This window comes from Acinetobacter sp., from assembly GCF_036666595.1.
GTDB lineage: Bacteria > Pseudomonadota > Gammaproteobacteria > Pseudomonadales > Moraxellaceae > Acinetobacter.
Genome location: NZ_JAVWVO010000005.1, coordinates 108680 through 166350, shown reverse-complemented (window position 1 = coordinate 166350; position 57671 = coordinate 108680). Strand labels below are relative to the sequence as shown.

Annotated in this window: 56 protein-coding genes and 1 pseudogene (1 of these 57 cut by a window edge); 25 read left to right on the top strand and 32 right to left on the bottom strand. The window is 41.9% G+C overall.

What is annotated here, in order from left to right:
• On the bottom strand, nt 1-43 hold the 5' end (the start) of the coding sequence (gene asd / locus RR876_RS08890) for an aspartate-semialdehyde dehydrogenase (protein ID WP_004692521.1). The gene continues 1076 nt to the left of window position 1, outside the view; the window shows 43 of its 1119 coding nt (coding positions 1-43); its start codon is at nt 41-43; its stop codon lies beyond the left edge, outside the window.
• Nucleotides 44-228: 185 nt separating this feature from the next.
• On the opposite strand from asd, the gene RR876_RS08885 reads away from it, so the two are divergent.
• On the top strand, nt 229-1338 hold the full coding sequence (locus RR876_RS08885) for an endonuclease/exonuclease/phosphatase family protein (RefSeq protein ID WP_332477200.1): 1110 nt from the start codon (nt 229-231) through the stop codon (nt 1336-1338).
• Nucleotides 1339-1628: 290 nt separating this feature from the next.
• Here RR876_RS08885 and RR876_RS08880 read toward each other — a convergent pair whose 3' ends face one another.
• Together RR876_RS08880 and RR876_RS08875 are read right to left on the bottom strand one after the other, a co-directional pair.
• Nucleotides 1629-2567, bottom strand: a complete 939-nt coding sequence (locus RR876_RS08880; protein WP_332477201.1) for a lauroyl acyltransferase — start codon at nt 2565-2567, stop codon at nt 1629-1631.
• 249 nt (nt 2568-2816) lie between these two features.
• Complete coding sequence (locus RR876_RS08875) at nt 2817-4703, bottom strand: ATP-binding cassette domain-containing protein (RefSeq protein WP_332477202.1); 1887 nt, start codon at nt 4701-4703, stop codon at nt 2817-2819.
• 35 nt (nt 4704-4738) lie between these two features.
• Between RR876_RS08875 and RR876_RS08870 the strand changes: the two genes are divergently transcribed.
• The 7 genes and pseudogenes from RR876_RS08870 to RR876_RS08840 all read left to right on the top strand — a co-directional run bounded on the left by RR876_RS08870 (nt 4739) and on the right by RR876_RS08840 (nt 11970).
• On the top strand, nt 4739-4984 hold the full coding sequence (locus tag RR876_RS08870) for a SlyX family protein (protein WP_004692513.1): 246 nt from the start codon (nt 4739-4741) through the stop codon (nt 4982-4984).
• Nucleotides 4985-5164: 180 nt separating this feature from the next.
• On the top strand, nt 5165-6154 hold the full coding sequence (locus tag RR876_RS08865) for a hypothetical protein (RefSeq protein WP_332477203.1): 990 nt from the start codon (nt 5165-5167) through the stop codon (nt 6152-6154).
• Nucleotides 6155-6224: 70 nt separating this feature from the next.
• A complete protein-coding gene (locus tag RR876_RS08860) occupies nt 6225-6674 on the top strand; it encodes an ammonium transporter (RefSeq protein ID WP_004692510.1) in 450 nt (149 codons plus the stop codon).
• Nucleotides 6675-6710: 36 nt separating this feature from the next.
• Nucleotides 6711-9353 (top strand): type I DNA topoisomerase, encoded by a 2643-nt coding sequence (gene topA / locus RR876_RS08855; protein WP_078389556.1) that lies wholly within the window; start codon nt 6711-6713, stop codon nt 9351-9353.
• A 96-nt stretch (nt 9354-9449) separates the two neighbouring features.
• A pseudogene (locus RR876_RS08850) lies at nt 9450-10232 on the top strand (NYN domain-containing protein); the annotation flags it as partial.
• A 290-nt stretch (nt 10233-10522) separates the two neighbouring features.
• Entirely contained in the window at nt 10523-11281 is a 759-nt protein-coding gene (locus tag RR876_RS08845) for a hypothetical protein (RefSeq protein WP_332477204.1), read from the top strand.
• A gap of 119 nt (nt 11282-11400) precedes the next feature.
• Nucleotides 11401-11970 carry an HdeD family acid-resistance protein gene (locus tag RR876_RS08840; RefSeq protein ID WP_004692502.1) on the top strand — a complete coding sequence of 190 codons (570 nt, stop codon included), beginning with the start codon at nt 11401-11403 and terminating at the stop codon, nt 11968-11970.
• An 81-nt stretch (nt 11971-12051) separates the two neighbouring features.
• On the opposite strand, the gene RR876_RS08835 is transcribed toward RR876_RS08840, so the two are convergent.
• Nucleotides 12052-12501: a carboxymuconolactone decarboxylase family protein gene (locus RR876_RS08835; protein WP_332477205.1), complete on the bottom strand. Its 450-nt coding sequence runs from the start codon at nt 12499-12501 to the stop codon at nt 12052-12054.
• 302 nt (nt 12502-12803) lie between these two features.
• Between RR876_RS08835 and RR876_RS08830 the strand changes: the two genes are divergently transcribed.
• The 5 genes from RR876_RS08830 (at nt 12804) to RR876_RS08810 (ending at nt 17560) form a co-directional block, all read left to right on the top strand.
• Complete coding sequence (locus RR876_RS08830; RefSeq protein WP_332477206.1) at nt 12804-13964, top strand: glycerate kinase; 1161 nt, start codon at nt 12804-12806, stop codon at nt 13962-13964.
• A 149-nt stretch (nt 13965-14113) separates the two neighbouring features.
• Nucleotides 14114-16102, top strand: a complete 1989-nt coding sequence (locus RR876_RS08825) for an ATP-dependent helicase (RefSeq protein WP_332477207.1) — start codon at nt 14114-14116, stop codon at nt 16100-16102.
• 98 nt (nt 16103-16200) lie between these two features.
• Nucleotides 16201-16461 (top strand): RNA-binding protein, encoded by a 261-nt coding sequence (locus tag RR876_RS08820; RefSeq protein ID WP_004692489.1) that lies wholly within the window; start codon nt 16201-16203, stop codon nt 16459-16461.
• 211 nt (nt 16462-16672) lie between these two features.
• The gene (locus tag RR876_RS08815) at nt 16673-17176 is read left to right on the top strand and encodes a DUF6586 family protein (RefSeq protein ID WP_234965254.1); all 504 of its coding nucleotides are present in this window, start codon (nt 16673-16675) and stop codon (nt 17174-17176) included.
• Between the two features lie 105 nt (nt 17177-17281).
• Nucleotides 17282-17560, top strand: coding sequence for a hypothetical protein (locus tag RR876_RS08810; protein ID WP_004692486.1), 279 nt, complete (start codon nt 17282-17284; stop codon nt 17558-17560).
• Nucleotides 17561-17617: 57 nt separating this feature from the next.
• On the opposite strand, the gene RR876_RS08805 is transcribed toward RR876_RS08810, so the two are convergent.
• From RR876_RS08805 to RR876_RS08790, 4 genes are all read right to left on the bottom strand, one after another.
• Complete coding sequence (locus RR876_RS08805; RefSeq protein WP_004978997.1) at nt 17618-19333, bottom strand: cation:proton antiporter; 1716 nt, start codon at nt 19331-19333, stop codon at nt 17618-17620.
• Nucleotides 19334-19477: 144 nt separating this feature from the next.
• The gene (gene rpmG / locus RR876_RS08800; RefSeq protein ID WP_003654787.1) at nt 19478-19633 is read right to left on the bottom strand and encodes a 50S ribosomal protein L33; all 156 of its coding nucleotides are present in this window, start codon (nt 19631-19633) and stop codon (nt 19478-19480) included.
• A 12-nt stretch (nt 19634-19645) separates the two neighbouring features.
• Nucleotides 19646-19882 (bottom strand): 50S ribosomal protein L28, encoded by a 237-nt coding sequence (rpmB, locus tag RR876_RS08795; protein ID WP_000048256.1) that lies wholly within the window; start codon nt 19880-19882, stop codon nt 19646-19648.
• 159 nt (nt 19883-20041) lie between these two features.
• Complete coding sequence (locus tag RR876_RS08790) at nt 20042-21490, bottom strand: coniferyl aldehyde dehydrogenase (protein WP_332477208.1); 1449 nt, start codon at nt 21488-21490, stop codon at nt 20042-20044.
• A 116-nt stretch (nt 21491-21606) separates the two neighbouring features.
• On the opposite strand from RR876_RS08790, the gene RR876_RS08785 reads away from it, so the two are divergent.
• The 5 genes from RR876_RS08785 to RR876_RS08765 all read left to right on the top strand — a co-directional run bounded on the left by RR876_RS08785 (nt 21607) and on the right by RR876_RS08765 (nt 25276).
• On the top strand, nt 21607-22308 hold the full coding sequence (locus tag RR876_RS08785; protein ID WP_005400842.1) for a TetR/AcrR family transcriptional regulator: 702 nt from the start codon (nt 21607-21609) through the stop codon (nt 22306-22308).
• Between the two features lie 71 nt (nt 22309-22379).
• Nucleotides 22380-23246, top strand: coding sequence for a formyltetrahydrofolate deformylase (gene purU / locus RR876_RS08780; protein WP_004692478.1), 867 nt, complete (start codon nt 22380-22382; stop codon nt 23244-23246).
• A gap of 215 nt (nt 23247-23461) precedes the next feature.
• Nucleotides 23462-24229 (top strand): TonB family protein, encoded by a 768-nt coding sequence (locus tag RR876_RS08775; protein ID WP_332477209.1) that lies wholly within the window; start codon nt 23462-23464, stop codon nt 24227-24229.
• Nucleotides 24230-24248: 19 nt separating this feature from the next.
• Nucleotides 24249-24872: a MotA/TolQ/ExbB proton channel family protein gene (locus tag RR876_RS08770; protein WP_332477210.1), complete on the top strand. Its 624-nt coding sequence runs from the start codon at nt 24249-24251 to the stop codon at nt 24870-24872.
• Nucleotides 24872-25276 (top strand): biopolymer transporter ExbD, encoded by a 405-nt coding sequence (locus RR876_RS08765; protein ID WP_058868889.1) that lies wholly within the window; start codon nt 24872-24874, stop codon nt 25274-25276. The genes RR876_RS08770 and RR876_RS08765 overlap by 1 nt, the downstream gene beginning before the upstream one ends.
• Nucleotides 25277-25334: 58 nt before the next feature.
• Here RR876_RS08765 and msrA read toward each other — a convergent pair whose 3' ends face one another.
• From msrA to thyA, 5 genes are all read right to left on the bottom strand, one after another.
• Nucleotides 25335-25862 carry a peptide-methionine (S)-S-oxide reductase MsrA gene (gene msrA, locus RR876_RS08760; protein WP_332477211.1) on the bottom strand — a complete coding sequence of 176 codons (528 nt, stop codon included), beginning with the start codon at nt 25860-25862 and terminating at the stop codon, nt 25335-25337.
• 114 nt (nt 25863-25976) lie between these two features.
• Entirely contained in the window at nt 25977-26435 is a 459-nt protein-coding gene (locus RR876_RS08755; protein WP_125273943.1) for an META domain-containing protein, read from the bottom strand.
• A gap of 95 nt (nt 26436-26530) precedes the next feature.
• Nucleotides 26531-27583 carry a DUF4105 domain-containing protein gene (locus tag RR876_RS08750; protein ID WP_332477212.1) on the bottom strand — a complete coding sequence of 351 codons (1053 nt, stop codon included), beginning with the start codon at nt 27581-27583 and terminating at the stop codon, nt 26531-26533.
• A 26-nt stretch (nt 27584-27609) separates the two neighbouring features.
• Nucleotides 27610-28122, bottom strand: a complete 513-nt coding sequence (locus RR876_RS08745) for a dihydrofolate reductase (protein WP_332477213.1) — start codon at nt 28120-28122, stop codon at nt 27610-27612.
• Nucleotides 28123-28238: 116 nt separating this feature from the next.
• Nucleotides 28239-29081: a thymidylate synthase gene (thyA, locus tag RR876_RS08740; protein ID WP_332477214.1), complete on the bottom strand. Its 843-nt coding sequence runs from the start codon at nt 29079-29081 to the stop codon at nt 28239-28241.
• A 498-nt stretch (nt 29082-29579) separates the two neighbouring features.
• Here thyA and RR876_RS08735 point away from each other — a divergent pair, with 498 nt between their 5' ends.
• A complete protein-coding gene (locus RR876_RS08735; protein WP_332481860.1) occupies nt 29580-30089 on the top strand; it encodes a CHAP domain-containing protein in 510 nt (169 codons plus the stop codon).
• A gap of 39 nt (nt 30090-30128) precedes the next feature.
• Here RR876_RS08735 and RR876_RS08730 read toward each other — a convergent pair whose 3' ends face one another.
• From RR876_RS08730 to lgt, 3 genes are all read right to left on the bottom strand, one after another.
• Nucleotides 30129-30497, bottom strand: a complete 369-nt coding sequence (locus RR876_RS08730; protein ID WP_183174977.1) for a hypothetical protein — start codon at nt 30495-30497, stop codon at nt 30129-30131.
• A gap of 3 nt (nt 30498-30500) precedes the next feature.
• Complete coding sequence (locus RR876_RS08725) at nt 30501-30884, bottom strand: hypothetical protein (RefSeq protein WP_332477216.1); 384 nt, start codon at nt 30882-30884, stop codon at nt 30501-30503.
• A gap of 100 nt (nt 30885-30984) precedes the next feature.
• The gene (lgt, locus tag RR876_RS08720) at nt 30985-31797 is read right to left on the bottom strand and encodes a prolipoprotein diacylglyceryl transferase (RefSeq protein WP_332477217.1); all 813 of its coding nucleotides are present in this window, start codon (nt 31795-31797) and stop codon (nt 30985-30987) included.
• Between the two features lie 93 nt (nt 31798-31890).
• Between lgt and RR876_RS08715 the strand changes: the two genes are divergently transcribed.
• Nucleotides 31891-32673: an NRDE family protein gene (locus RR876_RS08715; protein ID WP_332481859.1), complete on the top strand. Its 783-nt coding sequence runs from the start codon at nt 31891-31893 to the stop codon at nt 32671-32673.
• Between the two features lie 38 nt (nt 32674-32711).
• Here RR876_RS08715 and RR876_RS08710 read toward each other — a convergent pair whose 3' ends face one another.
• The 4 genes from RR876_RS08710 to tatA form a co-directional block, all read right to left on the bottom strand.
• On the bottom strand, nt 32712-34928 hold the full coding sequence (locus RR876_RS08710) for a PhoX family phosphatase (RefSeq protein WP_332477219.1): 2217 nt from the start codon (nt 34926-34928) through the stop codon (nt 32712-32714).
• Between the two features lie 172 nt (nt 34929-35100).
• A complete protein-coding gene (gene tatC / locus RR876_RS08705) occupies nt 35101-35880 on the bottom strand; it encodes a twin-arginine translocase subunit TatC (protein ID WP_332477220.1) in 780 nt (259 codons plus the stop codon).
• On the bottom strand, nt 35877-36335 hold the full coding sequence (gene tatB / locus RR876_RS08700) for a Sec-independent protein translocase protein TatB (RefSeq protein WP_332477221.1): 459 nt from the start codon (nt 36333-36335) through the stop codon (nt 35877-35879). The genes tatC and tatB overlap by 4 nt, the downstream gene beginning before the upstream one ends.
• Nucleotides 36336-36352: 17 nt before the next feature.
• Nucleotides 36353-36574, bottom strand: a complete 222-nt coding sequence (gene tatA / locus RR876_RS08695) for a Sec-independent protein translocase subunit TatA (protein ID WP_332477222.1) — start codon at nt 36572-36574, stop codon at nt 36353-36355.
• Nucleotides 36575-36732: 158 nt separating this feature from the next.
• Here tatA and RR876_RS08690 point away from each other — a divergent pair, with 158 nt between their 5' ends.
• Entirely contained in the window at nt 36733-37617 is an 885-nt protein-coding gene (locus RR876_RS08690) for a permease (protein WP_332477223.1), read from the top strand.
• Between the two features lie 119 nt (nt 37618-37736).
• Here RR876_RS08690 and rdgB read toward each other — a convergent pair whose 3' ends face one another.
• From rdgB to RR876_RS08640, 10 genes are all read right to left on the bottom strand, one after another.
• Nucleotides 37737-38363: an RdgB/HAM1 family non-canonical purine NTP pyrophosphatase gene (gene rdgB, locus RR876_RS08685; RefSeq protein WP_332477224.1), complete on the bottom strand. Its 627-nt coding sequence runs from the start codon at nt 38361-38363 to the stop codon at nt 37737-37739.
• Between the two features lie 113 nt (nt 38364-38476).
• Nucleotides 38477-38944 carry a hypothetical protein gene (locus RR876_RS08680; RefSeq protein ID WP_195728575.1) on the bottom strand — a complete coding sequence of 156 codons (468 nt, stop codon included), beginning with the start codon at nt 38942-38944 and terminating at the stop codon, nt 38477-38479.
• A gap of 108 nt (nt 38945-39052) precedes the next feature.
• Nucleotides 39053-39643 carry a tetratricopeptide repeat protein gene (locus RR876_RS08675; RefSeq protein WP_004692440.1) on the bottom strand — a complete coding sequence of 197 codons (591 nt, stop codon included), beginning with the start codon at nt 39641-39643 and terminating at the stop codon, nt 39053-39055.
• Nucleotides 39640-40233, bottom strand: a complete 594-nt coding sequence (gene metW / locus RR876_RS08670; RefSeq protein ID WP_004979039.1) for a methionine biosynthesis protein MetW — start codon at nt 40231-40233, stop codon at nt 39640-39642. The genes RR876_RS08675 and metW overlap by 4 nt, the downstream gene beginning before the upstream one ends.
• Nucleotides 40233-41390 carry a homoserine O-acetyltransferase gene (locus RR876_RS08665; protein ID WP_126038232.1) on the bottom strand — a complete coding sequence of 386 codons (1158 nt, stop codon included), beginning with the start codon at nt 41388-41390 and terminating at the stop codon, nt 40233-40235. The genes metW and RR876_RS08665 overlap by 1 nt, the downstream gene beginning before the upstream one ends.
• Nucleotides 41391-41491: 101 nt before the next feature.
• Nucleotides 41492-43189 carry a 2-isopropylmalate synthase gene (leuA, locus tag RR876_RS08660; RefSeq protein WP_332477225.1) on the bottom strand — a complete coding sequence of 566 codons (1698 nt, stop codon included), beginning with the start codon at nt 43187-43189 and terminating at the stop codon, nt 41492-41494.
• A 358-nt stretch (nt 43190-43547) separates the two neighbouring features.
• On the bottom strand, nt 43548-44654 hold the full coding sequence (locus RR876_RS08655) for an alpha-hydroxy acid oxidase (protein WP_332477226.1): 1107 nt from the start codon (nt 44652-44654) through the stop codon (nt 43548-43550).
• Between the two features lie 49 nt (nt 44655-44703).
• Nucleotides 44704-45387, bottom strand: coding sequence for a Fe2+-dependent dioxygenase (locus tag RR876_RS08650; RefSeq protein WP_332477227.1), 684 nt, complete (start codon nt 45385-45387; stop codon nt 44704-44706).
• 116 nt (nt 45388-45503) lie between these two features.
• Nucleotides 45504-47840, bottom strand: coding sequence for a TonB-dependent siderophore receptor (locus RR876_RS08645; protein ID WP_332477228.1), 2337 nt, complete (start codon nt 47838-47840; stop codon nt 45504-45506).
• A 334-nt stretch (nt 47841-48174) separates the two neighbouring features.
• On the bottom strand, nt 48175-50346 hold the full coding sequence (locus tag RR876_RS08640) for a TonB-dependent receptor (RefSeq protein WP_332477229.1): 2172 nt from the start codon (nt 50344-50346) through the stop codon (nt 48175-48177).
• Nucleotides 50347-50618: 272 nt separating this feature from the next.
• On the opposite strand from RR876_RS08640, the gene tig reads away from it, so the two are divergent.
• From tig to RR876_RS08620, 4 genes are all read left to right on the top strand, one after another.
• Nucleotides 50619-51950, top strand: coding sequence for a trigger factor (gene tig, locus RR876_RS08635; protein ID WP_332477230.1), 1332 nt, complete (start codon nt 50619-50621; stop codon nt 51948-51950).
• Between the two features lie 192 nt (nt 51951-52142).
• A complete protein-coding gene (clpP, locus tag RR876_RS08630) occupies nt 52143-52748 on the top strand; it encodes an ATP-dependent Clp endopeptidase proteolytic subunit ClpP (protein ID WP_004692427.1) in 606 nt (201 codons plus the stop codon).
• Nucleotides 52749-52776: 28 nt separating this feature from the next.
• The gene (gene clpX / locus RR876_RS08625; RefSeq protein ID WP_332477231.1) at nt 52777-54087 is read left to right on the top strand and encodes an ATP-dependent protease ATP-binding subunit ClpX; all 1311 of its coding nucleotides are present in this window, start codon (nt 52777-52779) and stop codon (nt 54085-54087) included.
• 158 nt (nt 54088-54245) lie between these two features.
• The gene (locus RR876_RS08620) at nt 54246-54962 is read left to right on the top strand and encodes a DUF2846 domain-containing protein (RefSeq protein ID WP_332477232.1); all 717 of its coding nucleotides are present in this window, start codon (nt 54246-54248) and stop codon (nt 54960-54962) included.
• Nucleotides 54963-54967: 5 nt separating this feature from the next.
• Here the strand turns inward: RR876_RS08620 and RR876_RS08615 are convergent, their stop codons facing one another.
• Together RR876_RS08615 and RR876_RS08610 are read right to left on the bottom strand one after the other, a co-directional pair.
• Nucleotides 54968-55516, bottom strand: coding sequence for a DUF2059 domain-containing protein (locus tag RR876_RS08615; protein ID WP_332477233.1), 549 nt, complete (start codon nt 55514-55516; stop codon nt 54968-54970).
• 104 nt (nt 55517-55620) lie between these two features.
• Nucleotides 55621-57147, bottom strand: a complete 1527-nt coding sequence (locus RR876_RS08610; RefSeq protein WP_332481858.1) for a fumarate hydratase — start codon at nt 57145-57147, stop codon at nt 55621-55623.
• Between the last annotated feature and the right edge of the window lie 524 nt (nt 57148-57671).

Below are 57671 nucleotides of genomic sequence, written 5' to 3'. Positions count from 1 at the left end.
CGGAACCAACCATCCCGCGCCAACCGACCAGACCTACTTTCATGTCACTTTGCCTCGGTGCGTTAAAAATTAAAAGGGGATTCGAGTGTATCAAAAGAGCGCTTAACTGCAAGCACTACACAATGAAAACAGCAATTATATTGTGCAATATATCTTGTTTATGTTACATGCAAAATTGATATTAATTTATGAATCTACAAAAAATTAAGAATATAAGAGTGGGTATCTATGATCTGGGTTGAGTTGCTGGCATGTGTTGTGATTTGGTTAAGCTTCTGGTCTCTGATTCCACGAGATGAATGGTGGTTTCGAGGCGCAGATTTTCCACGCTTACAGATTTTGGCGTTGGGGTGGATTGCATTTGTCTTGATATTGGTTTGGGATGCACCTTGGGATTGGGTGCGTGAAGTCATTTTGCTGGGGGTAATTGCGGCAGTGGCGTACCAACTCAAAATGGTGTTGCCTTATACTTTTGTGTGGAAAAAGCAGGTCAAAACGGTTGCCAAAACAGAGTTACAGCCAGAACGCCAGATTTCATTAATTGTGTCGAATGTACTAACGCCCAATACTCAATACCACTTATTACTGCAACAAATTCGTCAGTATCAACCGGACTTGATTTTGACTTTAGAGTCGGATGCACATTGGGAACAAGCCTTGAGTGTATTAGAAGATGACTATCCCTATCGGGTTGCAGTGCCTTTGGATAATCTGTACGGCATGCACTTGTATAGTCGTTTAGCGCTTGAAGATATTGAAGTTAAGTTTATTTTGAGCGATGAAATTCCTTCGATACATGCCACAGTCATCTTAAGGTCAGGACAGCCAGTGCAACTGTACTGCTTACACCCGAAACCGCCAAGTCCGACCGAAGCCAAAGACTCTACTTTACGTGATGCTGAATTATTGATAGTCGGGGATCAGATTAAAGATTTGGATGAGAGCTGCATTGTGATGGGGGATTTGAATGATGTGGCATGGTCGCGCACGACACGACTTTTTCAACGGATCAGTGGACTGCTAGACCCCCGAGTTGGACGACATTTTGTCAATACTTTTCATGCAGACTATCCCTTACTGCGCTGGTCACTGGATCATGTTTTTCACAGTACGGATTTTGCCTTAGTGCAGATGCAGCGTTTAGCACATATTGGTTCAGATCATTTCCCTGTATATGTGGTGCTTCAAACTGGTCGGGTGTTTGAGCAAGTACAAGAAGAGCTAGAGCAAACCGAAGCCGATGAGCAAGAAGCGCAGGAGGCGATTGAAGATGGAATTGAGAAAGCGGAACGAGAAGGTAAGCAGGTTACAGATAGAATTGCCAAAGATTACCAGTAAACATACGGGGCGCTCGGATTTCATCAGTGTAGGATATGGCTTACAGGGATTTGGGAATCTGACGAATGGTTAGTCATTTGGTATCCCCGTATTCTAGTCTCATCAGCAGATGGAGCGGGAATGGATCATCCCAGTATGGAAGTTGAAGCTGATGGAAATCATCATGGATATGATGTAGGTATGGAATGCCACCGAATAAAACAAGAATAACGTTGAAAGCACAACCTCATGTACCCGAGTTTTGCAGGACGCAGAACTCGGGTTCTACTTTTTAAGCAGCCCTTTTTTTATTAAGAATAAATCTTGTTATAGCCTGCAGGGCGAGTTTTAAAGCGACGGTGGAACCACATATATTGAGTCGGAGCAATACGGAGTTGATTTTCAATAATTTGATTTACTCGTGTCGCATCATCGACTTCATCTTCACTGGGTAAGTTTTCCACAGCAGGTTCAATCAACACTTTGTATTGTGGGTTTTTAATATCCCCATCACGATAAAAATACAGAGGGATGGCCGCAGCCTTGGTCATTTTCAATAAACGGCGGTGTGCTGTAACGGTCGCTGCGGGAACGCCAAAAAATGGCGCCATAACACCTTGTTTTAAACCAAAGTCTTGGTCTGGACTGTACCAAATGGCATGGCCATTTTTTAAGTTGCGAACCAAGCCACGCATGTCATCATGATCAATTTGATGTGCATAAATGGTGGCGCGGCAGCGGTAGATGAGCATATCCAGCAGTGGATTATTTTGTGGGCGATACACTACATCCGGTTCAAAATACTGCGCGCATAGATAACCACCCGCATCGAGCAAAGTAGAGTGGGTTCCTAAAAGCAGTGCACCTTTACCTTCTGCTTGTGCTTTTTGAATATGCTCTAAACCTTCAATACTGACACGGCCGGTAAACCACTTTGGGTTATACCACGCATTCAGCGTTTCAAAGACCCCTAGCATTTGATCGACAAAAACCAGACGCGCATTTTCAAGTACTTCTTGGGCCGACCACTCTGGGAAACATACTTCCAGATTACGAACGGTAGTTTTACGTCGCGACTTCATATATTTAAAACTGAGATTGCCTAAGAGGGTTGCCAGTCGGTGTTGAATTGCCCATGGAAGAATCGCCAATATCATGAGAAAGACGATACCAATCCAAACGCCCCAATATTTGGGATGCAGAAAAGACCACTGAAATTCACCGGGTTGATAGTCTGGCTTCGAACTCATAAATTGCGATAAAGGCTAAAAAAAGAATGTTTAGAGTTTAGCATGAAGCAAGAATGAAGGGTCAATGTTCAGAATCAACCCGATGTTCGCACTCTGCAAATGTGATGTTATATAGGCTTGGATGATGTAGACGAACGCACCCAAATGGAAGAGATGGACATCTTCTCGATGGTGGTGGGCACCCTCAGCTGAGTTCCATAAAAAAAACTCCGCGTGATGCGGAGTTTTTTTTATGGAACTCATGAGAAATTATTTGGTTAAATTTTCCAGTTCTTCCCATCGTTCCAGCTTTTCAAGTAATAGCTCATCAATTTCAGTCAAACGATTTGACAACGTCATGGCTTTGTCGGCATCTGAGATAAATAATGAACCATCTGCGAGTAATGCATTGATTTCAGCTTGCTCTTTCTCCAGCGCTTCCATTTCGGCAGGTAGTTGTTCAAGCGCACGCTGATCTTTATAGCTGAGTTTGGCTTTTTTAGGCGCAGCATCTGCTTTTGCAAGTGCTTTTTTCACATCACTTTTTTGATCGACGACTTTGTCATCTGGACGCTGTTCAAGATAATCTTGATAACCACCAATGTATTCATCAATATGACCTTTACCATCAAACACCCAAGTTGATGTGACGACATTGTCCATAAAGGCACGGTCATGCGAGATCAACAACAATGTACCTTTGTAGCCACCGAGCATTTCTTCAAGAAGCTCTAAAGTCACCATATCTAAGTCATTGGTCGGCTCATCCATCACGATTAAGTTGGATGGCTTAAGCAATAATTTTGCAAGTAAGATACGGTTGCGTTCACCACCTGACAAGGCTTTGACTGGGGTACGTGCACGTTCTGGTGAGAATAAGAAATCTTGTAAATAGCTGTAGATGTGGCGACGGTTACCATTGACATCGACAAAATCTGAACCTTCAGAGACGTTATCCTTCACCGATTTTTCAAGATCAAGTGCATTACGTAATTGGTCAAAATAAGCCACTTCAAGCTGTGTACCTGTTTTGACTGATCCGCCATGCTCAATCTCACCCAAAATAGCTTTGATGAGCGTAGTTTTACCGACACCGTTATCACCGACGAGACCAATACGATCGCCACGAAGCACCAATGCAGAGAAGTCTTTGATAATAGGTTCTTGATTGCCAAAAGCCACACTGAGATGTTCAATATCGAAGACCAATTTACCTGAGCGATTGGCATCTTGCGTCGCCATGCTGACTTTGCCTTGTTGTGAACGGCGTGCTTTCGATTGTTCACGTAATTCTTTTAGGGCACGAACACGACCTTCGTTACGGGTACGACGGGCTTTAATCCCTTGGCGAATCCATACTTCTTCTTCAGCTAAGCGCTTATCAAAAAGAGCATTTTGCTTTTCTTCTGCTTCCATCTGCATTGCTTTTAGTTCGAGGTAGCGTGAATAGTTACCCTCGTAACTGCGCAAAGTGCCACGGTCGAGCTCTACAATACGAGTTGCAATACTGTCAACAAATGAACGGTCATGCGAGATGAACAGTAAAGTTAAATTATTTTGATCGAGTAGAAATTTTTCTAACCATTCAATACTTTCAACGTCCAAATGGTTGGTTGGTTCGTCCAGTAATAGTACATCGGGTTGGGTGAGGAGTGCACGAGCAAGCAGCACACGACGCTTACGACCACCCGATAAATCAGCCAAATCAGCATCTGGGTCTAGGCCCATTTTGCTTAAAATGGAATTGACTTTGGTTTCTAAAGCCCAGCCATCTAACATATCCATTTTATGTTGCAAGTTACCCATACGGTCGCATGCATCCATATCACCCAATACACAAGCATCACTGGCTTCATGATAGGCTCTGAGCACATCTGCGGCTTCACCTGCGCCGTCTGCCACGATATCCGCCACTTTACCCGAGTCCATCGGCACATCTTGCGCCAACATGGAAATGGTGATGCCATTTTGTAGAGAAACTTCGCCAGAATCGGGTAATAAACTTCCCTCGATCAGTTTAAGTAAAGTAGACTTACCTTCACCATTACGACCAATTAAACACACTCGTTCACCGCGCTCCAATGAAAAGTTCGCGCCGTCGAGCAAGGCAGGTCCACCAAACGCAAGTTGGACATCCCTTAAAGTAATATAGGCCATAATGTTTCCTGAAAAATCTCAAATGAGGACTTGAAGTGTCTAAACAACAAAATATTGATAATCAAGCGCCATTGTCCGCACCCATTGAAGATTTGCAAGTCCGAATTGCATTTTTAGATGATTTAGTTGAACAACTCAATGAACAATTGGTGATTCAAGGACTGGAAATTGCTGATTTAAAAAAACAAATGCAAATTTTGTATCAACGTGTTGAATCTTCAGATTTGTCCGATGGAATTGCGACATTTGATCCGATGGCCGATCGTCCACCACATTATTAAGTTCATTTGCTGTCTTGGTCCAAAAAAATCCTGTGATGTAGGGTGAAGATATTGCTGCGTCTTCTCTATTTTTTTATTTTACCCAACTCAAAGCCCCATTTGACTGACGAAATCATTTGACCTTTGATGTAGTTCCTACTCTAATACCCGCTTTCTGGTGCATCCCATAAAAACTGTCCTATGACTCAAAAAGTTGTTCTTCTTGACCTTGAAAATAATGTTCCGACGGCCAAATTGTTGCGCGAGATTGTGGAGCATTATCCGACTTTGTATTTGTTTCATTGCCAAGGTCAATTTGAGTATGCATTGCAAGATTTGACGGAACTGGCTGCTTGGATCAGTAGTGGTCAAGTGGTAATTTTAGACACGCCCAAAGCTGAGCAAAAAGAGTTCGAATACGCCGTGGTGGTGGGGCAGTTAATGGCTTTGCTTGAGCCAGAGACGCAGGTTGAAATTATCTCTGCGGTCAATACAGCAGAAATACTTTTGGACTTAATGCAATCTTCGCATATTCAGAGCAATTTGATCCTCATTCAGTCTGAAGCTGTACCAAGACAACGTCATCTTCCCAGTTTAGACAGCATCAAAAATCAGCCTTATTTAAAAATGGTCAAAAAATATTGTGATGCTTTGGGGAAAATGTCAGGTAAGCCGAACACATTGGACGGTCTAAAAAACTCAATAAGTAATATTTTGCAACTCGTACCTGAAAAGACGCAGCGGGTAGTGGGGATGTTGATTAATCTCAAAATCATCAAACGCTATGATGAGCAGATTCGCTTTCGTAAAAAAGTGTTGAAGCAGTGGTTGGCACTAAATTTAGATGAACAAGACCCAATTTCACAGCCGCAAAGCATGCAACAAGCGCTACAGCAACTGCAAAAAGACAGTGTCGTGGATAAGTTTGAACCAACTGCAGATACGCAGTCCGCGCAACAAGAGTTGTTTAAAAACTTTGCACAGATTGACCCTGTACAGCTTGAGGTCGCACGAAAACTACGCGAGTTAAAAACCAATAAACCCAAAGATATCTATGCGCTCCGTGATTTGCTTGAGCAAATGTTTCCGAAGTCAGATGTGCGTATGTTACTGAAAGAGTTACTCGATAAAGGCTATATTTACTGGAATGGACACGAAGTTCTATATAGTCATGAAATGTTCTTAAATTAATTTTATCGTTCAAACTTGCGTTTTATATTGTGCTTATGCAACTCTAATAAAGGAATAAAAAGGTTGTGCTATGGAAAATACTGGAATTTGGGTTGTCGGATTTATCATCTTATTCATCCTCGGCTCGATTTTTGGACTTCGTGTAAGTCCAAGAGAGAAAGCTTTAGGTGAAATGCGTGATAAAGCGCGCAAGATGGGTTTACACCCGCGTTTAGTCGCAGCACCTGACTGGACGAAAATACCAATGGCTTCGGAAAACCGGGCCAGCATGGTGGCGTACTACAGTGTCCTGATTCCAGAAGCACGCCTACCTTTAATGCGCGCTCGCGTTGTTGATCAACAGCTTGAGCTCATTACAGGTGATGACAAGTTTAAACATTTACCCATTGAATTAAAGGGTATTTATGCTATTGATATGCAAGCAAACTGCGTGGGACTCTATTGGGATGAGCATTCTGACTTAAGAGCAACCCAGTTAGATGCCATGAAAGCATATTTACAGTCTTTGGCTGAACTTTAATTTTACAGACCCATTGAAACAGGATTAACGGTTAATATGGCGAAAGCTCCTCGGTCCACATCCAAAAGTACTACAGCAGATTCTCCTGAGGCTGGGAAAAAGCGTGCTTTAGTGATTGTGGAGTCGCCTGCAAAAGCGAAAACAATCAATAAATATTTAGGCTCGAATTACATTGTGAAGTCGTCTGTGGGTCACGTGCGTGATTTACCTACAGGTGGTTCTAGTAAGACCGCAGAAAAGAAGCCAGCAACACGAACCAAACTGACCGATGCTCAGAAAGCTGAAAAAGCACAAAATGCACTGGTCAATCGTATGGGGGTTGATCCTGAGCATGACTGGAAAGCACATTATGAAGTGCTTCCAGGCAAAGAGCATGTGGTTGCTGAACTGAAAAAGCTTGCTTCGCAAGTTGACGAGGTCTATCTCGCAACGGACTTGGACCGTGAAGGAGAGGCAATTGCTTGGCATTTAAAAGAAGTGATTGGTGGGGATGACTCACGTTATCAACGTGTGGTGTTCAACGAAATTACCAAAAATGCCATCCAAGATGCATTCAAGCATCCAGCACGCCTTGATATCGATAAAGTTAATGCGCAACAAGCACGCCGCTTTTTAGATCGTGTTGTTGGCTTTATGATTTCGCCATTACTTTGGGAAAAAATTGCCCGTGGTTTATCGGCAGGTCGTGTTCAGTCTGTCGCAGTTAAACTGGTGGTTGAGCGTGAGCGTGAAATTCGTGCGTTTATTCCCGAAGAATACTGGCAAGTTTTTGCAGACACTAAGTCACAGACCGATGAGATTCGTTTAGAAGCCGTCAAACAAGCAGGTAAAGCCTTAAAGCTACGCAATAAAGCCGATACCGATGCTTTATTGAAGCTCATTAAAGACGCAGATTACAAAGTTTCAGCACGTGAAGATAAACCGACCAAGGTCAATCCGAGCGCGCCGTATATCACCTCGACTTTACAACAAGCCGCCAGTACACGTCTGGGTTTTTCTGTGAAGAAAACCATGATGTTGGCGCAGCGTTTGTATGAAGCGGGTTTTATTACCTATATGCGTACCGACTCGACCTTTTTGAGCGACGATGCGGTGAATATGGTACGTCATCATATTGAGACCGAGTTTGGTGCGAAGTATCTGCCTGCTAAGCCGAACCGCTATGGTAACAAAGCGGGTGCACAAGAAGCCCACGAAGCGATTCGTCCATCGAATGTGGCTTTAAAAGGCGATAGCTTGGTTGGTGTGGAACGTGATGCACAACGTTTGTATGATTTGATCTGGCGTCAATTCGTCGCGTGTCAAATGACACCAGCCGAATACTTGTCATCGACTATTTTAGTGGATGCCAACGGTGTTGAACTTAAAGCCAAAGGTCGTACCTTAGTCTTTGACGGTTTCACTAAAGTCCGTGGTCAAAACAAGTCAGATGATGATGTATTATTGCCTGCGGTCAAAGTCGGTGAAATCCTGAAGCTTGAAAAATTAGATCCATCGCAACACTTTACCAAGCCACCTGCACGTTTTACTGAAGCATCATTGGTGAAAGAGCTTGAGAAAAAGGGCATAGGTCGACCATCGACCTATGCGGCGATTATCTCGACCATTCAAGACCGTGGTTATGTCAAACTGGAAAACCGTCGTCTATTTGCTGAAAAAATGGGTGAAATTGTTACTGATCGTTTAGATGAAAGTTTCAATAACCTCATGAACTATGACTTTACCGCGGACTTAGAAGGTCAGCTCGATAAAGTGGCCGATGGTGAACGCAACTGGAAAGAGTTGCTCGACAGTTTCTATGGTGACTTTAAAAAACGCCTGACCAATGCGCAAGGTGAAGGCGGCATGCGCCGCAATCAACCAGTAGAGGTGGAAGCAGTTCACTGTAAAGAATGTGACCGCCCAATGCAGATTCGTACGGGAACCACAGGTGTATTCTTAGGGTGCTCTGGCTATAACTTACCGCCGAAAGAGCGTTGTAAAGGCACGTTGAACTTAACGCCTGTTGAATCACTTGCCGCACTTTCTGATGATGACGCAGCAGAAACAGCAGATTTGATGTCGAAAAAACGCTGTCCAATCTGTGAAACTGCGATGGACAGTTATGTGATCGATGGTGGTCGTAAGCTACATGTTTGTGGTAATAACCCAGACTGTGCTGGTTTTGAGCTTGAAGAAGGTGAGTTCAAAATCAAAGGTTATGATGGTCCAACCATTCCATGTGACAAGTGTGACGGGGAAATGCAGCTGAAGACGGGCCGTTTTGGACCTTATTTTGCTTGCTCAAGCTGTGACAACACACGTAAAGTCTTAAAAAGTGGTCAACCTGCCCCTCCGCGTGTAGACCCGATTAAGATGGAACATTTACGTTCAACCAAGCATGATGACTTTTTTGTATTACGTGATGGGGCAGCAGGTTTATTCTTGGCGGCAAGTAAGTTCCCGAAAGTACGTGAAACACGTGCACCAAAAGTTTCGGAACTTCGTAGTGTGGCCGATCAGCTTGATCCGAAGTATCAGTTTATTTTGCAAGCACCTGATGTTGACCCAGAAGGGAATCCAACTCTGGTGAAATTTAGTCGTAAGAATCAAGCGCAATATATTGGTTCTGAAACGCCTGAAGGTAAGCAAACCAAATGGTCATTGGTGTTCAATGATGGAAAATGGGTTGAAGCTTAAGTTTTAATTGCTTAGAAATAATCAAGAAATGCTCACTTTGGTGGGCATTTTTTATGTCAAAATAATTTTTAAATAATCATAATATTTGGGGTATATGTGGAAATACAAACAAAAAAATTTGCAGTGCTAATTGATGCTGATAATTCATCTATTAGTGCCATTCCATCAGTACTTGAAGAAGTGGCTAAATATGGTATTGCAAGTGTTAAACGTGTGTATGGTGATTGGAGCAGCGACACTTTGAAAAATTGGCGTGAGGTTCTTTTACCTCATGCAATCACGCCAGTTCAGCAGTTTGCCTATACAAAAGGTAAAGATGCTACAGATATGATCTTAATTATTGATGCGATGGACTTACTTTATGCCGGGGCCTTGGATGGTTTTTGTATCGTTTCTAGCGATAGTGATTTTACCCCTTTAGCATCTCGTATTCGTGAAAATGGCTTAAGTGTTTATGGATTCGGGAAAAAGAAAACTCCAGAAGCTTTTAAGAAAGCTTGTGATAAATTCATTTATATAGAAAATTTAATTTCAGATAGTGATCTTAAAAATATTGAAGATGAGTTCCTTTCTGAATCTACGGCCAAAAAAATAGCAGAAACCTTGAAAGCAACTGATCAAAAAGCAGCAATCCAACCCAAAGAAAGAATTATTCCAGAAACAGTTGATCGGGCAACCTTAAACTTGATTTATAAAGCAGTTAAAGATAATTCGGATGATAGTGGCTGGGCGTATTTAGGGTTAGTAGGTGGTTATATTAATGCTGTGAAACCTGATTTTGATACCAGAAACTATGGTTTTGATAAATTATCTAGTTTAGTTAAAGCTTTAGGTATTTTTGAGACTAAAATGAATGGAAGCCAAATGTATTTAAGGAAAAGTAGTTTTAGTACATTTATTCGCCTAGTGCAAAAGGCAATTAATAATTACTCAGTAGATAATGGTTGGGTTCAGATGTCTGATATTATTAAATATTTGAAAAATTCTGATTTAAATATTAGAAATTATGAAGAAGCTGTAGAATCAATACACTCTGGTTGGCTTGAGTTTAAAGAATTAGATAATAATAAGTTTGTAAAAATTAATAGAGTTCTGCTTTAGATTTTATTGGCGTACTAAATCAGTTGATATTTTTAGATAAGTGATTAAGAAAATTGGATTTTGGGGATATGTGGAAAAGACTTCGTATTTTAATCTTGCTGCTGATTTTATTGGTGGTTGCTGTGAATGCTTATCGGGATCAGAATCAAGATTGGAGCAAGCCAATTATTGTATTACTCCATCCAGTTAATGCTGATGGACAAGGTACAACTCAGCAATATATACAGCAATTGACGCCTGCAAACTTAAAAGGGGTACAGGGTTATTTAGAGCAGATGTCGGCGACGTATCGCGGGCAACCGATTGCGATTTACTTCCAACTTGGGCGTGAACTCAAACAGCTACCGCCGAAAGTGCCTGAGCAGGCAAGTTTATTAGATACAGTCTTGTGGAGCTTAAAGTTCCGTTATTATGCATGGAAAAACCATCAAGGTTCAGATGGTGCACCAGCCGTTACTTTATATTTGAACTATTATGATCCTGCACTGACTAAAGAGCTGAAACACTCGACAGCTTTGCAAAAAGGTCGCATTGGTTCGGTGAATTTATTTGCATCGACCAAGCAAACTGAGCAAAACAAAGTCGTTCTTGCACATGAACTTTTACATGCCTTTGGTGCCAGTGATAAATACGACTTAGCCACAGGGCAGCCGATGTATCCGGCGGGTTATGCATATCCAAATCAACAACCACTGTTCCCTCAAGCCAAAGCTGAATTAATGGCCGGGCACATTCCAACCTCACAAACACAGAGTAAAATGCCTGAGTCGATTGATGAAACATTGGTGAATGAGATCACTGCGATTGAAATTGGGTGGAAAAAATAACTGTGGATAATGCTGAGTTTATCCACAGCATGGATTGATTTTGTAGATAAACTCAAACCTACAAGTTCGATGCAAAACATGTTAAAACTAAGTGAACGAAAATCAAACTTGAGAAGAAGATGAAAACAGTCGGTAATGATTTAGTTCGCCATCAACTCCATGAAAATCGTAAATGGTATTTGGGTTTAGGGATTTTATTGGTGTTGTTTGGTTTCGTCCTTTTGGCCGCTTTGCCTTTTGCCACCTTATCCGTAGTGTTTATCTTTGGCGTGCTGATGATGATAGGTGGTGTTCTACACTTCATCGCAGCCTTTAAGATTTTTGAGGGTGGCTTCCGCTGGTTATGGGCATTGTTTGGTGTGTTGTATTTGGTTGCGGGCTATTATGCATTTAGCACACCTGTGAAAACAGCCATTGTCTTGACCAGTGTTTTAGCGGTATTTCTGATTATTGCTGGGGTCATTCGTATCTTTAATGCAATCTTATTTCGAGCATTCCAAGGTTGGGGCTGGACACTTTTTTCTGGTGTTTTAACCCTGCTGGCGGGCATTATGATTTTAACCACACCAGATGCTCCATTTTGGGTGCTGGGCTTATTCCTTGCTTTTGATATTTTATTCCAAGGGATTAATTATCTTACTCTAGCGGCAGCCATTAAGCAGATTCCACCAGCAAGCCAATCTGAATAAAGCATTCTTAAAAAAAAGGGAGCCTCATGCAGGCTCCTTTTTTTGTGCGGTTTATATCACTTGCAAAGCTGAATGGCATGCTTATGGATTGACGGCATATTGACTTGAAATCGCAATACGATTCCACGTGTTAATCACAATCGCGATCCATTCAATAGCGGCAATTTCTGCATCAGATAATATTTTTGTTGCCTTTTGATACGCCGAGTCGGGGAAATGTTGCTGGGCAATGAGTGTAATTTCTTCAATTAAAATCAGCGCGGCACGTTCTTTTTCGGAAAAATATCCACTTTCTTGCCATGCACTGATGAGGGCAATCCGTTCCATTGATTCGCCTGCTTTCATGGCATCTTGTGTATGCATACGCACACAGAATGCGCATTGGTTAATCTGTGAGGCTCTCAGTTTCAGCAAGTGTGAAAACCCAATCTCAAGACCTGCTTGTTGGACTTTTTGCATGGATAAGTTTTCGAGTTCTAAAACCGTTTTATACAGTTCAGGTGCGGCTTTTCCCAAGTTAATTCGTTGCATACATCACCTATTTTTTTAAAGAGCGTTGAATGTTTAATGATGATTTTATCGGCTAATTGATTCGCACTTTGTTTAATTTATGCATTAAAACCAAATGAACTATGGTGGTCGTTTTGGTGACAGCACAGTAAAGCTCTTCTATGTTTAAAATTAAAAAATCATTGAGGTTATTTTGACTTTATCGAGATGTATTCAGTTTCAATCACAACGAACTGTGCCAAGGACAATGAAAAGAGAAAAATGCAGGCGGGAAATTTATAAATCGTGCTATTAATAAATTAAATTTTCTAAAAAAATTATGGATGATGACAACTTTTATTTTAGCGCCTGATTCATTTAAAGAAAGTATGACAGCAGAACAGGCCTGTGCGGCGATGCAGCGTGGAATTCAAAACATAATCCCTGATGCTGTATGTATACATGTACCCATGGCAGATGGTGGCGAAGGCACAGTCGATGCTTTATTAGCATCTTTAGCTGGCCAAAAAGTCGAATGTGAGGTAACAGGGCCATTGCCATCACAACGAGTTAAAACGTATTGGGGCTTATTTGATGGCGGGCAAACGGCTGTTATTGAAATGGCCAAAGCCAATGGCATTCATCTACTTGAGCCCGCACAGCGAAACCCACTCCTGACCACAACTTTGGGGACGGGGCAAATGATTCGGCATGCCTTGGAGGCAGGTGTGTCCAAAATTATTTTGGCACTTGGAGGCAGTGTCACCAATGATGCAGGCAGTGGTATGGCACAAGCACTTGGAATAAGGTTTTTAGATGCACAAGGGCGGGAAGTGCTCGTTGGTGGTGGTCATTTACAAGATATTGAACAGATCGATATACAGGCTTTAGACCCACGCTTGCAAAAGGTTCAAGTTTTGATTGCCTCTGATGTCACCAATCCGCTATGTGGAGCACAGGGTGCGTCGCATGTGTTTGGCCCGCAAAAAGGGGCGAGCGCAGAGATGGTTGAGCGGTTGGATCAAAATTTGAGTCATTTTGCCGATGTGGTGGAAACACAGCTTAATCTACAGATACGTAATGTTTCAGGGGCAGGCGCTGCAGGTGGGCTAGGATTTGGTCTAATGGCCTTTACGGGCGCTAAGCTTCAGTCTGGCGCGAAGTGGGTGATTGAGCAAACTCAACTGGCGGAGAAAATAAAGCAAGCCGATTATGTTTTCACGGGTGAAGGCAGTATCGACTTCCAAACCAAGTTTGGCAAAACGCCGTGGGCGGTGGTTCAGTTAGCTAAGCAGTTGAATAAACCAGTGATTGCCTTTGCTGGACGTGTCGGAGAGGATATTGAGGCATTATTTGATGAAGGGTTTAGTCAAATTGTTTCGATCAATGAACCCGACTGTGATTTAGCAACAGCATTGAAAAATGCAGAACAGCATTTGCAAAACAGATGTGAGGACATCACTCAACTTTTGCTTTTAAAGCATACTGAGCAAGATGAATTTTAAATTTCTGAGGCAGCAATCGATTCGAGCATAAGGTCTGGGCCATAGATCTGAAGGTGTATTTCAGACAGAAATGGATAATCATTGCTGGAGCCTCATATTGTCGTCATAGATTTGTTAGACTAGTAGCATCCACGAATTGATGAGTGATTATGAGTTTAGCCAGCCTAATTGATGAATTAAACCCGCAACAAAAACAAGCTGCCACGACTGAGTCGCAACACAGTCTGGTGCTCGCAGGGGCTGGCTGTGGCAAGACGAAAACCATTGTGGCACGAGCTGCGTACCTAATTGATCAAGGGATTCCTGCCAACCAAATTCAGATTTTAACCTTTACTCGTCGTTCAGCCGGTGAAATTGTGGCGCGAGTGGAGCTGGCTTTAGGTGAGCAGGCAAAAGGGCTGCGTGCTTCTACTTTTCATACTTTTTGTATGTATCTGCTGCGCCGTGTACCGAAAGCCTTTGGTTTAGAGCAGTTTTCAATTATTGATCGTGATGATCAGCTGATGATGTTCCGCCTGATTCGTGGGAAAGATGATAAGAAAAATCCCAATCAGCTGCCTAAACCGCAAGAACTGTGTGATCTGTATTCTTTTGCACGAAATACGCGTCAAAAGTTGAGTGATGCCTTAGAAAAACAGCATCCTGAGCATTTGGCTTTTAAAGATCAAATTGCGGAAATCATGAAAGAGTACGAGACACGAAAACGTGCGCGTAGTTTTTTAGATTATGACGATATTCTGGCGATCGTGGCCTCAGCACTCAACCAGTCAGACGGTTTAGCCGACTATGTGGCATCGCTCTGCAAACACATGCTGGTCGATGAAATGCAGGACACCAATCCTTTGCAGTGGGCCTTGCTTGAACCTCTCAAAGACAAAGTGAGTTTGTTCTGTGTCGGTGATGATGCACAGTCGATTTATGGTTTCCGTGGGGCAGATTTTGAAAATATTCACCATTTTAAAGACCGTGTGCCGAATGCTCAGGTATTTAAATTGGAGCAAAACTATCGTTCAACCCAAGAAATTTTAGATCTTTCTAATTGGCTGCTCGATCAATCTGAGATTCAATATAACAAACGCCTAGATGCTCATCGGGGTGAGGGCGTGAAGCCTCGCATGCACATTTTCCCAAATGAGTTTGATGAAGCAAAATGGATTGCGATCGACATTAAAGAGCGCCATTACTTACAGGGACAGCGTTGGTCGGATCATATGGTTTTGGTGCGTTCCAGCTTTGCAGCACGGCATATTGAGGCGGCGTGTATTGCGGCCAATGTACCCTATCGCTTTATTGGGGGCATGAAACTGCTTGAAACCGCGCATGTGAAAGATTTACTGAGCTTGCTGCGCGTGATTGCCAATCCTCTAGATGATATTGCATGGATGCGTTTTCTCACTCTGTGGAATGGGGTGGGGGATGTGGGGGCAAGTCGTCTTGCGCAGCAACTTTTACTGGAGCCTGAGTTTGATTTGATCTTTGATAAATTAGAGAAATTTGGGCGGATTCCAGCTGAAACCTTGTTGATCATGAAGCAAATGACGGTACTGAAACAGGAAGTACAGGCTTGTGTCAGTTTGGGTATTCAGGCGATTGAAGTACAATTGGTGGAAAATTATAAAAAAGACTGGAACCGCCGCCAAGGGGACTTTGAACTGGTCAAACAATTGGCGTCTAAACATGCCCAGTTAAGTGAGTTCCTAGAGGAATATGTGCTTGATCCTGTGTCGATTTCTGAAATCGAACGCCAATCCGATAGTGATGTCGTCACTCTAATTACCATTCACTCGGCCAAAGGTACAGAGCAAAAAGTTTGTTATGTCGTCAATGTCACCCCGGGGCAATATCCGCATGCACGTGCCCAAGGTGATTTTAATGATGTCGAAGAAGAACGTCGGGTCTTGTATGTGGCGCTGACTCGGGCTCAGAATGAGCTGATTTTAACCAAGCAAAATTTAAGTCTATGGGCGCGAGACGTGATTGATGAGCAAGGGCGTAAAGTTGAAAGCTACTTTTTGAATGATCTGACCCGAAATTTGTGCAGCATGGAAAGCCATCATAAGCCTCGTCAGCAAACGGTAAAGAGTGCTTTAATTGAGCGCCAATCGATTAATTTAGATTTTGGTATTAATCTCGATTAAACTAAACAGATTACATTGTGGTATTTGTTGTGCAATGTTCAGAAAGTAGCGTAGGCGATTGCTTTTTGATGATTTTGCCTATTTTTGAAGGTTGTAAGATGAAAATTTTAGTTCGTAATTTAGAGCGTACAGTGGCCGAAGCTGAACTGCTTGAATTATTTAAGCAATACGGCACAGTTGCATCATGTAATTTAATCCTCGATGCAGCAACAGGTAAATCGAAAGGTTTTGCTTTTGTTGAAATGCCACACGCACGTGAAGCCATTAAAGCCATTAAAGGGCTAAATACGCTACGTTTGCATGGCACGGGTATTCGTGTCAAACAGGCGGAAGATAAGCCTGAGAAGCCAGAAGCATAAGTAAAAAGGAGCAATTGATGCTCCTTTTTTTAGCATGAAATTTCTGTAAAACCATTGTCTAAATACATTTTATAAAACTTTTTTCTCAAATGTGATGAAAGAGAAATCTATTTCTTTAACATCGTTCATGCATTTTTTTGATTGTGCATTGTTTCAATTTCGGTTTACTCTTGAAAACTGTTACAAGAATCAAGTTTTAGGAACATCCTTCATGACTCGTGTTGCCCGTTACCATGCAGATCGCACTAACCAAAAACTCTACTTTGCTCGACTTTCATGTCAACAAGCAGAACAAATTGATCATGTGCAACAAGCCCAGGCTTACCGTGAGGCTGCTGTGTTTCACTTGCATGGTGCTGTACTTGCGTTTCTACAAGAGTTGGTCCGTTACTACCGCTTAAATGACTTAAACCCAACATTGAAGTCCATAGAAGAGCATATGGCAGCTAAAGGCCAAGTCTCACCTGAAGTGACTGTGATGCAACAACTGTCGAAAGAAGGTTTCATTGCCGAGTTAAAACGTGCTTATCGCTTGTGTCAGTATGCGCCAGAGCCAAGTACACCTGAACCTGAGTCAGAAACTTCATCGAATCTGATCATTAAAGTGACTCAAACCCCTCAGGCATGGTTACCCGATACCAAAATTTTACGTGAGTGGCATCGAGACTTAACGACGTTGATTGATGGCTTTCGGAATGAGATGGTTGAATTCTAAAAGCGATGACCAACGCTTGAAGTTTGAAAATTTGTCCTTATATCAATAAGTCTAAGCGAAGCAAAGTGCAACTGCCTTTGCCACCATGTTGAACATGGAGGAAATATGTCTATAGAACAATTGAAAGAATTATTTGGAAATCAAGAAGCCATTTTAGAATTGGTTCAACTTGAAGGTGGTGAGCTCGCACTACGTAACGCAGGTTCGGAGAGTGCGCCTTTAGTCACGATCCAGTTTAATGAAGAGCTCAAAGCATTATTGGGCGACCAGACAACAGTCGTTGCTCAGCAGATGGTGCAAGCGGCTTTATACGGCTTACTTGAAAAACAAGTGGGCGAGTGGCAAGCGGAAGTGGTGGATGAAAAACCACAGTTCTTCAGCTAAGCTGGATACAAAAAAACGCACTGAATAGTGCGTTTTTTTGTATCCAGTGTTGGTTCCTTAGTGGGTGGGTGCTTGATGATGTGCAATCTGAATTTGATTTAAAATATGATTGCTCATATTTTTCGCCATTTCCTCTTTTGCAAAATAAACTTCACCAATTTGATCGCGACGAATCACTTCGGCTTCTTCTTTACTTTCTGCACACACCAAGACCTGAATTTCAGGATTGAGAGTTTTGGCAATATCCACGATTTTATGAATATCTAAAATATCCATCGGGGAAAGTACCAACAGGCGCGCATGTTGAATATGGGCTTGAATCAGTACCCCAGGGTCTGTCGCCATGCCAGAAACAGCCGCAATACCTTTTTCACGTAGGTTTTCTACAATTTCACGGTTCTCTTCCGCAATCACCACTTTAATGTCTTCGGCCATCAATTGTTTGGTAATGCGACGCCCCACTTCACCATGCCCAACAATTACCACTTGGTCACGTAAATAGTCTTGTGAGACTTCATCAGGCAGCATTGCCAGTGGGTCACCACTACGTTCCAGTAAACGTGCTAGATGCGAGCGCTCACGAATCCAACGTTGCACAGGCTCAATTGCGGAGAACACAAAACTGTTTAAGGTGATGGAGATGAGGGCCCCTGCCAAAATTAGGTTTTGCCCTTCTAAGGACAAGAGTTTAAGTGAAACCCCGAGTGTCGCTAAGATGAAGGAAAACTCACCAATCTGTGCCAGTGAAGCACCGACGGTGAGGGCTGTATTGATGGGGTAGCGGAAAAAGAGCACCAGTGCCATAGCGGCAATGGTTTTGCCGACCATAATAATTGCAACGACAGCAAGCACATGCACAGGTTGTTCCACTAAGATGCGTGGGTCAAATAACATGCCCACTGCAACAAAGAACAAAATGGCAAAAATTTCACGTAGAGGGAGAGTTTCTTCTTCGGCGCGGTGGCTAAAGTCAGACTCTTTAACGACCATCCCGGCAAAGAAAGCGCCCAGTGCCATGGAAACACCGAAAATTTTGTACGCGCCAAAGGCGATTGAGACCGCAGCAGCCACCACGGTTAAGGTAAACAGTTCACGTGAACCAAGTCGAGCAACAAATTGCATGATCATTGGAACAAGACGTTTCCCGATGATCAGCATAAAAGCGATGAAGCCTACTACTTTGAGTAAGGTGATGCCTAAGGTAAGCCAAATGTTGTCATCAGCACCGCCTGCAAGGGCTTCTCCACCGAGTAGCGCTGCTGTTGCGGGTAAGAGTACCAGCACCAAGACCATGACCAGATCTTCAACCAAGAGCCAACCTACGGCAATTTTACCGTTGACCGAATTGAGTAGACCTCGGTCTCCCAGTGCTTTGAGTAATACCACTGTGCTGGCACAAGACAGGCTTAAGCCGAAGACCAAGGCAGAGCCAAAACTCCACCCCCAGATCATACTGACGCCTATTCCGAGCAGGGTCGCGACAGCAATTTGTAAAATAGCACCAGGCAGCGCAATGCGTCGAACTTGTAATAAGTCATTGAGGGAAAAATGCATGCCCACACCAAACATGAGGAACATGACCCCAAGTTCAGCCAATTGGTTCGCCAAATGAATGTCTGCGACAATACCAGGAGTATTGGGGCTAATAATGATACCCGCAATTAGATAACCAATCAGCGGGGGAAGGCGTAAGCGTACGGCAAGATAGCCGAAAATGAGCGCAAGCCCAAAACCGACAGCAAGTAATATAATGAGATCTACGTCATGAGGCACTAAAAACTCCTTAAGCAAAAGTTAAGGGTGAAAAAGAAGCAAAGCACAAAAGGTGCCAAAAGAGATTAAAAGTTTAACAAGTCGAACGAAAAAAAAGCAAAAAAAAACGACCTAAAGAAGGTCGTTTTTTCCAAAAAACTAAAATTATTTAATTTTAGCTTCTTTGAAGATTACGTGTTGACGGATTTTTGGATCAAATTTTTTGATTTCCATTTTTTCCGGCATAGTACGTTTGTTCTTAGTTGTGGTATAGAAATAACCTGTACCAGCAGTAGAAACTAGGCGAATTTTATCACGCATGGTTCAGACTCCTTAGATCTTTTGACCTTGAGCACGTAGGTCAGCAACAACCTTCTCGATACCCAATTTGTCGATAATACGCATACCTTTTGTAGTTAGACGAAGACGTACGAAACGTTTTTCGCTTTCTAACCAGAAACGGTGGTGATGCAGGTTCGGCTCGAACCGGCGTTTGGTTTTGTTATTGGCGTGCGAGACGTTGTTGCCAACGACTGGACGCTTGCCGGTAACTTGGCAAACCTTAGACATGGTGAACTCCATTGCTAGACAGCACCGATTGTGCGCTAGTTATTAAGTAAACGGATGAAATCATTCAAGGGGCGTTTTATACCAAAAATGCGCTTAAAAGACAAGCGATTTTCATTAAAACTAGGCATGAACCCGTGCGATAGGTCATGCCTTGATCATTTAGCGAAGAAGGGTCTTTGAAATCAACTTGTGAATTGGTTTGTTAAACGGTGGGAGAATGAATTTCAAGCTATATAACTTGGGATTCGACATCACTGACCGTTCATGCGACAAACTGAAGAAACCTTCTGGACCATGATATTTCCCCATACCTGATGCACCAACGCCACCAAATGGTAAATCGTCTTGTGCGACATGGGTCAAAACCGTGTTTTGTCCGAAATGCCCTGAATGAGTACGCTGTGCAACATAATCTGCACGCGCCTGATCAAAGTCGAAGTAGTATAATGCAAGTGGACGCGGACGGCTATTAATAAACTCGATAACATCGTCTATTTGATCATATTCCATGATCGGCAGCAGTGGCCCAAAGATTTCCTCTTGCATAATACGCATGTCAGGCGTGACCGCAGTTAACAGTGTAGGGGGCACTTTACGTGTATCGGAGAAGGTTTCATGGGCTGGGTTGATTTCAACCACCTGTGCACCATGTTCACGTGCATTTTCGAGATAACCTTGTAAGCGGTTGTATTGGCGGTCATTAATAATCGAGGTGTAGTCTGGATTATGCAGAATGTCGGGATACATCTCTTCCACACACTCGCGGAAGTGCTCAATGAATTCGGCAGTTTTACCTTTAGGTAAGAACATATAGTCGGGTGCAACACAGGTTTGACCCGCATTCCATAGTTTCCCTGCAGCAATCCGCTGCGCAACATCCCGTAAATGAATAGAAGGATGTACTAATACTGGTGATTTTCCGCCAAGTTCGAGGATCAATGGAACGAGGTTCTCTGCCGCAGCAGCCATGACGGTTTTACCGACATTGGTTGAACCTGTGAAAATCAGTTTGTCAAAAGCCAGACGACAAAAGGCATCCGAGATCGTGCCACCGCCATTGGTCACGGAAACTAATTCTTGAGGAAAGGCTTCAGAGAGCGCTTTTTCAAGGATGCGACCAAAGTTGCCCGATGAACTGGAAATTTTGATCATGGCATGGTTACCCGCTGCCAAAGCACAAATCAAGGGTCCAATCGAGAGTAATAAAGGATAGTTCCAAGGGGTAATAATGCCGATTACACCTAAAGGTTGATATTGCACCCATGCTTTAGCCGGTTGGTGAATGATGGAAACGTGACGTTTCGAGGGTTTCATCCACGTGGTTAAATGCTTGCTATAATATTTGATGTGTTCAAGGCAGGTAAGTAATTCCCCAATTTTGGTTTCACTGGTGGAACGGTTGCCGTAGTCTTGATTAATTGCCTCTGCAAATTGATCTTGATACTTAACTAAGATACGCTTAAGTCGTGCCAAACGGTCAATACGCTCTTTTGCGGTTGGCAACGGATAGCGTAAATAAGCGTGCTTTTGCTGTTCAAGCACATCATGTAGGTGCTGAATATCATAAGAATGTGGTGTCAATGAAGTTGTTTTTGTTTGACTGTTCATGCCGCACTACCATTTCAAATTTCAATTTATGTTTAATTTTTAGAGTAATTGCTCTAATTAGTCAAGTTACTTTATGTGTTAGTCTTCTAATGCACTGAATGAATGGTTATTTTAGGATGTCTCAAACTAAAACGTTGAAAACCAAAGAACGTATTTTGCAACTCAGTTTGCAGCTTTTTAACGAGCGTGGAGAACGTTCTGTTACAACCAATCATATTGCCGCTGAATTGAATATGAGTCCGGGCAATTTGTATTATCACTTTCGCAATAAAAGTGAAATTATCAAAGAGCTCATGGAACAGTATCAAGGCGAAACGCTACAGATGCTGGCTTTGCCGGATGACCGTCTGTTAGATGCCAATGATAAAATTCGTTATTTTCAGGTGCTGAGCAGCCAGTTATGGGCTTATCGCTTTTTACACCGTGATGTCTATCATTTGGTTGAAAACAATGAAGACTTCCGCAAGATGTATCCACGTTTTGCAGGGCAGGTGATGCAGCAAGGGCAAAAGATCTATCAGGCCTTTGTTGATGCAGGTCTGATGCAAATGACGTCATCTGAAATTGAAGCCCTGATTATCAATTTATGGATTGTACTGACCAACTGGACCAACTTCCTTTATATGTCGGGTCATATCACTGATTCCAATACATTAGAAGAAAAGTGGGTCTGGCAGGCACTCCGTCAAATGGTGTTCTTAGAAGGGGCCTATTTGCGTGGTGAAAGTCGTGAGACGTATGAGCGCTTGTTGGATACGATGGGGCCGTCTGAACTGTTTTCGAGCTTGGCGTCATTTAAATCGGATGATAAGCCATAAGGTGTTTTGACAGCTGAGTAAAAAGCGCTAGAATACTCGGCTTGATTTTCATTTTACTGATTTAAACTGACATGAATATGACAACTGCTAACACGGCACGTTTACTGATTACTTGTGAAGATAAGCCAGGGATCGTGCAAGCTGTATCGAGCTTTTTGTATCATCAAGGCGCGAATATTACTGCGCTTGATCAATACGCGACTGAAGCTCAGGGCGGACGTTACTTTATGCGTGTTGAGTTTGAACTAGACAATTTACAGTCTCGTAAAGAAAGCATCACTCAAACTTTTGCTGCAAATGTAGCAGAGCGTTATGAAATGCAATGGCGTTTGGCGCTGGTCAGCGACGTGAAAAAAGTCGGGATTTTGGTGTCTAAAGTAGACCATGCCTTACTTGAGCTGTTATGGCGTCATGCGCGTGGTGGTTTGCCGTGCGAAATCACCAAAGTGATTTCTAACCATGAAACTTTACGCGAAGCGGTTGAGAACTTTGGCATTCCGTTTGAAGTTGTCCCTGTAACGAAGGACAACAAACGCGAAGCTTATGCTGAAATTGATGAATTAATGCAAGGTAATGACTTATTGGTACTTGCGCGTTATATGCAAATTCTAGATGAAGCATTTGTCGAAAAGTGGGAAATGAAAGTGATCAACATTCACCATTCATTCCTACCGGCTTTTGTTGGCGCAAACCCATACAAGCAAGCGCATGAAAAAGGTGTAAAACTTATTGGCGCAACCGCGCACTATGTCACTGCGGATCTGGATCAAGGTCCGATCATTGAGCAGGATGTAGAGCGTGTGAACCATGACTTTACGGTTGATCAATTACGTGAATTGGGTCAGGATGTTGAACGTAACGTCTTGGCACGTGCAGTGAAGTGGCACTTAGAAGACCGTATTATTGTTGATGGTAACAAAACAGTCGTTTTCCAATAAAAAATTGGTTGCAAGCAAGATTGAAAAAGGCATACATTAAGTATGCCTTTTTTGTTTGGGTATGATTAGAAAAAACCATAAAAAGTGACAAATTAATAGTTGCAAATGAAAACACTTCTCATTTATCATTGCGCTACTTTATTGTACTAACCGATAAGCGTTATAGTGGAAACCAACCCAGTGGACACTCCGCTTAAATTAGGTCACCGATTTTAATGAGTTCAACAGTTATTTCTCCTATGCAGACTCCCAACCCGATGAAAAAGAAAGTTCTTGCTGCTTTGATCGCGGTTGTCGTGGGCCATATGGGCGTATTGTGGGCAGTGAACCACATGAAAGCTCCTGAACTCAAACCGATTGAAAAAGAACCCTTGAAGGTTCGCTTCGTTAAAATTCAAGAACCACCAAAACCGCTACCGCCTAAGCCGAAAGAAGAACCGAAAAAGGAACCGACTAAGCCGAAGGAAGTGAAGATTGTGGAAAAACCACAACCGACTCCACCGAAAAAGGTAGAAAAGGTTCAACAAGTTAAAAAAGCAGAAGTGGTTAAACCTGTTGTTAAACCAACCGAAACCCCAGTAAAACCGACAGTCACCACGACGATTACAGAGAAAAAAGTCGAAAAGCCTGTCGTGCAACCAGAGCAAGCGAAACCTGTTACTCAAGCTGAGCCTGTCGATACTTCACCGAGGTCGGTGTCGATTGGTGGTTCAGGTGTGCAATGGAGTCGCTCTCCAAAACCAGTTTATAGTAATCAAGATTTACAAGGTGAAAACCGTCGAGTCGTGGTGCTAATTGAGGCGAATGAAAAAGGGTCGATTGTGAATGCCCGTATTACGCGCTCAAGTGGTGTACCTGCTTTAGATGAAAAGATTTTAAGAGCTGTCAAAGGCGCTAAATTTAAACCTTATAAAGAAAATGGTGTGGCTTATCCAATTCGGGCTGAGCAACCATTTGATTTAGAATTGAATACAAAACGCTAACTTTATCAGGAGTTCGAGTATGAACTTTTCAGTTTATTGGCAACATGCTGATGCAGTCAGTAAAACACTGTATTTCATCTTGTTGGCAATGTCGATTGCAACGTGGACCATCTTTATTTTACGTATCATGGGTACACGTCAATTGAAACAACAAGCTTATGCTCAACTTTCGCAAGCTTTAGCTAAGTTAAAATCAAAGTTTGCTGTATTGAACTTTGAACAACGTAAAGCAGTTGCAGAACAAGCACTCCTTCGTCAAATTTCTGCTGAAAAAGCGAATGCTGAGAAAGGTGTTTCAGTTCTAGGCACGATTGCATCGCTTGCACCGTTCGTTGGTTTGTTCGGTACAGTATGGGGAATTTTCCATGCCCTTGTTGCTGTTGGCAAAAGTGGTCAAGCAGGCTTAGCGCAAGTTGCAACTCCTGTGGGTGAAGCATTGATCATGACGGGTTTAGGTTTGGCTGTCGCGATTCCTGCGGTGTTAGCGTATAACATCTGTGCACGTGTAAACCGTACTTTGGCACATGAGCTTCAAGACCAAGCACACGGCTTGTTAATTGATACCATGTTGCAACAAGACTCAGCACCTGCGGCAGTAGAAAGTAAAGCGACTCAACAAGGTTTAGTTGGAGGTCAAGCTTAATGGCTTTTCAATTGGGTGACGATAACGATGCTGGCATGAATGAGATGAACCTCATTCCGCTGATCGATATTATGCTGGTTTTGATGATCATCTTCTTGGTGACAGCGACCGTTGCCAACCCATCAATTCCATTAACTTTACCAAAAACGACGGCTGATATTGTAGATCCTCCACCTAAAGCCATTACGGTGAGCATTAATGCAAATGGCGAAGTGGCTTGGGATAATCAAGTGATTAGCTTGGAAGAACTACAAACGCGTTTTAATGAAGCGGGTGAGTTGGAAACCAAGCCAACGGTTCAACTTCGTGCAGATAAAGAATCTCGTTACGATATGGTCGCACAAGTCATGTCTCGTGCGAGTGAAGCTGGACTGGCGGATATTGCTTTCGTCAGCGATAACTAAGTTGATGTTAAAAAAAAGCGACTTTTGAAGTCGCTTTTTTTTATGGTTAATTATTGAGTTATTTGCTGTCTTTCAATAAAGCCTGAAACTTAGAGCGCAGCTTCATCAGTTTTGGCGGAATGGCAAAGTTGCAATAGCCTTGAGATGGGTTGCGAGCGTAAAAGTTTTGGTGATAGTCTTCAGCCGAATAGAACGTTGGTACAGGACTGAGTTCGGTCACAATATCGAGACCTTCTGCCTTTAAGTCGTTAATCGCTTGCTCTGCATCTGTACGCTGCGCATCATTAAAATAGTAAATGACTGAACGATACTGTGTTCCGACATCATTGCCTTGACGGTTGAGTGTTGTAGGATCATGAGTGGCAAAAAACACATCGAGCAGCTGAGCATAGCTGATTTGAGTTTCATCAAAATCAATTAAAATAACTTCGGCGTGATTGGTATCACCACGGCAAATATCTTCATACGTTGGGTTGTCGGTATCTCCACCTGCATAACCACTGGTTACTTTATGTATGCCCTGAAGCTCTAAATAAACAGCTTCTACACACCAAAAACATCCACCACCAAAGAGTGCTTGTTGCATTTTAAAATCCTAATTGTGTTTATATCTGTTTATATAAGGGCAGATTGGTTCAGTACAATGTTGTCTGTTACAGATTAAAAAAGCCTGTTATAACAGGCTTTTTATAGAAACAATTTAACGTGGTTGAATGGCAGAGCCAAACTGTAGCAGCAAGTTACCATGTCGATCGAGTAGTTTCAGAGTTTTACCAAACACTTGGTAATGCGTCACTTTTGCCAGCGCCTCTTGGAACTGTTGCGGGACAGCACTGTTATTGATACAGGCCATTCGGGTGGTTGCGAGCTGGCTCAAGGTAAGCGTATCGCGTCCAACGGTATAGCTGCCCATAATGCGGTTACAGCCATCTGCACCACTGATGCGGTTATCAGCTGAAAACTGAAGGCTTGGAATATTACGTTCATTGGGTGCTGTTTTAATTTCGGTATTGCCCATTTGCGTCAAAATCCAAGTCCGTTGCTGGAGTTGTTGAATGTTGGCCATTTCAATGGTGTCGGATGGAGGTGGTGTAGTTTGGCAGCCAGTCATGATTAAGCTACTCGCTAAAAGACTGCTTGCAATCAGTTTTTTTAACATGGGATCAGACTCTTATTGTGATGTATCGTCTGAACTATCAAAGCAAATTTTGTCGTTGATTGCCAGTTTTAACTTGCAGCTTTTCGTTGCAGACTTTAGCGTGTTTGGTCAACGGGTAAGCCCTGACGAATACGCTGTGAATACTCACGACTGGTTAAAGCTGTTTCTTTGCTTACACGTGGGTTGATATAGGCTTTTTGATACCATGTTTTCATATCCCACTGTGGACTAATCGCGCCTAAGTCATACAGATAGTTCGGTAAATAACCTGAAGCTAAAATACGATAGTCGGTTGGTAAAGCGTCATGTGAAACGGCTTGAACCATATCAAACACCAAGGTGGTGCAATTACTGGTGAGGGTGTTATACCACTTAGGATGTTTGGCCAGCTCGTCTGCCTTATGTAAATACTCTACAAACAGTGCTTTACTTTCAGCCTGTCCGAGGCGAACAGGAAAGAAATAGACTTGTTCATGACGAATATTGCTGCGGGTATACACAATATCATGCTCATCTGAGGCCACTAAACTCAGCTCATATTTTCTAAAAAAACCACCAATCGCTGAAAATTCTTCATTTTTCTCTTTGCGAATTTCAATGGAAAAGGTCAGCGGTGCGGTATTGGTAAAATCAAAACTGACCAAAGTATGCGCGATTTGTGGCCCCATCCAGTATGAGGTAATGATATTGACCCCAGTGATTTGATTCAGATCGAAAGAGCGGGTATCCCAATGTTCAGTATAGGAGCCGTCTGGGTGCCATGTGAAATTACGGACATTATGAAGGGTGACATGGTCGCCTTGTTTTTCATAATGCAAGATTTTTGCTACTTCAGGTTGCCAGTCGCGGTCTTGGCGAGCATCTAAACTAAAATACCAATACAAAGCCAGTAAAAAGCCAAGGAGATAAAGGATGATATCGAGGCGACGACCAAAAAAACTTTGGGTGATATAGATGCCCAAAATGCTGAGCGCAAAAGCAATCCAGATCCCAATAAAAATACGGCTGACCAACCAGCCCAAAGGCTCTTGAATCCACAATGCAAAACACAGCCAAATTGAACTCAACAAGACAAAAATACTAAACAGGGTGTGGAGTAATCCAAAGCCCAGCGTCCGCCAAAATTCTATTTTGATCATGTTGTGCATCGTGCTTTTAGCAAAAAGAATATGCTTTATTTTTGATAGGTTGCGAACTCAAAAGCAATTCCAGTTTTGTCATCAATATGTTGTTCTGACGCCACTTTTTTGAATGCAGCTGGAATGGCAGGGTAATGCGCATCACCTTGCACATCGAGTTCAACATGCGTGAGTTCTAAACGGTCCGCAATGTCAATGGTCTGTTTAAAGATTTCACCGCCACCAATGATAAAAATGCTGTCAGGCTTTTCTGAAGCTTGAACATCGGCAACAGCTTGCGCTAAAGCTTCTTCAATGCTGTAAGCCACTTTTGTACCTTCAAAAGTCCAAGAGGTGTCGCGAGTAATGACCCAATTGACGCGCTTGGGTAAAGTACGGCCCATCGATTCCAGCGTTTTACGCCCCATGATGACTACACCACCTTGGGTGATGGCTTTGAAGTGTTTTAGATCGGCTGAAATATGCCAAGGTAGGTCATTGCCTTTACCAATACAGTGTTGCTGATCCATTGCCACTACATGTACAACTTCTAAGTTTTGAAAGGCCATAACGCGCTCAAATGTTGGGTCATATTTCTTATTCTTCCTCAAGGAGAGGAAGAGTATCTATGGGTAAACCTTAATCCCGCTGATTCAATGCGAGATTGAATTGGACTTGATCTACTTTAAACAGCAACAGGTGCTTTAATCCCTGGATGTGATTCATAACCCACGATTTCGATATCTTCAAATTTAAAGTCGAAAATATCTTTAACCGCAGGATTGAGTTTCAGTTGGCACAGTCCTAAAGGTTCACGGCTTAACTGAAGCTTCGCTTGTTCAAAATGGTTGGCATATAAATGCGTATCGCCACCCGTCCAGACAAAGTCACCCACACCTAAACCGCAGACTTGTGCGATCATATGGGTGAGTAGCGCATAACTGGCAATATTAAAAGGCACACCTAGAAAAACATCGGCACTGCGTTGATAGAGCTGACAAGACAGTTTGCCGTTATGAACAAAGAACTGGAAGAGGGTGTGGCACGGAGGAAGGGCGACTTGCCCAGCTTCTTGTGGATTCCAACCCGATACAATCAGACGGCGTGAGTTTGGATTGGTTTTAATTTCATTGACTAACCAAGCAATTTGGTCAAAACCATCTTTTTCATACAAACCGTCGGCTTTTTTAGTTGCGCCGAAGTTACGCCATTGATGGCCATACACAGGCCCCAGTTCACCTTCTGGACGACCAAAACGCGCAGTTTGTTCTGCGGTTGACCATTCGTCCCAAATACTGACTTTATTGTCCTGTAAATATTGTACATTGGTATCGCCTTTTAAGAACCACAATAGTTCAATCACGATTGAACGAAAGTGCACTTTTTTAGTGGTTAATAAAGGGAAGCCTTGAGAAAGATCAAAGCGCATTTGATGACCAAAGACAGACCGCGTTCCTGTACCAGTACGGTCGCCTTTGTCGCCACCGTTGTCGAGGATGTGTTGTAAAAGGGCCAAATATTGACGCATATTTCTCTCATATGTTGGGGGTGATTGCTTATGCGCATTCTAGCTGTTTTTTAGCAAGGATGGAACTTTGGCAGCATAGGGTTTAGCCGCATTGCCTACTGTCTTTTTATGCTTCAATTTTCTGCTGTCGGGACTATTTTTATGTATTTTCAGTGCTTGGAAAGTGGTTTTGCACAGGATTTAAACTGGAATAATTTAGTTGTATGGGATCTAAATAAGCAGCCGTTTAGATGGGCAATCCATTCCATATTTAAGGACTTCGTTAGAAGATTGTGAAACATTTGGGCTTGAGGCTGAAAAGCACTTGGGTAAGGATGAAATTTTTTTAGTTAATTTAGGTTTCAAAAAGTACAGAGAAAAGAAAACTTTAGAAAGGTTATGTTGCATTTTGAAAAAAAATATTACATTTACGACATGAAAGTTCAATGCTGAGCGGTTAGTATTTCGGACTCGAAAAGTTGCACGCCCCGAAAGATTGGGAGGAGAGTTGGTTTTAGTATGCCTTATGATCAAAACGTAAATATGAATGACGTCTATGCGCCTGCGCAAACCAATATCATAATACGTTCTCAGTCAGCACGAAATGTCACCGCTTCGGATATTTTAAGCTCGAAGCAGGCACGAGAAAGGGCCATTAGCAACCATCAGCGTGTGGATCTTGAAAAATTTACAGGTTTCTTAAGAAATATTACCCGTCAAACCAGCACCCAAAAATGTGCTAAAAGTATTCGCATTGGCTTAGAGTCCGCGGGTGCACGCTTCAAGAACCATCCTGTGGCCGCGGCGGATTGGGGTAAGACCTTAACCACTATTGGTTATCGTAAAATCAATTTATCTTTTGATCAGCCTAAAAAAGGCGATATTTATATTATAGACCGTACTGCAAAAAACCGTTATGGACATATTGCCGCTTATTCAGGCAATGGCTGGGTTTCTGATTTTAAACAAAGTGGTTATGCGGTTTACCGTAATCAAAATGTGAACTACAGTTATTATCGAATGGATTAAGCAGATGTTGATGGGATGTAGAGCAACTCCGCATCCCGATTAAACTCTTTTTTCACGCTGTGCGTGAATCGATACTAAAAATAAACCAATTCCACTAAAGCCGATACACTGGAGCGCAAGCGCAATTTTATCTTGAGCGGGTAGATAGCCCAGCAAACAAATCAGGGCAATTAGGGGCAGAAAAATAACCAAACGCGAAAAGCCTTCCCGATACGGATTGTCCTGAGCAATCTTCAATTGCACACCGCGTAGCAGATGCGTTGCAATGCCAATCATTAGACTCAAACCAATAAAAATTGCGCCAAGCTGTTGAACTTGTGCTGCCATAAAAATCATCACGCAAGTGGCAATACAAACGATGAGTTTAATTTGACGGCTACAGCGTTCAGAATACCAAAAGTTCAACATGGTTTATTGGGACTCAGACTGAGTATTGCTATGTAAAAGAGATAGGGGGGAAAATAGGCAAATCCCAAGTGCCATAAAACCAATCCCTTGCGCGCCTGGAATCAGCAGCTCGCCATCTTTAATATTCATAAAAATCAGCGCCAAGAGTAGGGCAATTGGAATCCAAGTCAGTAGACGATACAGAAAGCCTGTAGGATTTTTGGCTGCAAAATGAATTTTGCAGTAACGACAAATCAGAAAAACAATCCCAGTACCCAAGAACATTAAAATGGCATTGAGGCTCAGGGGGTCCATCCAATACAACACACCTGTTACAACAGCAATTGCGATAAAAATAAGTAATTTTTTAAGAATAGAAATTGAGGGATTAAACCAAAATTCGAGCATGGGAGTGATGTATTTAAAAACCAAACATATGTCACTTTAGCATAATTTGGCCCTAAAAAAGGGGGCAATGATGCCCCCAATATTTAATCCGTTCATCGGATTAGCCATTATTCTTTTGTGGACCCCAATCATAGATTTTCTTTTGATAGGCATACCACATCATCCACGCACCGACCAGAATCATTGGTAGACTGAGGAATTGACCTTTACTCATCCATGCAATGAATAGCTGTCCGTTGTCAGGCTCACGGAAGAACTCGACGATGAAGCGGGCCATACCATAACCGATCAGGAATAACGCTGAAACCGCCATGCGTGGGCGTGGCTTTGAACTGAACCACCACAGTACGATGAACAACAATAACCCTTCAAAAAAGGCCTGATAGAGCTGAGAAGGATGGCGAATTAGCTGTAGCGAGTCAGTTGGGAAAATCATACCCAGTGCAAAGTTTGGGTCTGCAACAGGACGACCATAAAGCTCTCCGCCAATGAAGTTACCAATACGACCAAACATGAGCCCTGTAGGGACACATGGCGCAATAAAGTCGAGGGTTTGGAACCAAGTCATTTTGTATTTCTTACACCAGAACAGCATGGCAAGCATTACGCCCAAGAAGCCACCGTGGAAACTCATTCCGCCTGTCCAGACTTGGAATAGCCAAATAGGGTTGGCAAGGAATTGCTCAAAGCCATAAAAGAAGACGTAACCGACACGACCACCAATAACCACACCTAGAGCGCCATAAAAGATCAGATCGGAGACCATGTCCGGTGTCCAACCTCGTTCTTTCGCGCGGTAGCTTGCAAGTCCCCAAGCAAACAAAAAGGCCAATAAATACATCAGTCCGTACCAATGAACTTGTAAAGGGCCAAGTGCTATTGCGACGGGGTCAATATTTGGATAGGTCAGCATGCATATTCCTAGTCATTATGTTTTGAACAGATTTTAGCTGAAAGAGATGAAAAATGTTGTACATTCAATGTGTAAAGATGATGAGTATCGTTTATGTGTATTGTGGCAATAGCATGGCAGGTCTTGGATGAGATGCCATTGTGTTTGATTTCAAATCGAGATGAGTTCTATCAGCGTCCTTCGAGCCATTTAAAGCAATGGGAAAATAGCCCGATTATTGCAGGGCAAGATTTGCAGTCTGGCGGCACATGGATGGGTATAACACCAACAGGACGTTGGGCAGTTTTAACCAACTTTCGCGATGGAAAGGATCAAACCAGCTATCCAACGTCTCGTGGACATTTGATTCAATCCTTTTTAGAGTCTGAACAAACCCCGATTCGTTTTGCTCAAGAATTAGAGAAAAAACAATGTGACTATGCGGGCTTTAATCTTTTTATGGGGAATCGGCATCAGGCGGTCTATATGAGCAATCGTGGTGAAGCACCACAGGTTCTTCCGAAAGGCGTGTATGTGGTGTCGAATGGTTTGATGACGGAACATTGGGAAAAAACCAAACATTTACGTAAGCGCTTTACCCAAGAGTTCTTACCGATGTTGCAACAATCCCATATTTTACAAAGCGACTTAGAGACAACGGCTTGGGATATTCTGGAGGATGAGCGCAAGATTATTTCAGACTTGTTGCCACAAACTGGCATTAGTCAGGATATGGAAGAGCTACTGTCTTCGACCTTTATTCAAAGCCCTATTTATGGGACACGCTGTTCTAACTTCCTGCGCATGACCCATGAACAATGGTCTTGGCTTGAAAAGCAGCAGCAGGGTGAGTTCAAAGGAAAAATCACGGAACAGGCTGTACTCTTTAAATCATAAAAAATGCCGACATAAGTCGGCATTTTTTTTGGAATGACTTAAGAGGCTTTGGTCGTTTCCAATGCCTCTCCAGCAATTGCACCACCATCTACACGTGTAATGACTAATGTGGCAGAACGTGGGCGAGAGCCTAATACCGCTTTGCTTAGATTTAATGCAGATGGATGATTCGCAGGCCAATTATTACCAGGGTGCTGAATGTTGATAAAGATAGCTTTGTAATCAGGTGTCATCGTAACGCCTGTAATCTCACAACCTGCAGGGCCAGTGAGGAAGCGACGGAGTTTGGTGTTGTCTAGCTCCGCACCTGTAGGCGTTGGTAAACCAGCTGTCGTTTTAACTTGACCATCGCCGACTTGACCAGGAAGCGCTGCGAGCATCATACAGTTGGTTTCATCTGTATATGAACCATCATCTGTTTGAATCCACAATACACCACGTGGGTCGAACCACATGCCATCTGGACTTGAAAAGTCATTGTCTGCGCCAAGTTTTGACAGGTTAACATCTTGAACAGAGTCTTGTTCAGCGCCGAATAGGAAAATGTCCCATGTAAAGGTTGATGCAGTAACGACATCTCCAGTTTCTTTGAAACGTATGATATGGCCGTTAATATTTCCTTTAGGACTACCGCCTTTGTCGGCATCTGCATAGTTACGTGGGTTTGCAGAGTCCAGTGGGTGAGCTGTACCACGGCTACTGTTGTTGGTTAAAGTCACATAGACTTCACCATTTTTTGGATTGACTGCAACCCACTCTGGACGGTCCATTTTGGTTGCACCCACTGCATCTGCTGCAAGGCGAGTATTTACCAAGACGTCAGCCTGATCTGCAAATTTGTATTTTGCGTAAGCTGAAATTAGTGGGTTGTTGATATTGAGTTCAACCCATTCGCCTGTTGATTTTTGTGTCGCTGTATCAAAGTTAAACTTCGCAACATACAGTTTGCCGCTGTTCATGTATTTGTCACCAGCGGTGTAACCACCATTGACATCTTTAGCATCCCAAAGTGCGTCAGAGACAAACTTATAGATATATTCGCCTTGAGAGTCATCACCCATATAGAATGCGAGTGGCTGACCTGCAATAGCACGGCTTGCACGACAGTCTTCGTGTGCAAAACGACCGAGTGCGGTGCGTTTAACAGGGGTGTGACTGCCATTAAAAGGATCAATCTCAACAATCCAGCCAAAGGTATTTGTCGTGTTACGGAAGTCATCTTTTGCTTCAGCACCCGATACTTTGGTTAACCATCGGTCATAGATATCTTGGATATTAAGGTCTTTAATATCATTTGTACGTGAGTCTTCAGTGGCTTTGACGGTATGCCATTTGTATGAGCTTGCCGCAGGAATTTTGTAGCGGTCTAATGCCACAATGCTATTGGCATCACGACCAATGTCATCACGCGAGAAATACTGGTTAAAGTTTTCTTCTGTAGTTAGATAGGTGCCCCAAGGAGTATAGCCATTACCACAGTTGTTGATGGTGCCTAAACCGAAATCGCCATTTGGGCTGAACTTGGTTTTAACTAGGTTGCTACCTTTCACTGGACCAGTAAATTCAATACGTGAAGCAGCGGTAACACGGCGATTAAACACAGAAGATTTATTGATGCCTACCAGTTGCGTTTTGCTGTCTTTTTTCAGTTCAATCACTGAAACACCGTGACAGTTAATTTCACGGAGTGCTTCATCTTCTGAGCGAACTGCTGCATTAATTGTATTAACAGCAGGGTGTAGAATTTTTTTGTCATCGACATATTCGTGATTCATAACCAATAGACCTGAGTCTGATTGGTTTGCATCGAAGCGGCTATTGGTCATGCCAAAGAAAGTCATACCGTCATGACATTCGCCAGAACGACGAACAAATGAAGCACCTGTTGGAATATTATTTTCGTCCCATTCTGTGAGTCCATTAGAAATCGGGTCACCAAGCGCATATAGAACACGTGCCTCATAGCCTTCTGGAACGCTAACTTGATCCAACACGTTTTTATTTACGGCTTTAAACTTTAGTGAACTTGGCGTTTGGTTTTTATCTGGTGTAACTGGTGTTGTGGGTGTCGAGTCGTTATTGTCGTCACCACCACAGCCCGTCAAAGACGCTGCTAATGTAAGTGCAACAGCACCACCTGCAGTTTTGGTGATTAAATCACGACGTGTAATTTTTTTATTAAACAGTTCTGAAAATTCAGCATTCCCCGAATTATTACTATCATAATCGTCGTTAAAAGGCATTTGCTCAGTCATAAGTTTTCCTAGCGTCTTTGCTTGGTCGTTTTTAGAAAGTTACAAACAAGGTAAAGCGTCAATATGACAGCGTGGTGAAGTTTATATGTCAAAAACATGAAATGATCGGTAGCACATTTAGCCATAAAAAAAGCAGGCAATTTTGCCTGCTCATTGTTTTCAATTGTGGAGTTTAAGCTTCAGCCGCTCGCTTTTTTTCAATCAGTTTTCCAAAAAAGAGACCAATCTCAAATAAAAGCCACATCGGTATCGCGAGCATAATCATCGAAAGAGCATCAGGTGGGGTCACAAACATTGCAACAAAAAAACAGCCGACAATAATGAATTTTCGTTTTTCAACCAATTGTTGTGTGCTCACCACCCCAATCAAGATGAGTATCAAGGTAACAATAGGAATTTCAAATGTTAAGCCAAAAACCAAAAACAGTTTTAGACAGAAACTGAGATAGCTGTTGATGTCTGTCATGGGGGCCACAGTGTCAGGGGAAACACTGATAAAAAAGTGCAAAATGGATGGCAGCGCAATGAAATAAGCAAAAGCCACACCAGCATAAAACAAAGCAATACTACCAATCAAAAGGGGGGTTGCGAGTGATTTTTCTTTTTCGTATAGCGCAGGTTTTACAAAAGCCCAAAGCTGATAAATGATAAAAGGCATGGCCAGCATGAGAGCCACAAAAAAGTTCAGTTTAAATGGTGCCATAAAGGTGGCGGTAACATCCGTTGCAATCATAGATGAGCTAATTGGAAGTTGTGCTCGTAAGGGTTCAGATAGCATTTGGTAGCTATGATTGGCAAAAGGCAATAAACAAAAAAACAAAATGAGAATTAAACCGACGATTTTAAATAAATGACCTCTTAAGATGATCAAGTGCTTAGTAATCGGCATTTCTTCAAGCAGCAGTTGCTCTGAGTCTTGCGTCACTACAGGGCTTAAGTTGTTAGATTTCATACAGCCTCCCGCATCGGTTCAAAGCTATTTTGAACACAGCCTAAATAAGGTACCGAATCTACAGATGACTTGTGTTTCATAGGCTGAAGTGTCAGTAATACAGGTGCCTTTTGATTCACATACTGATAAGTATGGGAGATATTTTTATTATCGAGTGTGGCAGTTTCTTGGTGTTTTTCATTTGCCAAAATATTTTGTTGTTGTATGTGTTGCATCTGAGCTTGCATCTTTTGTTCAAGCTCCTGAATTCGCTTCATTTCATTTTGCATTTGCTCACGTAATTCAGACATACGTAGCTCACGGTCAATGTCATTTTGCACATTACTGACCATGCGTTTGACTTTGCCATACCACTTGCCCGCAAAGCGCGCCGCTTCAGGTAATTTCTCTGGTCCAAGAACCAATAGTGCGATAATGCCAAACACCAAAAGCTCTGTCATGCCGATATTGAGCATCGCAAAACTCCAATGACTTAATGTTTGACGGTTGAGTTGGTTGTGTTGTTATTTTGATGTTCTAAGGTGCGTGGTTCATTGAGCTGAGCTGTTTCAGCATCCTCATCACGGATCGACTTTTTAAAGTCTTTCACCGCACCGCCGACATCTTTGCCTAAGTTCTTAAGTTTGGCTGTACCAAAAAGAAGAATAACCACAATTGCAAAAATTAGTACGTGCCAAATTGATAATCCCGCCATGGGTAGATCCTCATCATTTTCGTTTTCCCTATATCAACAGGCTTGTGTGACATTGCGGTGACGATGATGTTTCAATTTCAAGACAAAAGGATTGCTTCGCACAGATTTTGAGAAAAAGCAGTGTTATGATGATTCGGTGAAATTTCAAGGATATTGAAGTGACGTTGCTGCTCCCTCTGTTGGCCTTTCTTAGTGGTTTATTGCTTGCATCTACTCCTTTGGCAGCACGGTTGAAAACTGGCTTTTCAAGTCTTTTAGCGCGTTGCTTTATTCCGATTGTTATTGTCTACAACATGGTGTTTTATCAGGCTGGTAGCTTTAGTCTGATGCTATTCAGTTTTGTCGTGGCAGTGCTCTTATTTTACTTTTTCCTCTATTTTTCAAAGAATAAATTAAGCGCCCTATGTTTTAGTTATGTCAATATGGCATGGTTAGGCTTTCCTTTTGCGATTGCGTTGTTTGGCACAAAAATTAGTCCAGCAATGGTGGCCTTATATATCGGTGGCTCTATTTTTGGCAATCTCTGGGCAGTGACAGCTGTGAGCCAAACACCGTTAGCTTTTTCATTTATTTTAAAAAAAGTGCTCTGTGCTCCACCCATGATTGCTTTGATGTTGGCCCTTATTTTTCGTTTCGTTGGGGTGCAACATTGGTCACAGCATGATCTGATTGATGTGGTTTATAGTGCAGCCAAATTTGGTATGAGCTTCTCTGGCATGTGTGTATTGGGCATGTGGTTAAGGCACACCAAAGTTGATAAAGCGGACTTGTGGCAAAGTAGTCAGACGGCTTTGTTAAAATTAGCATGTGGCGTGGTGTTGTGTGGGCTGAGTTATCGTTATCTCGCTATTCCTAATATTGAACAATATATTGGCGTGATGTTCTTATTGTTCTGTTTACCGCCAGCAGCCAATATTGTGGCTTTGGAAACGCATTATCAGGGTACAGGCATGTCGGCAAAATACATTGCTTCAGGTACGATCATCAGCTGTGTCGTGGTGAGTATTTATGGTTTATTGCTGCATGTATTCGCTGTGATTTAAGCACTCACTTTTAGCTAGAAATGCATAGTGCTGCGCAAGGGTGATAGAGGAGAATATAGAAAATCTTTCGCCACCGTCCTCCCCGAGGGGAGAAGGGGCAACATTGCGCAGCTTAGTTTTTATTGTTCTAAACTGGCTTTAAACAGTTGCATCGCTTGACCACGATGGCTGATTTTATTTTTTTCTTTTTTACTCATTTCTGCACTTGAAAGCCCTAACTCGGGTAACCAGAACAGTGGGTCATAACCAAAACCATTTTCACCACGAGCAGCCTCTAGTACTTCACCTTTCCAAATGCCTTGGAAAATTTGCGGGAGAGGATCATCGGCATGTTGTACTAACGCTAAAACGCATACAAACATGCCTTCAATCGCTTGACCGTCTTTACGCAGTGGCTTGAGCTCAGCTAATAGCTTTTGGTTATTGGCAGCATCATCGCCATGTTCACCTGCATAACGCGCAGAGTAAATCCCCGGTGCACCACCTAAAACTGGGACACAAATCCCAGAGTCATCTGCAATGGCTGGTTTTCCTGAAATTCTAGAAGCATGGCGTGCTTTAATAATCGCATTTTCGACAAAGCTCAGACCATCTTCAATGGCATCTTCAATGTTCAATTTACCTTGAGCAATCACTTCAACAGGCAAGTTGAGTTCTGCAAACAATTTTTCAAATTCCGCAATTTTACCTTTGTTATTGCTTGCGAGGACTAAAGTACTTTGGGATAACCAATCTTGTACAGACATTTCAATTGCTCTGATTTTGAATAGTGATGGCTATTTTAACGGATTCTATAAGTAGAATAGATATATATTGTCGTTATTCATAAGTGAATCATAAATCTATTTAGAATTCTGATTTAATCTGAGTTAGATAAGAAGTTTTTTAAATCATTGATGAAATCTTGAAATACAATATCTGGTGTAGAAGAGGTATAGCCTTCTGAACTAAGGTAAAATTGGTCATCATAATAGTTCAATAAATCAAAGAGATCTTTATTTTCGATCACATTTGTGAAGTGTAAGAGTTTTTGAATCAAAGGGTGTTGAGCCTCTTTGATTGGAAATAAACTTAAGTTTTTGTTTATATAATCCTTCAATAGATCATTGATTATCTCATCTGTTAAAGTCACAGAAAAAATATTTTTAGATATCTTTTTAAAGTACGTTATAACTTCTTCTGGTTTTGATAAAAAACATATTTCTAATGCTAGATCATTGGATGAGTCTGTTTCTAAAGTCGCACTAGCCCATTCTTGAATTTCTTCAGGTGTGATAGTTTCAAGTTCAAGCTTAGCTTTGAATATAGCAGCGTCAACGTTACTCATGAGATAGTCTAGAATTCAGTTTTAAAAAATTATATTTTTAAAACTAACAAAAAACCGACTTAATTATAAGTCGGTTTTTGGATCTAGTAAGATATCTTGGAATTAGACTTACTGAGCTTGAATCCACTTGTCTGCACGATCACGTGCTTGACGAATTTGATCTTGTGTTAAGTTTGCCGCCAAGGCTGTTTTTTTGCCTTCAGAAAGTGTAATCACTTTATTGTCCAGCATGCCATCACGGGTTGAAAGCTCATACCATTGGTAAGCACCCATGTAGTTTTTCTTTTGCTCTTCCATCATCGCCAAGTTAAAGCTTGCGCGGTTATCACCACGGCTGGCTGCTTTTTCAAAGTATTGACGTGCTAAAGATTCATCTTTTTTGGTGCCTAGGCCATCTGCAAGCATACGACCAACATTCAGCTGAGCAGCCGAAAGACCTTGATCTGCAGCGGCTTTGTACCAAGCAAAGGCCTGTCGTTCATCTGCAGAGATGTCTTTACCTTGTTGATACTTGGTTGCAAGATAGAACTGCGCAGCAGGCTGACCTGCTTTTGCCGCTTTAATTAAGCTATTGATATCCATAACAGAATATTGTGCAGCTTGACTCGCAACAGACGTGGTTGGGGAAACATAATCTGCATGAGCTTGAATGCTCAAAAGTCCAACCAGTAGTGTCGTGCTTAAGAATAGTTTTTTCATAGAGCGCTCACTCGATAAATTGCGACTTCACCAAACAAATTCGGGAGACGTTTACTGAGTAAACTATCTTGTTGATCCCCATTTACAGCGAGTCGATTAATAATTCTGATGTTATTTTCCGCACAAAGTGCTTCAAAATCACGGAAAGTACATAAGTGGATATTGGGTGTGTTATACCACATGTACGGCAAAGCTTCAGAAACGGGCATCATTCCTTTCAGCGCCAAGAAAGAACGGGTCTTCCAATGGGCAAAGTTCGGAAATGTAATAATCGCCTGTTTACCTACGCGCACCATATCACGTAATAAAACATCTGGTGCATCTACCGCCTGCAAGGCTTGTGCCATAACGACATAGTCAAAAGACTGGTCTGCAAAGCGGCTTAAACCCAAGTTTAAGTCTTGTTGGATAATATTTAACCCGCGACCGACCGCAATTGCAATCTTTTCTTGATCAATTTCCAGTCCATATGCGCGAATATTGTGCTTTTTGCTCATATGAGCCAGTAATTCACCGTCACCACAACCCAAATCGAGTACGCTAGAGTCAGGTTTGATCCATTTTTCTGCCAGTTGATGATCAATACGCATTACACAGCCTCCTGAGTTGCTTGAAGGTGTTCAGAACCGCCCAGAAATGCACGTAATGCTTTTACATACAAAGGAATCGGGAACAGGAATGAGTCATGGCCTTGTTCAGCATCGATATCTAAATAGCTCACCGGTTTGTGGTTGGTGATCAGCGCATCCACAATTTCTTGTGAACGTTGCGGGGTAAAACGCCAGTCGGTGGTAAAGGACACCACAAGGAACTGACATTTGGTCTGTGACATGGCTTTAACTAAAGACTGTTCATACTCACGCGAAGGATCAAAATAATCCAAAGCTTTGGTCATAATTAGATAAGTGTTGGCATCAAAATTACGGCTAAATTGTTCACCTTGATAGCGCAAATAGCTTTCGACTTGGAATTCGACATCGAAACCGTACATAAATTTGCCTGACTTTAAGTCGCGGCCAAATTTTTGTTTCATGGCTTCTTCAGACAGGTAGGTAATATGACCGACCATGCGTGCCAAAATTAGGCCACGTTTTGGATAGCTGTCATTTTCAAGATAGCGACCATCATGGAAGTCTGGATCAGACAAAATGGACTGACGTGCGACTTCGTTAAAGGCAATATTCTGAGCAGACAGTTTCGGTGCACTGGCAATAATCACGCATTTTTGCAAACGGTCAGGATAATCAACCGACCATTGCAAGGCTTGCATACCCCCCAGCGAACCGCCAATCACCGCACTCCAGACTTGAATGCCCAAATGATCGGATAAAATAGCTTGGGTTTTAACCCAGTCACGGACGGTGACTAAAGGAAAGTCAGGACCATAAGGACGGTTATCATTTTCAGGGTTTGGCGAAGTTGGCCCTGTTGAACCGCTACAGCCCCCAATATTGTTCAGTGCAACCACGAAAAACTTTGAAGTATCAATCGCTTTACCTGGGCCAATACAGGCGTCCCACCAACCCGGTTTTTTATCGTCAGCATGATGGTAACCCGCAGCATGATGATGACCCGATAGCGCATGGCAAATTAAAATCGCATTGGATTTATCTGCATTGAGCTCACCATAGGTTTCAACCATCAGTTCATAACGAGGGAGAATACGACCGCATTCGAGCTCTAAGGGCTCTTCAAAAGTAAACTTTTGTGGACTAACGATACCCACGGAGTCAGCAGGAAAAGACACAGGAATAATTCGCCTTAAATCTTTGGGGTTAATAAACAAAAGGATACCACTTGAGGGTATCCTTCTAAAGTCATTTTAGTGCTAATTATTATTGCTAATACTTATACCGCAGCAGCAATCACTTGATCTGTGCTTAACACACCTTGATCAATTAAGCGGTTGGTACAAGCAATAATAGCTTCAATCGATGAGGTCACAATGTTGTCATGAATACCGGCACCGAAGGCTGATTTACCTGTACCTTTGACTTGTAACTCAACCAAAGCCAAGGCTTTAGCATTTGCCCCAGAGCTAATACCACGCTCTTCGTAGCTCAAGACATCAATTGGTAACTGTAAAGCATCCAACATTGCAGAGATTGGACCATTGCCTTCGCCACGTAATTGCTGAGTTTCACCATTCACTTCAACTTCAAGCTCAACGACTTGCTTACCGTTGTTGTCATACAAACGGTAGTTTTTGGTCGAGTAATGCGTGTCTTTGGTGTCCACATAAGTTTCTTTGAACAATTTCCAAATTTCTTGTGCGGTAATTTCAGTGCCTTCTTCATCGGTACGTTTTTGTACAGTTTGAGAGAATTCAATTTGGATACGACGTGGCAATACTACGCTGTAATTGGCTTCTAACAAGTAAGCAATACCACCTTTACCTGACTGTGAGTTGACGCGAATCACAGCATCATAGTCGCGGCCCAAGTCTTTCGGGTCGATTGGTAAGTATGGCATATCCCAAATTTCTTCGTTCTTTTGGAACTCGAAACCTTTTTTAATGGCATCTTGATGCGAACCAGAGAATGCTGTGAAGACCAAGTCGCCTGCATAAGGGTGGCGAGGGTGAACAGGCAAGCCCGTGCATTCTTCTACCGTTGCAATAATTTCATTGATATTTGAAAAATCTAAGTTTGGCGCAACACCTTGAGAGTACATATTCAAAGCAATCGCAGCGACATCGACGTTACCTGTGCGTTCGCCATTACCAAACACACAACCTTCGACACGGTCTGCACCGGCCATAATGGCCAATTCTGATGCAGCAATCCCACAGCCACGGTCATTGTGACAGTGTACAGAGATAATCACGCCATCACGACGAGCAATGTTGCGGTGCATCCATTCAACTTGGTCTGCATAAACATTCGGTGTCGAAACTTCAACCGTAGCAGGTAAGTTTAAAATCACTTTATTGGTTGGCGATGCTTCCCAAATTTCGGTAACTGCATCACACACGTCTTTTGCAACTTCTAATTCGGTTGCAGAGAAACACTCTGGGCTGTATTGGAACACCCACTCCGTTTCAGGATATTGCGCTGCATATTCTTTGACTTTGCTGGCTGCATTGACTGCTAATTGCTTCGCACCTGCAACATCGACATTTAAGACTTTTTGGCGGAAGGTTGGTGCATTGGAATTATAAATATGCACGATGGCACGTTTTGCACCCGCTAAAGACTCAAAGGTACGCTGGATCAAATGATCACGTGCTTGAACTAACACTTCGATATACACATCATCTGGAATGTGATTTTCTTCGATTAATTTACGGGTAAAGTCAAAGTCAATTTGAGAGGCTGAAGGGAAACCGATTTCAATATTCTTGAATCCAATTTTCACCAACATTTGGAACATTTTAAATTTTTGTTCCATGTCCATCGGTTCAAAAATTGCTTGGTTACCATCACGCAGGTCAGTACTCATCCAAATAGGCGCTTTTGTAATTTCGTTGTTTGGCCATTGACGGTCTGGCAAGTCAACACGTTGATACATGCGACGATATTTTTTACTTGGATCAGCCAACATCATGAGGTAACTCCTTACATAGTACGGGTTGCATTTGAGTGGGTAATAAAAAGCAACCTACTACTGAATATAGATTGTGTCTATGGTCTCTATTTACAAGGGAGTCTTCAGGGTGTTTGTAAACGTAAATATTTGATACGACTTAGATTTACCGTGAGTAACCTTGTAACGTTATATTTAAGAGTTTAATCCAGTTCGGTCGAAAAGATTTTTCTTTTTTTATGGCTTTTAGTCGTATCTGAAAAAATATTTCCCTTTAATTTGATATATAGGGGAAATATTTCCGTGTATTTTTGAGATGTGTTTAATCTTTTTCTTCATTTTACGAATTTGGTTTATTTCATTCGCGTTTTTGAAAAGATTATGAGAACTCTATGAGCATATCTGGCTGTATATCTGCCAGGGTTGCAGTACCCATCAACGCCATGGTGATCTCAAACTCTTCTTTTAAGATTTTAAGCACATGGGCAACGCCTAAGGCACCTGCAGTGGCAAGACCATAAATACATGGTCGTCCAACTAAAACCGCGGAAGCACCTAAAGCAATCGCCTTAAATACATCTGAGCCGCGACGAATACCGCCATCATATAAAAGAGGGAAGTCATGCGGAACTGCTTTTTTGATGAGTTGCAAGGCTTTCAGTGGCGGAATACAGGTATCTAAAACACGACCGCCGTGGTTAGACACAATTAAGCCTTGTATGCCCTGTTGAATGGCCAGTTGTGCATCGAGTGGACTGACGATGCCTTTTAACAGGATGGGTAAATCAGTCTGTTGAACCATCCATGCGATGTCGTCCCATGTCGGAGCAATTTTCATTAGCCCATTAAACACGGGATGATCGCCTTCTTGCAGTTCAGGCAGTGGAATATGGGTAGGAGTGTGCGGATGCTGCATATTTTCAGGGAGGTGAAAGAAAGCACGACGCTCTCGGTCACGGATACCTGTATGTGGTGAGTCCACAGTGATCACAATTGCGGTGAAGTTTTGTGCCTCAGCGAGCTTAAGCAAAGCCAAAGACTTATCGCGGTCACCTTGCCAGTACAGTTGGAACCATTTGAAGGGATTCTCTGGTTTGAATGCGCGCATGTCGGTATTGGTAAAGGTACTCAAAATCATATTGCTACCGAGTACTTCCGCTGCCAGTGCGGTTGCTGCTTCTGCTTCAGGATGAAACTGCTGTTGATGACCAATCGGTGCCACAAAAATAGGATGTGGAAAGCTTTGTCCTAAGATTTCACAGCTCGTATTGCCTTGAGTGAGATCTCTTAACATGCGTGGTATTAAGTGAAGATTTTGGAACTGAGCGAGGTTATTCCGAACACTGATCTCATCCATAGCGCCACCTTGCAAATAGTGCCAGACCATCTCAGGTAGATGCTTTTCTGCCTCAATTTCATAGTCTGCAATCGTTTGCAATGAGGCCAGAATTTGGGTGAGTGGAGGCAAAACAGTTTTTGATGTCATGGAACGGTCCAGTTGCTACAGTAGTTAACGTTGAGCTGGGATTATTGTTTTACAGTTCAGCCCATTTGCGCATCAGGTTATGATACAGACTGGTGAGCTTGACCACTTCTTGATGTTGATCACCGAGTTGTACACGTAGGTTTTGAATGGTTTGATCAAGATTAAATAAGATATGACGGTCAGCATCATCTCGAATCATACTTTGAACCCAAAAGAACGAAGCGACACGGCAGCCTGAGGTTACTGGTGTTACCTCATGCACGCTGGTAGATGGATATAAAATCATATCACCCGCAGGTAGTTTCACTTCATGATAGCCATAGGTGTCTTCTACCACCAAATCGCCACCCTCATATTCTTCAGGTTCGCTTAGAAAAACAGTGCAGGATACATCAGTACGAATCCGATCTTTACTTCCGGCTACCCAGCGAATGGCATTGTCCACATGGAAGCCAAAAGTTTCGCCCTGTTCATAGCGGTTAAAATACGGTGGCAAAATATCTAAAGGTAGGGCAGAGGATATAAAGAGTGGATGTTGTCCAAGCGCTTCTAGGATGATATTGCCTAAGTGTTGCGTGAGAGGGTGATCTTCAGGTAGCTGTTGATTTTGTTTTACATTTTTTGAGAGTGATCCTGTGGTTTTTTTACCATCAACCCACTCGACTTTTGTCATTTCACTGCGAAAGTATTGTACCTGTTCTTTGTTTAAAACATTGGGAATATGATGGATCACAACATGACCTGCTGAAAATGAAAGATCTATTTAGTCTTTAAGCATATATAAAAATAGCCTCAATGAGAGGCTATTTTTATCAAATCTCAGGATGAAGAGAGATTTTAGTTATAAACTTAGTATTTGAAGTTTAGAGACAGTACTGCGCTACGACCTTCAGCTTCAGTTGCATAGTGAGAAGCAAAAGCTTTAGTAAAGTAACGTGTATCAGTCAAGTTGTTGACATTTAACTGAAGATCAACATTTTTGTTTACGTTGTAGCGTGCCATAGCATCGTAGCGAACGTAGCCTGGTACCCATTTGGTATTTGTTGCATTGCCATAGACTTTGTCCATCGCAATTGCGCCAGCACCTAAAGTTAACTGTGGCATGACTTGGTAAGTAGTCCAAAGTGTTGCAGAGTTTTTAGCAACGTTTTGAACTTGGTTACCGTTGCTTCGGTTCGTAATATAAATTGGTGCTGCAGATGTTCCTATATTCTCGAAACCACCATCAATGAGTTCACTGTCTAAATAAGTATAACCCGCAGATACAGCCCATTTGTCCGTAATGTTACCGTTCACACCAAGTTCGATACCATCAACACGTGTTTCACCGATATTTTTGGTTGTACCGTCATCAGTTGTTGCACGTGTATTGGTTTTTTCGGTACGGAAAATGGCTGCAGTTAAATTAAGTTTGTCATTCAAGACATCCCATTTAGTTCCCAGTTCCATAGTACGGACTTCTTCAGGTTTTAAGTTCTGAATAGCAGCAGTAATACCTTCTGAACCATCACCACCATCCACACCAACTGGATTTGATGATGTTGCATAACTTGCATAGATCGAGCCATTTTCGACTGGTTTGTAGACTAAGCCGACTTGGTAGTTGACAAAATCAGAGTCATTTTTAATCGTTACTTGATCGCCAGCTTTAGCGGTTGGTAGTACAGGTGGTGTTGCTGTTGGGTTGCCTAATACAGCACTATTACGCGCACCATACGTCATGGTCTGCTTCGCAGAATAGTCATCCCAACGAAGACCTAAATCTAAAATCCATTGCGGGCTAAATTCAATGCTATCTAGGAAGTAAACTGATTTGTTTTTATTTTCAATGTTATAGCGGTCAGCGCCTTCGGTACTGATGCTGCCTGTCCATGGACCACGATTAGGGTTTTGTACAGAAGTACACCAGCCTGAAGCAATAGCAGCTGCATTACATGAGCTATTCGCAGTACCTGTCGAGGTCAAACCATCAATAATATATTGGGTACGATCCGTTTCTTGGTCTGAATACTCAGCACCTAAGTTAAAGTTGTGCTTTAAGCGACCTGTATTAAATTTACCTGTTAAAGCCAATTGGTCTGTAAAGGTATCAGTATCGGCGACACGTGAGTTTGTACGTGCCCAAACATTTCCTGTTAAAGCCCCTGTAGCACTATAAAAGTTACCTTTTGAATCATCTGGATTTGTCCAAAGGTAGTCATTTTTAGATTTGTTATAAACAGCAGTATTACTAATGGTTAAATTATCAGTAAGATCATGTTCAAGCTTGATCGTTCCTGATTGATTTTCTTGTTTTTGGAAATCACGATCTTTCCAGCCATAATACATGCCTTGTTCAACATCAATAGGCTTACCATTACCATTTAGACCCGCTTTTGCATTTGTGGCTGCAAAAGGGTTGTTATATGGAATGCCTGAATCAGGGGTGTCATCAGTTTTGAGGTAGTAGTAGCTTAAAGTTGCACGCGTGCCGCTGTCTAGACCAAAAGTAATACTTGGCGCAATACCTGCACGTGCATATTCAGTACCATCTTCTTGACCCGCTTTGTCGTTGTGGTGACCCATTACGGCAACACGAGCAGCAATACCATTACCAAAATCTTTGTTACCGTCTAAAGTAATACGTTGGTAATCATCCGTTCCTGCACCCACAGAACCTTCTAAAAAGTCACCTTTTTTTGCAACTTTAGAAATCATGTTGATGCTACCACCAGTTGTACCTGCACCGCCCATAGCAGATGCAGAACCTTTGGTAATTTCAACTTGCTCAATCGCAAACATTTCACGGTTTTGAGAAGTAGAGTTACGTACACCGTCTACGTACATTGAACTTTCAGAGTTATAACCACGGATAAATGGACGGTCACCATTTGGGTTACCACCTTCACCTGCACCAAGTGTGATACCAGGTACTGTGCGTAAAGCATCACTTAAAGTTGTAACTTGAGTGTCTTCAATCAACTGTTTAGAAATAACCGACACTGACTTTGGTGTGTCGAGTAGGGGAGCAACGAACTTGCTGTTTGCAGATTTGTCTACTTTCAAACTTTGTTCTGCTGCCGCTTCCGTGTGAATTGTTTCTAATTGCGCGATTTGATCTTGCGCAACAGCATTGACTGCAACCACTGAAAGTGTTGAAGCGATTGCTGAAGAAACCAGCTTTTTACGTGTTTTGATGAAGGCCATAACGAATCTAGTTCTAGCGTTGTAAATTAGTATGCGAATAATAATGATTCTTATTTTTTGTAGCATAACTATTACATTGGAATTGTCGATGCTTAGAGCTATTCATGCATAAAAAACAAATGTAATAATGTAATAAACTGGTTTTAAGTTTTTGATTTTTATTTAAATTGGAAAATTAGATTATATTTTTATAATATTATTGGAATTTAAAATTTACTTTTTTCAAGCCAATTTTAAAGGCGTATCTCAAAAGAATATGTAGAAATTATGTTGGATCTATATTTGGTATGTATGAAGAGAACCCTGCCGCAGCAGGGTTCTCTATACTGCAATTTTAGAAGTCGTAAGAAACAGATAACCAAAGGTTACGACCTGGTAGATATGTACCAGACATGCCTGAACTAATGACCATGTAGTCGTAATAAGAAGCAGGATTACCATTGGCATCAATATAAGTGCCATTGCTTGTAAAATCTTTATCTAGCAAGTTATTGACTGCACCGTTAAAACGGAGCTGATCATTCACAACATAGCTGGCACCCAGATTGAAAAGGTTGTAACCCTTTAATTTATTGTTTGTTGCATTGTAAATAATCGCGGAATCACCTGCTGTTTGAACAGTACTATAACGCTTACGTTCTGATTTATATTCATGTTGTAACCATAAATCAAGGGCTTCATTAATATGCCATGTTGACGTCATATTAAAGGCATTTTTAGGTACGTTATTCAGATAAGAACCTTTGTTTTCACCTTTGGTAATTTCTGATTCCATGTAGGTATATGCTGCTTTGATATCCCACTCAGGAATGATGGTATATTTTAAGCTAAGCTCAACGCCTTTAGTTTCTGCCTCGTTTGCATTGATTTTTTGAGCAAAGCTGGCTTGAGTGATATGTGAACCATAACTCACACAGCCTGGAGCATTCGGATTTACGGTAGAGAAACAATTCAGTAATTCTGGTCCGTCAGTAATTAAGTTATCAATTTTGTTAAAAAATGCAGTGGTGGTAAGGTCTAAATTACCATTATTATAATTGAATCCAAGTTCATAGTTAATTGATTCTTCTGGTTTTAAGTCTGGAGAACCAATATTAAAAGATGTGCCTTGTCCAGATATACTAATAATGCCATTATGAAGATCTTTAGCGGAAGGGGCTTTATAACCTGTGCTAACACCACCTTTAAAAGTGAGATGATCATTCGTATTCCAAACTAAGTAAGCGCGTGGACTGAATTGGCCACCGAAGCCTGAATGGTCTTCATAACGACCACCTAGAGTAAAACCAAGATTATCTAAAATGCGCCACTCATCTTCTGCATATACAGAAAAAGAGTCTTTTTTAAATTTAGCGCCAATACCTGCAATGTCATCAGCAATTTCAGCTTCTTTATATTCAGCACCAACTGTTAGCTTATGATCCGCAATCGGTAGAACCACATGAGAGTCAGCAACAAAATCAGTATTTTTTAAAGTTCTATCTTGTCCAGCTGAAGCATTACCTGGGAAAGTATTACGAGGGATTGTACGTCCAATCGTTTCAGTTTGAGTTTGGCTGATGTACGAGGTCCATTTACCAAAGCTATAGTCGCCATCATGACCAGCAGAGATTTGGTCACGTTTAAATTCCAATTCATCTTTATAACCAGAAGCACGTGCTGGCGTATCAAGTGTACCTAAACGGTTATCATCATTTTTATAGGTTTGGCTTGAATGGAAACCATCAATCCAGAAAGTATTTTGATCATTCAGATTAAATGCTAGTTTTCCACCTACATCATAGGTATCTGCTTCACTTGGACGCGGGTCACGACCTGACGTTCCAGGAATACGTTCAGATTTTTGACGGTCTAAATAAGAACCGCGTAATTGGATTCCTAGTTTATCTTGAATAATTGGACCATTTACAACAACACTGGTTTTCCATGAGTCGGCTTCGCCGCCATGCTCCATGACATTGCCACTGACTGTGGCATTGCCATTCCATTCATTACTAATTTTTTTGGTAATAATATTGATGACACCACCCATGGCTTCTGAGCCATAGCGTGTTGCCATTGGTCCACGAATGACTTCAATACGCTCAATCGATGATAACGGTGGTAAAAAGCCATTTGAGGATTCACTAAAACCATTTGGTGTGACATCTGAAGAAGTCGTTTGACGACGACCATCAATTAAAATCAGGCTATAGTCATTGCCTAAACCACGCATTTTAATATTCAAACCAGAGGTTTTTCCAATACCATCACGAATATCGATACCTGGAATATCAGCTAATAGGTCTGCAATGCTGGTTGCATTTTTCTTTTCAATATCTTCTTTCGTGACCACGCTAATTGAAGCTGGTGCATTTTTAATATCTTGTTCAAAACCAGCAGCTGAAACCACAATGGTGGACAGCTGATGGGTAGATGAATCTTCAGTTGTTGTTTCTGCGAAAACAGGAGTGGTGATTGCCCCAAGCAATGCCAATGAAAGAGGGTGTAAATTAAACTTACTCATAACTAGAGTTCCAATGATGGACGAGAAAAAAATTGAAAAAAGCGATCAAAGTTGTTGCAAATATTAATGGTAATATTTATCATTTGCAACAAAAAGACATAAAAAATATAATACTTTGCGCTTAATCAGTAGCGATTTAAAAATATTCAAAATAAAAAACGATAAATGAAGAAAAAATATGTGGTTTCAATCGGGTGTTTTGTATATCGTTCAATGTTGTCATATAATGTGGCACTTTTTAAAATTGTTCTTACCAAAAGATTGAGGAAGCCATGCAAGTAACTTCTGAAGCGGTTTCGGGTGTTACCCGTCGTTTAAATGTATCTGTACCGACGAGCCGTGTTAACGAGCAGTTCGAAGCTCGCTTAAAACGCACGGCTAAAACTGTGAAGATCAACGGCTTCCGTACAGGTAAAGTGCCAGTAAATGTTGTTCGTCGTGAATATGGCGCGGGTATCTACCAAGAAGTCGTAAGCGACATTATTCGTGACACAGTATTTGAAGCGATCCAACAAGAAAAAATCAATGCTGTTGGCATGCCAAACATTGAAAAATCTGAATTAAAAGACGATGCGCTTGTATACGAAGCGACTGTTGAAGTTTATCCAGAAGTTAACGTGAAATTTGATGGTTTAGAAGTTGAACGTAAAGCATCTGAAGTAAACGACAAAGATGTTGATCAAATGATCGAAAACCTTCAGAAGCAACGTGCTTCTTGGGCTGAAACGAAAGGCATGGCTAAAAAAGACATGCAAGTCACTTTCGACTTTGAAGGTTCAGTAGACGGTGAAAAGTTTGAAGGCGGTTCTGCAGAAGACTTTAAACTTGTTTTAGGTTCAGGTCGTATGATCCCTGGCTTCGAAGACGGCATCGTTGGTATGAAGAAAGGCGAAGAGAAAGTTATCGATGTAACTTTCCCTGAAGACTACCAAGCTGAAAACCTTGCTGGTAAATCAGCTCAATTCAAAATCACTGTGAAGCTTGTTGAAAAACAAAAACTTCCAGAAATTGACGCTGAATTCCTTAAAATCTTCGGTTTAACTGAAGAAGAAGGCATTGAGAAGTTAAAAGCTGACGTTCGTAAAAACATGGAACGTGAAGTGAAAAATGGTTTGCGTAATCAAGTGAAAGGTGCAGCTTTTGATGCGCTTGTAGCTGCAAACGAAGTTGAACTTCCTGCGTCTATGGTTGCTCAAGAAGTTGACCGTCAACGTCAACAAATGATTCAACAGTTCACTCAGCAGTTTGGTGCTCAAGGTGCGAAAGCATTTGACTCAAGCATGCTTCCAGATGAATTATTCAAAGAACAAGCTGAAAAATCTGTAAAATTAGGCGTACTGGTAAGCAAAGTTTTAGCTGATGCTAAAATTGAAGTAGATCAAGCACGTGTTGATGCTTACATCGAAGACATGGCTTCTTCTTATGAAGATCCAGCTGAAGTGATTGAATACTTCAAAAATGACAAACAACAACGTTCGCAAATCGAAGCTGTTGTGTTAGAAGACCAAGTGGTTGATCACATCTTAGCATCTGCTAAAGTAACCGATACTGCTGTAAGCTACGAAGACTTATTGAAAGAGCAACAAGCTCGTCAACAAGGCTAAGTTTAGCTAAAGTAAAAAAGGCGCTTTGAGCGCCTTTTTTATTGTGATCTGGGTTTGTAAAAGGCCTTGCGTTCACAAAGCTTATGCAAAAAATATCTGTTATTTACTTGGGAATATTTTGCATTTTCAGCAATTATCCCTCATATTGTGACTATGAGTTGAGTAACAAAAAATTTAGGAATAAGTAAACGTATGTATATTCCAACTATCGATAATGCCTTAGTTCCAATGGTTGTAGAACAGTCATCTCGCGGTGAGCGTTCATTTGACATTTATTCACGTCTTTTGCGTGAACGCGTCATTTTTATGACTGGTGAAGTTGAAGATAACATGGCGAATTTGATTGTCGCGCAAATGTTGTTTTTAGAAGCGGAAAATCCAGATAAAGATATTCATCTTTACATTAACTCACCAGGTGGTTCAGTGACTGCGGGTATGGCGATTTACGATACCATGCAATTTATTAAACCAGATGTTGTGACCTACTGTATGGGTCAAGCAGCATCAATGGGTGCTTTCTTGTTGAATGCAGGTGCGAAGGGTAAACGTTATTGCCTTGAAAATGCACGTGTCATGATCCACCAACCGTTAGGCGGTTTCCGTGGTCAGGCATCTGATATTGAAATTCATGCACGTGAAATTCTGTTCATTAAAGAACGTTTAAACCGTTTAATGGCAGAGCACAGTGGTCAAGACTATGAAACTGTGGCACGTGATACTGACCGTGATAACTTTATGACAGCGCAAGCTGCAAAAGAGTATGGTCTCGTGGACGAAGTGTTATCTAAACGTCCATAAGTTTTAAAAGTTTAGAATTGGAGTGAATATGTCCGAACATCCTCAAGGACAAAAGCATTGTTCATTTTGCGGTAAAACGCAGTCTGAAGTTGGGAAACTGATTGCAGGCGAGGACGCGTACATCTGTAATGAATGTGTGGACGTATGCTTAGACTTGGTGCAAACCAGTCAACAAGTTGAGTCGGGTGACTGGGCTGCAAAACCCTTGCCTAAACCTCACGAGATTCGTGCGGCACTAGATCAATATGTCATTGGTCAAGATGTGGCAAAGAAAACCTTGTCAGTTGCTGTCTATAACCACTATAAACGCCTTAAAGCGACACATGGTGGACATAAAAACGATGATGCTGTTGAAATTGCAAAAAGTAATATCTTATTAGTAGGACCAACAGGTTCGGGTAAAACCTTGCTTGCGCAAACCATGGCGCGTCTTCTCGATGTTCCTTTTGCTATGGCTGATGCAACGACACTTACCGAAGCCGGTTATGTCGGTGAAGATGTTGAAAACATTGTACAAAAGCTTCTACAAAAAGCAGACTATGATGTAGAAAAAGCGCAAAAAGGTATTATCTATATCGATGAAATCGACAAGATTACCCGTAAGTCTGAAAACCCATCGATCACGCGTGATGTGTCGGGTGAAGGCGTGCAACAAGCTTTACTGAAAATGATCGAAGGTACGGTTGCCTCTATTCCACCTCAAGGTGGTCGTAAGCATCCGCAGCAAGAATTCATTCAAATTGATACTTCAAATATCTTGTTCATCTGTGGTGGGGCATTCTCAGGTCTTGAGAAAATCGTACAACAGCGTCAAGAAAAAGGTGGAATTGGCTTCACGGCTGAAGTGAAGAAGAAAGATGAAGGCAAGAAATTGTCTGACTTGTTCCGTCAAGTTGAAGCGACCGATTTGGTGAAATTTGGTCTGATTCCAGAGTTTATTGGTCGTTTACCTGTAATTGCGACTTTGGAAGAGTTGGACGAAGAAGCCTTGATGCAAATTCTGACTGAACCGAAGAATGCTCTGACACGTCAATATCAACATTTGTTTGATATGGAAAATGTTGATCTGGTTTTTGAAGACTCAGCACTGCGCGCTGTGGCGAAAAAAGCCTTAGACCGCAATACGGGTGCACGTGGCTTACGTTCTATTTTAGAAAATACGCTGCTTGAAACCATGTATGATTTACCAAGTCGTACTGATGTTGGCATGGTTGTGGTGAATGAAGACGTGATTAACGGCAAGGCTGCACCATTATTTAAGCCCGAACGTTTACCAAGAATCGAACAGAAAGATACAGCTAAAGTTGATTTAAAAGTGATTAACTCAAAGTCCGCTTAAGTTGTTATTCATCTGAAACGTGTGAAAATCGAGTGTTTTCACACGTTTTTTTATATTCAAAAAAAAGAGGGAATGCTACTCTGCATCAATAGGCTGGGATGCCTAGATTAAAACTAAAAATTCAGTATCAAAATAAAAATATGCCGTGAGGAATAGTCATGCGTGCAATGACGATTACGCTTTTAAGCAGTTTAATTTTCTTGGGTTGTCATGGAAAAGCGACAGTTGAACAACCTGAATTAACATCAACCCTCAGTCATGAGGTTGATTTTGAACATGACCCAGGCATGGTCGAGCAGTATCGCATTGGGGTGTTTAGCGTAGGTGGATGGGTCAATCAAAAATTAGGACAGCATTTTCAGCGTGTCCAACCCCAGCATGAACAAGCGGCGATGGTTTATCTGTACCGTCCAGACTCAAAATGGAACCGTCAAGAAATTGTTGCATCGAGTTTATTTATCAATAAAGAACGCATTCCAAGCCTGCTGAACAATCATTACTATTGGGTCGAACTGCCCGCTGGGACTTATCGTTTATCGAGTAGTCGGCCTTTGGGCATTAATCATTTTCAAAAGCCGAAATATATCGATTTTACCGTAGAAGCAGGGCAGTCTTATTTCATCAAGTATGATGAAGAGAACTTATCCACACGCCGTGATACTTCGGGGCCTTTGGCAGTTATACCTGAAAAAATTGCGATTCAAGAAATTGCATTTACCCAGTTAAAGTCCAACAGCTACAACTTTGTAGCAGAAGATCAACACACGGGTGAGCTACGAAAGAAAGCGCAAAAACTTAAACCTGTCAAATATGACCCAAGTGAAGATGTTCAGCTGATGAAGCCCTTTAAGCTGTGGAATCCTTTAACCTGGTAAGTGAGCTATTGTGCTTTTTGGGCTTGTTCAAATAAGGGTGTCAGGGTCTTTTCAATTTGACGATTCATTTCCAGCTGAATAGCTGGATCTTGCATCATTTCAGCAGACATTGCGATGCTGTTACGCATGATTTCACTCATCATTTTGCTGCTTTTTTTATTGATGGACTGGCCTAAAGGCGTTTCGAGGAACTGAATGTTGGCCAACACCTCCTCTTCGGTAAAGGTCTGCATATAGACGTTTTTAAGCATTTGCATAAATTTTGGATCTGAAATTAATTTACTGCTAAATGATGCCGTGATTTCAGCGATTTGCTTGGCTGCTTTTTGTTGTTCAGTATTGAGTGTGGACGTTTTAAAAATATTCTTAATAATTTCTTCGGCTTGCTGGTCATAAACGGGGCGCATTTCTTGCTGCGATTGCGCTAATGTGCCTTTAATATCGCCCAGTTTGAGCGCCTTTTCTACCGATGCTTCGGTCGCGGGTTTGGCAAAAGACGCTGTGCTGAGGACACATAAGGTAATACCGCAAAGGATGTGATTTAATTTTTTCATTGTTGGTCTATATCTTTTGATTAAGTCTATAAAAATAGGTAAAAAAAATACCCTTAACATGACCTTAGCATGTTAAGGGTATCCAAAAAAGTAAAACTTAAGTTTTAGCCCGCTGCAGCATCGACTACTGGAATTTTTCCAATTTTGGCTTGCCAGATTTTTGGTGCTGTTGCGTGAATAGACGTACCATTCACATCAACTGCTACCGATACAGGCATGTCTTTCACTACAAATTTGTAAATCGCTTCCATACCTAAGTCAGCAAAAGCAACCACTTCAGCTTCACGAATTGCTTTAGACACAAGGTAAGCTGCGCCGCCCACTGCCATCAAGTAAGTCGCTTTATTGTCTTTGATTGCTTCAACAGCTGCAGGACCACGGTCCGCTTTACCGATCATGCCGAACATACCCGTTGCTTCAAGCACTTGACGTGTGAACTTGTCCATACGTGTTGCTGTTGTAGGGCCAGCAGGACCAACTACTTCATCACCGACTGGATCTACAGGGCCAACGTAGTAAATGAATTTACCTTTTAAGTCGACAGGAAGCTCTTCACCATTGTTTAGCATGTCTACCATGCGTTTGTGTGCAGCATCACGACCCGTATAAATTGTACCGTTTAAAAGTAAAGTGTCGCCTGGTTGCCAAGCGTTCATTTCTTCTTGGGTAATGGTGTCGAGGTCAACACGCTTAGAGGTTGATGAATCCCAAGTAACTGATGGATAGTCTTCAAGTTTAGGTGCTTGAATGTGTGCAACACCAGAACCGTCTAACTGGAAGTGCGCGTGACGAGTCGCTGCGCAGTTTGGAATCATGCCCACTGGTTTGCCCGCAGCATGACATGGGTAATCTTTAATTTTAATGTCTAGAACTGTGGTTAAGCCGCCTAGGCCTTGCGCGCCAATACCCAACGCATTTACTTTTTCGAAGATTTCCATACGAAGTTCTTCGATTTTATTTTCAGGGCCACGACGAATCAATTCGTCCATGTTGATTTCTTCCATGAGCGATTCTTTTGCAAGCATCATGGCTTTTTCAGCAGTACCACCAATACCGATACCCAACATACCTGGTGGACACCAGCCTGCACCCATGGTTGGCACAGTTTTAAGTACCCAATCCACGATTGAATCAGATGGGTTTAACATAGCCAATTTAGATTTGTTTTCTGAACCGCCACCTTTTGCCGCAACGGTAATATCGACTTTGTTCCCTGGAACAAGTTTGTGATAGATCACAGCAGGGGTGTTGTCTTTGGTATTTTTACGACCAAAAGCTGGGTCAGCCAATACAGAAGCACGCAGTACGTTGGAGTTTTCTAAGTAACCTTGACGTACGCCTTCGTTGATTGCATCGTCTAAGCTCATAGTTAAATCAAATTTAACATCCATGCCCACTTCAACGAATACGTTGACGATACCTGTATCTTGACAGATCGGGCGGTGACCCTCTGCGCACATACGCGAGTTAATTAAGATTTGTGCGATCGCATCCTTCGCAGCTTTGTTCTCTTCACGATCATACGCACGGCTCATCGCTTGGATGAAGTCTTGTGGGTGATAGTAAGAAATGAACTGAAGCGCGTCTTTGACCGATGTGATCAAATCATCTTGCTTGATAATAGTGGTCATACAAATATCTCTTGAGCGGGCTGATAGCTAGCGGGCTAAATTATAAGACAAAATGCCGAGGTTGTGGATGTTTTGCGAAGGCTTTGGCCGAAAGTTTAATAGTTGAACGAAATTGATGAGAAAATGAGGTTATAAACGGTGGTAAATATGACAAAAACATCTAAATTTAATGAAATATTTCACGTATAAATTCGGTTTGTGAATATGATTTATTATTTAAAATATTGAATATAATGTAAAAATAATAATATTTGAAATATGACAACACTGTCATAAAGTTGTCATAAAACTTTCGCATAATGCATTCATCAAACAATAGGACATCGAACATGTTGACAGGTTTAGTGATGGCTGCGGGCTTTTGTGTATATATCGCAGCGACTTGGATGTACGGTCAAAAAGAAGATCAGGCTTAAGCTTTATCTTCTTTTTTGTTTTAAGCTTTCTTCAAATCTTCAAATCTTCAAATCTTCAAATCTTCAAATCTTCAAATCTTCAAATCTTCAAATCTTCAAATCTTCAAA

What these genes read in the sequence shown, in the direction of transcription:
- RR876_RS08885 (WP_332477200.1), top strand. Translation starts at nt 229, where the DNA reads ATGATCTGGGTTGAGTTGCTGGCATGTGTTGTGATTTGGTTAAGCTTC.
- RR876_RS08880 (WP_332477201.1), bottom strand. Translation starts at nt 2,567, where the DNA reads ATGAGTTCGAAGCCAGACTATCAACCCGGTGAATTTCAGTGGTCTTTT.
- RR876_RS08875 (WP_332477202.1), bottom strand. Translation starts at nt 4,703, where the DNA reads ATGGCCTATATTACTTTAAGGGATGTCCAACTTGCGTTTGGTGGACCT.
- RR876_RS08865 (WP_332477203.1), top strand. Translation starts at nt 5,165, where the DNA reads ATGACTCAAAAAGTTGTTCTTCTTGACCTTGAAAATAATGTTCCGACG.
- RR876_RS08860 (WP_004692510.1), top strand. Translation starts at nt 6,225, where the DNA reads ATGGAAAATACTGGAATTTGGGTTGTCGGATTTATCATCTTATTCATC.
- topA (WP_078389556.1), top strand. Translation starts at nt 6,711, where the DNA reads ATGGCGAAAGCTCCTCGGTCCACATCCAAAAGTACTACAGCAGATTCT.
- RR876_RS08845 (WP_332477204.1), top strand. Translation starts at nt 10,523, where the DNA reads ATGTGGAAAAGACTTCGTATTTTAATCTTGCTGCTGATTTTATTGGTG.
- RR876_RS08840 (WP_004692502.1), top strand. Translation starts at nt 11,401, where the DNA reads ATGAAAACAGTCGGTAATGATTTAGTTCGCCATCAACTCCATGAAAAT.
- RR876_RS08835 (WP_332477205.1), bottom strand. Translation starts at nt 12,501, where the DNA reads ATGCAACGAATTAACTTGGGAAAAGCCGCACCTGAACTGTATAAAACG.
- RR876_RS08830 (WP_332477206.1), top strand. Translation starts at nt 12,804, where the DNA reads ATGATGACAACTTTTATTTTAGCGCCTGATTCATTTAAAGAAAGTATG.
- RR876_RS08825 (WP_332477207.1), top strand. Translation starts at nt 14,114, where the DNA reads ATGAGTTTAGCCAGCCTAATTGATGAATTAAACCCGCAACAAAAACAA.
- RR876_RS08820 (WP_004692489.1), top strand. Translation starts at nt 16,201, where the DNA reads ATGAAAATTTTAGTTCGTAATTTAGAGCGTACAGTGGCCGAAGCTGAA.
- RR876_RS08815 (WP_234965254.1), top strand. Translation starts at nt 16,673, where the DNA reads ATGACTCGTGTTGCCCGTTACCATGCAGATCGCACTAACCAAAAACTC.
- RR876_RS08810 (WP_004692486.1), top strand. Translation starts at nt 17,282, where the DNA reads ATGTCTATAGAACAATTGAAAGAATTATTTGGAAATCAAGAAGCCATT.
- rpmG (WP_003654787.1), bottom strand. Translation starts at nt 19,633, where the DNA reads ATGCGTGATAAAATTCGCCTAGTTTCTACTGCTGGTACAGGTTATTTC.
- rpmB (WP_000048256.1), bottom strand. Translation starts at nt 19,882, where the DNA reads ATGTCTAAGGTTTGCCAAGTTACCGGCAAGCGTCCAGTCGTTGGCAAC.
- RR876_RS08790 (WP_332477208.1), bottom strand. Translation starts at nt 21,490, where the DNA reads ATGAACAGTCAAACAAAAACAACTTCATTGACACCACATTCTTATGAT.
- RR876_RS08785 (WP_005400842.1), top strand. Translation starts at nt 21,607, where the DNA reads ATGTCTCAAACTAAAACGTTGAAAACCAAAGAACGTATTTTGCAACTC.
- purU (WP_004692478.1), top strand. Translation starts at nt 22,380, where the DNA reads ATGAATATGACAACTGCTAACACGGCACGTTTACTGATTACTTGTGAA.
- RR876_RS08775 (WP_332477209.1), top strand. Translation starts at nt 23,462, where the DNA reads ATGAGTTCAACAGTTATTTCTCCTATGCAGACTCCCAACCCGATGAAA.
- RR876_RS08770 (WP_332477210.1), top strand. Translation starts at nt 24,249, where the DNA reads ATGAACTTTTCAGTTTATTGGCAACATGCTGATGCAGTCAGTAAAACA.
- RR876_RS08765 (WP_058868889.1), top strand. Translation starts at nt 24,872, where the DNA reads ATGGCTTTTCAATTGGGTGACGATAACGATGCTGGCATGAATGAGATG.
- msrA (WP_332477211.1), bottom strand. Translation starts at nt 25,862, where the DNA reads ATGCAACAAGCACTCTTTGGTGGTGGATGTTTTTGGTGTGTAGAAGCT.
- RR876_RS08755 (WP_125273943.1), bottom strand. Translation starts at nt 26,435, where the DNA reads ATGTTAAAAAAACTGATTGCAAGCAGTCTTTTAGCGAGTAGCTTAATC.
- RR876_RS08750 (WP_332477212.1), bottom strand. Translation starts at nt 27,583, where the DNA reads ATGCACAACATGATCAAAATAGAATTTTGGCGGACGCTGGGCTTTGGA.
- RR876_RS08745 (WP_332477213.1), bottom strand. Translation starts at nt 28,122, where the DNA reads ATGGCCTTTCAAAACTTAGAAGTTGTACATGTAGTGGCAATGGATCAG.
- thyA (WP_332477214.1), bottom strand. Translation starts at nt 29,081, where the DNA reads ATGCGTCAATATTTGGCCCTTTTACAACACATCCTCGACAACGGTGGC.
- RR876_RS08735 (WP_332481860.1), top strand. Translation starts at nt 29,580, where the DNA reads ATGCCTTATGATCAAAACGTAAATATGAATGACGTCTATGCGCCTGCG.
- RR876_RS08730 (WP_183174977.1), bottom strand. Translation starts at nt 30,497, where the DNA reads ATGTTGAACTTTTGGTATTCTGAACGCTGTAGCCGTCAAATTAAACTC.
- RR876_RS08725 (WP_332477216.1), bottom strand. Translation starts at nt 30,884, where the DNA reads ATGCTCGAATTTTGGTTTAATCCCTCAATTTCTATTCTTAAAAAATTA.
- lgt (WP_332477217.1), bottom strand. Translation starts at nt 31,797, where the DNA reads ATGCTGACCTATCCAAATATTGACCCCGTCGCAATAGCACTTGGCCCT.
- RR876_RS08715 (WP_332481859.1), top strand. Translation starts at nt 31,891, where the DNA reads ATGTGTATTGTGGCAATAGCATGGCAGGTCTTGGATGAGATGCCATTG.
- RR876_RS08710 (WP_332477219.1), bottom strand. Translation starts at nt 34,928, where the DNA reads ATGACTGAGCAAATGCCTTTTAACGACGATTATGATAGTAATAATTCG.
- tatC (WP_332477220.1), bottom strand. Translation starts at nt 35,880, where the DNA reads ATGAAATCTAACAACTTAAGCCCTGTAGTGACGCAAGACTCAGAGCAA.
- tatB (WP_332477221.1), bottom strand. Translation starts at nt 36,335, where the DNA reads ATGCTCAATATCGGCATGACAGAGCTTTTGGTGTTTGGCATTATCGCA.
- tatA (WP_332477222.1), bottom strand. Translation starts at nt 36,574, where the DNA reads ATGGCGGGATTATCAATTTGGCACGTACTAATTTTTGCAATTGTGGTT.
- rdgB (WP_332477224.1), bottom strand. Translation starts at nt 38,363, where the DNA reads ATGTCTGTACAAGATTGGTTATCCCAAAGTACTTTAGTCCTCGCAAGC.
- RR876_RS08680 (WP_195728575.1), bottom strand. Translation starts at nt 38,944, where the DNA reads ATGAGTAACGTTGACGCTGCTATATTCAAAGCTAAGCTTGAACTTGAA.
- RR876_RS08675 (WP_004692440.1), bottom strand. Translation starts at nt 39,643, where the DNA reads ATGAAAAAACTATTCTTAAGCACGACACTACTGGTTGGACTTTTGAGC.
- metW (WP_004979039.1), bottom strand. Translation starts at nt 40,233, where the DNA reads ATGCGTATTGATCATCAACTGGCAGAAAAATGGATCAAACCTGACTCT.
- leuA (WP_332477225.1), bottom strand. Translation starts at nt 43,189, where the DNA reads ATGATGTTGGCTGATCCAAGTAAAAAATATCGTCGCATGTATCAACGT.
- RR876_RS08655 (WP_332477226.1), bottom strand. Translation starts at nt 44,654, where the DNA reads ATGACATCAAAAACTGTTTTGCCTCCACTCACCCAAATTCTGGCCTCA.
- RR876_RS08645 (WP_332477228.1), bottom strand. Translation starts at nt 47,840, where the DNA reads ATGGCCTTCATCAAAACACGTAAAAAGCTGGTTTCTTCAGCAATCGCT.
- RR876_RS08640 (WP_332477229.1), bottom strand. Translation starts at nt 50,346, where the DNA reads ATGAGTAAGTTTAATTTACACCCTCTTTCATTGGCATTGCTTGGGGCA.
- tig (WP_332477230.1), top strand. Translation starts at nt 50,619, where the DNA reads ATGCAAGTAACTTCTGAAGCGGTTTCGGGTGTTACCCGTCGTTTAAAT.
- clpP (WP_004692427.1), top strand. Translation starts at nt 52,143, where the DNA reads ATGTATATTCCAACTATCGATAATGCCTTAGTTCCAATGGTTGTAGAA.
- clpX (WP_332477231.1), top strand. Translation starts at nt 52,777, where the DNA reads ATGTCCGAACATCCTCAAGGACAAAAGCATTGTTCATTTTGCGGTAAA.
- RR876_RS08620 (WP_332477232.1), top strand. Translation starts at nt 54,246, where the DNA reads ATGCGTGCAATGACGATTACGCTTTTAAGCAGTTTAATTTTCTTGGGT.
- RR876_RS08615 (WP_332477233.1), bottom strand. Translation starts at nt 55,516, where the DNA reads ATGAAAAAATTAAATCACATCCTTTGCGGTATTACCTTATGTGTCCTC.
- RR876_RS08610 (WP_332481858.1), bottom strand. Translation starts at nt 57,147, where the DNA reads ATGACCACTATTATCAAGCAAGATGATTTGATCACATCGGTCAAAGAC.